Source organism: Burkholderia sp. Tr-862 (assembly GCF_011753085.1).
Lineage (GTDB): Bacteria > Pseudomonadota > Gammaproteobacteria > Burkholderiales > Burkholderiaceae > Burkholderia > Burkholderia ambifaria.
In genome coordinates, this window is the sequence record NZ_VWWG01000024.1 from 1 (window position 1) to 55,156 (window position 55,156).

A 55,156-nucleotide genomic window follows, 5' to 3' on the forward strand; every position below is an offset into this window, starting at 1 on the left:
TCTCGCGTCGCTGCGCATGCTCGCGAACGAAAGCCGCGAGCCCGGCACGTTCCGCGCAACGCTGGTCGCGCAGCCGGTCGCGCGTCCGCTGCTGCACGGGGCGCGTCCGACGACGTTCTGGCAGTTCGGCACGGGCACGCAGGGGCCGGTGGTCGGTCCGTTGATCGACGTACGCGAGGGCGATACGGTCGAAATTCGCTTCGTGAACAAGCTGCCGCAACCGTCGACGATCCACTGGCATGGCCTGCCGGTGCCGCCCGACCAGGACGGCAACCCGTCCGACCCCGTCGCGCCGGGTGCGTCGCACGTGTACCGCTTCACGCTGCCGAAGGGCAGTGCCGGCACCTACTGGTATCACCCGCATCCGCACATGATGACCGCCGAGCAGGTGTTCCGCGGGCTGGCCGGCCCGTTCGTCGTGCGCGCTGCCGACGATCCGCTCGCCGGCTGGCCCGAGCGCAACTTGTTCGTGTCCGACCTGAAGCTCGCGCGCGACGGCACGATTGCGCCGAACGACATGATGGACTGGATGAACGGCCGCGAAGGCCAGTTCGTGCTGGTCAACGGTGCGCGCCGGCCGCGGATCGACGTCGCGAGTGACGAGCGCTGGCGCGTGTGGAACGCGTGCAGCGCGCGCTACCTGCGCGTGGCGTTCGACGACGGCCGCGCGTTCGAGCATGCCGGCACGGACGGCGGGCTCTTCGACGCGCCGCGCCGCGTGACGTCGCTGCTGCTCGCGCCGGGCGAGCGCGCGGAACTGCTGGTGCGCGCCGGCGACCGCGCGTCACGCGCCGTGCTGCAGGCGGCCGAATACGACCGCCGCAAGATGGCGATGTCGCACGACGACGGCCACGGCAGCCTGCCGCCCGATCCGGCGCTGCCGCTGGCCGACATCGCGTTCGCACCGGCCGCCGCTCGTCCGCTGCCGGCGACGCTGCGCGCGGTGCCGGCGCTCGGCGAGCCGGTCGCGCATAAGGAAGTCGCGTTCGGCGAAGAGATGGACATGGACGCGATGATGAACGGCCCGATGCATGGCCGTCCGGCCGGGATGCGCTTCACGATCAACGGCGCGACCTATGCACCGCATCGCGCGACGTTGACGAGCCGCCGCGGCGACATCGAGCGCTGGGCGATCCGTAATGCCACCGACATGGATCACCCGTTCCATTTGCACGGCACGCAATTCCAGGTGATCGAGCGTGCATCGGACGGCACGCGCACGAGCGAACCGTTCCGCGCGTGGCGCGATACCGTGAACGTGCGCAGCGGCGAGACCGTGACGATTCTCGTTACGCAAGACACGCCCGGCGAGCGCATGTTCCACTGCCATATTCTCGAACACGAGGATCTTGGCATGATGGGCACGCTGAAGGTCGTGTAACGCGTATCGATTATGTTTCACATGTATGACGGCATTCGATCTGCATGTGCAACAAGACAATACGTGTTCAATAATCCGGATTGAACGAAAAGGCCGGCCAATCGAATTAACGAATGGCCGGCCTGAAAAAAAAGAAACCCGGCGCAATGCCGGGTTTCTTCGTCCAATATCCGGTGCCTTACGCGGCCTGGATGTTCGACGCTTGCTTGCCCTTCGGCCCTTGAACGACCTCGAAGCTCACCTTCTGGCCTTCCTTCAGGGTCTTGAAGCCCTGCATGTTGATGGCCGAGAAGTGCGCAAACAGATCCTCACCGCCCTCGTCGGGGGTGATGAAACCGAAGCCCTTCGCGTCGTTGAACCACTTAACGATACCAGTTGCCATTTTCCTACTTCCCCTGTCACACAGTCGCTGCTACTTACCACGAGCACGCTCGAAAAGCTAAACGACCGGAAAATACAGCCGTTCCCCCCTCACAAGCTCACCTTCGGCCTCTTTCATTTCGCCAACTGGCAAATTGAAAAAAGTGCCAGCTTGATTGTTGGCGCTCTTTATTTGAGTGTCAAGTGGAATTTTTAGACGGTTAGAGGGCCGTTGTAAAGAACCCATTTTCAGGGTTTTTCCGGCTTTGCTTCGCAGCATGCCGCCGAGCGCGCGGACTTGAAAAGTCGCATAATCGGCTCATATACCAGGCTCGAGTGACACGCGATCGAGTCGGCCCGGCTTGTGGGATACTGGATGCGGATGCGACGGTCCGGTGCAGTCTCCCCCTGACGGTTCGTGTTCCGCGCCACGCGTGAAAGCCGGCACCGCAGCCGGCTTTCGTATGGCGCGAAGACGATCGCATGTCGTCGGGAACCAGGGAGGGCGCCGGCCGGTCGGTCGGGTAATGGCAGGATTGCGGGCCTGTCCGAGTTGTTTAGAATGGGTGTATGGCGATTATCCCGGACAAGCAGGACAGCACCGTCCTGGAACGCAAGCAGCAGAAGCTCAAGCCGCCTTCGATGTACAAGGTGGTGCTGCTGAACGACGACTTCACGCCGATGGAGTTCGTCGTGATGGTGGTACAGGAGTATTTCAAGAAGGATCGCGAGACGGCCACGCAGATCATGCTGAAGGTCCATCGCGAAGGGCGAGGGGTATGTGGGGTCTATACGCGGGACATCGCGTCGACCAAGGTTGAGCAAGTCGTTACCCATGCGCGGCAGGCCGGGCATCCGCTGCAGTGCGTGATGGAGGAAGCATGATTGCCCAGGAATTGGAAGTCAGCCTGCACATGGCGTTCATGGAAGCACGCCAGGCGCGCCATGAGTTCATTACGGTCGAGCATCTGCTGCTGGCTCTGCTGGATAATCCGACGGCAGCCGAGGTGTTGCGCGCGTGTGCGGCCAACATCGAGGACTTGCGTCAGAACCTGCGCAATTTCATCCACGACAACACACCTACCGTCCCGGGTACCGACGATGTCGATACCCAGCCGACGCTCGGTTTCCAGCGCGTGATCCAGCGCGCGATCATGCACGTCCAGTCGACGTCGAACGGCAAGAAGGAAGTCACCGGCGCGAACGTGCTGGTCGCGATCTTCGGCGAGAAGGATTCGCACGCCGTCTATTACCTGCAGCAGCAGGGCGTCACGCGCCTGGACGTCGTGAACTTCATTTCGCACGGCATCGCGAAGACGAACGGCGGCGAAGCCGCGAAGTCGACCGACGCGAACGCGGAAAGCGAAGACGCGAACGCGCAGAAGGAAACGCCGCTCGCGCAGTTCACGCAGAACCTGAACCAGATGGCGAAGGACGGCCGCATCGATCCGCTGATCGGCCGCGAGCCGGAGGTCGAGCGCGTGGTGCAGGTGCTGTGCCGCCGCCGCAAGAACAATCCGCTGCTCGTGGGCGAAGCGGGCGTGGGCAAGACCGCGATCGCGGAAGGGCTCGCCTATCGCATCACGCGCGGCGAAGTGCCGGACATCCTCGCGAACGCGCAGGTGTATTCGCTCGACATGGGCGCGCTCCTCGCGGGCACCAAGTATCGCGGCGACTTCGAACAGCGTCTGAAGACGGTGCTGAAGGAGCTGAAAGAGCGTCCGCACGCGATCCTGTTCATCGACGAGATCCATACGCTGATCGGCGCGGGCGCCGCATCGGGCGGCACGCTCGACGCGTCGAACCTGCTGAAGCCGGCGCTGTCGTCGGGCACGCTCAAGTGCATCGGCGCGACCACGTTCACCGAGTATCGCGGCATCTTCGAGAAGGATGCGGCGCTGTCGCGGCGCTTCCAGAAGGTCGACGTGACGGAGCCGACCGTCGAGCAGACGGTCGCGATCCTGCGCGGGCTCAAGTCGCGCTTCGAGGAGCATCACGGCGTCAAGTATTCGTCGGGCGCACTGTCGGCCGCGGCCGAACTGTCGGCACGCTTCATCACCGACCGCCACCTGCCGGACAAGGCGATCGACGTGATCGACGAAGCGGGGGCCGCGCAGCGCATCCTGCCGAAGTCGAAGCAGAAGAAGACGATCGGCAAGAGCGAGATCGAGGAAATCATCTCGAAGATCGCGCGCGTGCCGGCGCAAAGCGTGTCGCAGGACGATCGCAGCAAGCTGCAGACGCTCGATCGCGACCTGAAGAGCGTCGTGTTCGGCCAGGATCCGGCGATCGACGCGCTCGCCGCATCGATCAAGATGGCGCGCGCGGGCCTCGGCAAGATGGACAAGCCGATCGGCTCGTTCCTGTTCTCCGGCCCGACGGGCGTCGGCAAGACCGAAGTGGCGCGCCAGCTCGCGTTCACGCTCGGCATCGAGCTGATCCGCTTCGACATGTCGGAATACATGGAGCGTCACGCGGTGAGCCGCCTGATCGGCGCGCCGCCGGGCTACGTCGGGTTCGACCAGGGCGGCCTCTTGACCGAAGCCGTCACGAAGAAGCCGCATTGCGTGCTGTTGCTCGACGAAATCGAGAAGGCGCATCCGGACATCTTCAACGTGCTGCTGCAGGTGATGGACCACGGCACGCTGACGGATAACAACGGCCGCAAGGCGGATTTCCGCAATGTCATCATCATCATGACGACGAACGCGGGCGCCGAGTCGATGCAGAAGGCGACGATCGGCTTCACGACGCGCCGCGAGACGGGCGACGAGATGACCGACATCAAGCGTCTGTTCACGCCGGAGTTCCGCAACCGGCTGGATTCGATCATCAGCTTCCGCTCGCTCGATGAGGAAATCATCATGCGCGTGGTCGACAAGTTCCTGATCCAGCTCGAGGAGCAGCTGCACGAGAAGAAGGTCGACGCGTTGTTCACCGACGCGTTGCGCAAGCATCTCGCGAAGCATGGCTTCGACCCGCTGATGGGCGCGCGGCCGATGCAGCGGCTGATCCAGGACACGATCCGTCGTGCGCTGGCCGACGAACTGCTGTTCGGCAAGCTCGTCAACGGCGGGCATGTGACGGTCGACGTCGACGAAAACGACAAGGTTCAGTTGTCGTTCGACAAGCTGGCGAATCCGCCGCACAAGCCGAACGAAGAGACGGTCGAAGTCGAGTAAGCGATAATTCGTTGTTCATGCGAACGGCGCGGGAAGTTCTCCGCGCCGTTTCGTTTTATCTGGCGCCGATGGCGCAATGGTGGGGCAGGGAGTAGCAACGCAGTGACACAACAACAACGGTCGTTCGACAACATCGTCGCGCGCGAACAAGGGTTGCGCCACGCGCTGACGTCGGGGCAGATGGCGATGATCGCGATCGGCGGCGCGATCGGCACGGGGCTGTTCCTCGGCAGCGGGTTCGCGATCGGGCTCGCGGGCCCGAGCGTGCTGGTCTCGTATGCGATCGGCGCGCTGATTGCGCTGCTGCTGATGGGCGCGCTCGCGGAAATGACGGTCGCGCATCCGACGGCCGGTTCGTTCGGCGCATACGCCGAGCACTACGTCGGCCCGCTCGCGGGCTTTCTCGTGCGCTATGCATACTGGTTCGCGGTGGTGTTCGCGATCGGCACCGAGATCAGCGCGATCGCCGTCTTCATGAAGTACTGGTTCCCGGCCGTGCCCGGCTGGTACTGGGTGATCGGCTTCTCCGCGCTGCTGATCGCGGTGAACCTCGCGAGCGTCACGCTGTACGGGTCGGTCGAATACGCGTTTTCGTTGCTGAAGATCGCGGCGATCGTCGTGTTCATCGTGCTCGGCGCGTATCTCGTGTGGTCGGCGCCGGCGGCTTCGGGCATCGGCTTCGCGAACTACACCGCGCACGACGGCTTCATGCCGAAAGGGCCGTGGGGCACCTGGGTCGCGGTGATCGTCGCGATCTTCAGCTACATGAGCATCGAGGCGGTCGCGATCGCGGCCGGCGAGGCGCGCGATCCGCAGCATGCGGTCACCCGTGCGTTCCGCTCGACGGTGTTCCGGCTCGTGCTGTTCTACCTGCTGACGCTGTCGCTGATGCTCGCGATCGTGCCCTGGACGCAGGCCGGCACCGACGAAAGCCCGTTCGTGAAGGTGATGGCGGCGACGCACGTGCCCTTTGCGGCCGGCGTGATCAACTTCGTGCTGCTGATCGCGGCGCTGTCGGCGATGAACAGCCAGCTCTACGTGACGACGCGGATGATGTTCAGCCTGTCGCGTGCGCGGCTCGCGCCGGCGGTGTTCGGCCGGCTCGGCAACAACGGCGTGCCGCGTGCGGCGCTGTGGATCTCGACCAGCGGCGTCGCGGTCGCGGCCGTACTGGTCGCGCTGTCGCCCGACACTGCATTTACCGTGATGATGGCGATCGCGATGTTCGGCGCGCTGTTCACGTGGCTGATGATCTTCGTCACGCACCTGCGCTTTCGCGCGCGGTATCGTGGCCCGGCGCTCGCATTCCGGATGTGGGGCCACCCGTTCGGCAGCCTGCTCGGCGCGGGGCTCGTCGGCGCGGTCCTGCTCACGACCGCGTTCACCCGCGAATTCCGGATGACGATGGTGGTCGGTGTCGTGTTCGCCGTGCTGCTGACGCTCGCGTATGCGCTGCACTACCGGCACCAGCACGCGCGTTGATGCGTGAGCGCACGCCGCGGGCGGTGGCCCGCGCGGCGAGGCGAGGCCGCTAAGGTTGCGTTAAGCCGGCGGCGATAAGATTCGAACCTGTCTGCATGGCGGCCCGGCCCACGCCGGCTCGCTGCTTTCCTGTAAAAAGGGGTTCGAATGAACAAACTTCCCGAAATCACGCTCGCGTTCTGGATCATGAAGATCTGCGCGACGACGCTCGGCGAAACCGGCGGCGACCTGCTGTCGATGACGCTGAACGTCGGCTACGCGGTGAGCTCGATCCTGCTGTTCGGTTTCTTTCTCGTCACGCTCGGTGCGCAGCTCAGGACGACCGGCTATCGCCCGGCCATTTACTGGGCCGTGATCGTTGCGACGAGCACCGCGGGCACGACGATGTCCGATTTCATGGACCGCACGCTCGGCCTCGGCTACGCGGCCGGCTCGTCGATTCTCGTCGCGATCCTGCTGGCGATCTTCGCGGTGTGGCGCCTGAGCGGCGCGTCGCTGTCGGTCGACCTGATCCGCACGCGCAAGGTCGAGCTGCTGTACTGGATCGCGATCCTGTTCTCGAACACGCTCGGCACCGCGCTCGGCGATTTCCTCGCGGACAGCTCGGGGCTCGGCTTCGGCGGCGGCGCGCTGCTGATCGGCGCGCTGCTCGCGGCGATCGTGCTCGCGCATTACTTCACGCGGATCTCCGGCGTGCTGCTGTTCTGGGCCGCGTTCGTGCTCACGCGTCCGTTCGGCGCGACGGTCGGCGACCTGCTGACGAAACCGGTCGCCAAGGGCGGGCTCGCGCTCGGCACGGTCGGCTCGTCGGCGGTGCTGCTCGGTGTGCTGGTCGCGCTGGTGATCTATGCGAGCATCGCGCAGGCACGCCGACGCGAACTCGCGCCCGCGCGGATTGCGCAGACGGCCGATCGGTGAGTGGAAACGGAAAAAGGAAAGGGGGCCGCGAGGCCCCCTTTTCGTATCACGCCGTTCAGTGACGGCCGGTGCTGCCGAAGCCGCCTTCGCCGCGATCGCTTTGCGCGAAATCGTCGACGATGTTGAACTGCGCCTGCACGACCGGCACGATCACGAGCTGCGCGAGCCGCTCGAACGGGTTCAGCACGAATTCGGTCTGGCCGCGGTTCCACGTCGACACCATCAGCTGGCCCTGGTAGTCGGAATCGATCAGGCCGACGAGGTTGCCGAGCACGATCCCGTGCTTGTGGCCGAGGCCCGAGCGCGGCAGGATCAGCGCCGCATAGCCGGGATCCGCGAGATGAATCGCGAGGCCCGTCGGCACCAGCGTCGTTTCGCCCGGCTGCAGCGTGACGGGTGCGTCGAGGCATGCGCGCAGGTCGAGGCCCGCGCTGCCGGTGGTGGCGTAGGCGGGCATGTAGTCGCGCATGCGCGCGTCGAGAATCTTCAGGTCGAGTTTCATGCGGTCGTCGAATCGGTCGGGAAGGGCTCGGCGGCGCGTGCCGCCGCGCAATAGATCAGATCAGGTGATTGTCGGGCAGGCGCTTCGCGATTTCGGCGACGAGCGCGTGCGCGAGCTCGTCCTTCGGCGCGCGCGGCAGGCGCGTGAGCCCGGCTGCCTCGAACAGCACGACTTCGTTGTCGTCGCGGCCGAACGTCAGCGGGCCGAGGTTGCCGACCAGCAGCGGCACGTTCTTGCGCTTGCGCTTTTCGTCACCATGCACGTCGAGGTCGCCACTTTCGGCGGCGAAACCGACGCAGAACGGCGGATCGGGCAGCGCCGCGACCGATGCGAGGATGTCGGGGTTCTCGACGAATGCGAGCGCCGGCATCTTGCGATCGGCCGTCTTCTTCATCTTGTGCTCGGCGGGATGGTCGACGCGCCAGTCGGCGACCGCGGCCACCGCGATGAAGATGTCCGCGTCGGATACCGCGTGCATGACCGCGTCGTACATCTGCTGCGCGGTCTGCACGTCCTGGCGCGTCACGCCCCACGGCGTGTCGAGCGCGACCGGCCCCGCGACGAGATGCACGTCGGCGCCGGCCTGCTGCGCGGCGCGCGCGAGCGCGAAACCCATCTTGCCGCTCGAGCGGTTCGTGAGGCCGCGCACCGGGTCGAGCGGCTCGAACGTCGGGCCGGCCGTGATCAGCACGCGACGGTGCGCGAGCACCTTCGGTGCGAAGTGCGCGACGATGGCTTCATAGATCGCCTCGGGTTCGAGCATGCGGCCGTCGCCGACTTCGCCGCAGGCCTGCGCGCCCGAATCAGGGCCGAGCACCGACACGCCGTCGGCGCGCAGTTGCGCGGCATTGCGTTGCGTGGCCGGGTTCTGCCACATCTGGCGGTTCATCGCGGGCACGACGAGCAGCGGACAGTCGCGCGCGACGCACAGCGTCGACAGCAGGTCGTCCGCGAATCCGTGCGCGAGCTTCGCGAGGAAATCCGTCGACGCGGGCGCGATCACGATCGCGTCGGCTTCGCGCGACAGGTCGATGTGCGCCATGTTGTTGTCGATGCGCGCGTCCCACTGGTTCGTATAAACAGGCCGGCCGGACAGCGCCTGCATCGTGACGGGCGTGATGAATTGCGCGGCGGCTTCGGTCATCACGACCTGCACGGTCGCGCCTGCCTTTGTCAGCAGCCGGGTGAGCTCGGCGATCTTGTAGCAGGCGATGCCGCCCGTCAGGCCGAGAACGAGGTGTTTTCCAGCGAGTTCTGCGTGTGCCAACTCAGGCCTCCAAGGGTCAAACGGAACGGCCGGCGCGAAGCCGGCCGTCGACACCGAGTATGCGCGCTCAGCGCGAGCCGCGCACGCGACGCAGTTCGTCGTAGATCAGCAGCACCGCGCCGACCGTGATCGCGGAATCGGCGAGGTTGAACGCCGGGAAGTGCCAGCCGCCGAGGTGAAAATCGAGAAAGTCGATCACGTGGCCGTAGACCAGCCGGTCGATCACGTTGCCGAGCGCGCCGCCGAGGATCAGCGCGAGCGACAGGCTGAACAGCCGCTGCTGGCCATGGCGGCGCAGCAGGAAGCAGATCACGAGCGTCGCGCCGACGCCGAGCGCGGTGAACGCCCAGCGCTGCCAGCCACTCGCGGTCGACAGGAAGCCGAACGCGGCGCCGCGGTTGTACACCAGCACGAGGCTGAAGAACGACGTCAGCGCATGCTGCGCGCCGTACGCGAACGTTTTCAGGATCGCAATTTTCGACAGCTGGTCGAACAGGATCACGATCAGCGAAATGCCGAGCCAGGGCGCGAGCGCGCCGCTGGCCGGTTTCGACAGGGTTTTTGCCATAGTTAAGCCGCGCTCCGGATTTCGCCGTTTTCAAACAGGTTCGAGAAGCAGCGTCCGCACAGCGTCGGGTGGTCGGTGTGCGCGCCGACGTCCTCGCGGTAGTGCCAGCAGCGTTCGCACTTCTGGTACTTCGACGCCGCGACGTCGACGCTTTCCTGCGCTTCGTCGTCGACCTTCACGACCGTCGCCGCCGACGTGATCAGCACGAATTTCAGGTCGTCGCCGAGGCTCGTCAGCGCATCGTAGCGCGCGCCGCTCGCGTGCACGGCCACTTCGGCCTGCAGCGACGAACCGATGCGATTCGCGGTGCGTGCTTCCTCGAGCGCCTTCGTCACGTTGCCGCGCACGTCGCGCAGCAGCGCCCACTTCTCGATCAGTGCGGCCGAGCCGGCCACTTCCGGATACGCGTAGTACGTTTCCGTGAACACGGTGTCGCTGGCCGGCTGGAACACCTTCCACGCTTCTTCCGCGGTGAACGACAGGAACGGTGCGAGCACGCGCAGCAGCCCGTGCGTCAGGTGGTACAGCGCGGTCTGCGCGGAGCGGCGTGCGCGCGAATCGGCCGCGCTCGTGTACAGGCGGTCCTTCAGCACGTCGAGGTAGAAGCCGCCGAGGTCTTCCGAGCAGTACGTCTGCAGCTTCGCGACGACCGGGTGGAATTCGTACTTCTCGTAGTGGCCGAGCAGCTCCGTCTGCAGCTGCTGCGAGAACGCGACCGCATAGCGGTCGATCTCGAGCCATTCGTCGACCGGCACGGCGTGCTGCGCGAAGTCGAAGTCCGACAGGTTCGCGAGCAGGAAGCGCAGCGTGTTGCGGATGCGGCGATAGCCTTCGGTCACGCGCTTCAGGATTTCCTCGGAGATCGCGAGCTCGCCCGAGTAGTCGGTCGAGGCGATCCACAGGCGGATGATCTCCGCGCCGAGACGGTTCGCGACTTCGTGCGGGTCGATGCCGTTGCCGAGCGACTTGCTCATCTTGCGGCCTTCGCCGTCGACCGTGAAGCCGTGCGTGAGCAGCCCCTTGTACGGCGCGCGGCCGTCGATCATCGACGCGGTCAGCAGCGACGAGTGGAACCAGCCGCGGTGCTGGTCCGAGCCTTCGAGGTAGAGGTCGGCCGGGAACTGCAGCTGATCCTTGTGCGAGCCGCGCAGCACGTGCCAGTGCGTCGTGCCCGAATCGAACCACACGTCGAGCGTGTCGCGGTTCTTTTCGTACAGGTTCGCGTCGTCGCCGATCAGCTCGCGCGGATCGAGCGTCTGCCACGCCTCGATGCCCGACTGCTCGACGCGTTTCGCGACTTCCTCGAGCAGCTCGAGCGTGCGCGGATGCAGCTCGCCGGTTTCCTTGTGCACGAAGAACGCCATCGGCACGCCCCACTGGCGCTGGCGCGACAGCGTCCAGTCGGGACGGTTCGCGATCATGCTGAACAGGCGCTGCTTGCCCCACGACGGGTAGAACGCGGTGGCGTCGATGCCTTCGAGCGCGGTTTCGCGCAGCGTCTTGCCGCCGTCGCGCGGCGTCACGTCCATGCCGGCGAACCACTGCGACGTCGCGCGGTAGATGATCGCCGTCTTGTGGCGCCAGCAGTGCATGTAGCTGTGCTTGTAGTGCTCGCTGCGCAGCAGCGAGCCGGCCGCGTTCAGCGCGTCGACGACCTTCGGGTTTGCGTCCCAGATCGACAGGCCGCCGAACAGCGGCAGCGATTCGATGTAGCGGCCGTCGCCCATCACCGGGTTGATGATGTCCGAGTCGGTCATCCCGTGTGCCTTGCACGACACGAAGTCCTCGATACCGTACGCGGGTGACGAGTGCACGACGCCGGTACCCGTGTCGGTCGTCACGTAGTCGCCGAGGTACACGGGTGCGGTGCGCTTGTAGCCGGGGTGAGCCGATGCGAGCGGGTGGTGGAAGCGCAGGCCCGCGAGCTTCACGCCCGGCGCGGTCGCCACGACGCGGCCGGTCAGCTTGAAGTCGGTCATGCATGCTTCGACGCGCTCTTCCGCGATGATCAGCAGCCCGCGCTCGGTGTCGACCAGCGCGTAGACGATTTCCGGATGGAGGTTCAGCGCCTGGTTCGCGGGGATCGTCCACGGCGTGGTGGTCCAGATCACGATGCCGCCTTCCGCGCGCGGCAGGGCCGGCAGGCCGAACGCCTGCGCGGTCTTTTCCGGTTCTGCGAACGCGAACATCACGTCGATCGTCGGGTCGGTGCGGTCCTTGTACTCGACTTCCGCCTCGGCGAGCGCCGAGCCGCAGTCGAAGCACCAGTTCACCGGCTTCAGCCCGCGGTACACGTAACCCTTCTCGATGATCTTGCCGAGCGCGCGGATCTCTTCCGCCTCGTTGACGAAGTTCATCGTCTTGTACGGATTCGCCCAGTCGCCGAGCACGCCGAGGCGCTTGAAGCCGACCTTCTGCTTCTCGATCTGCTCGGTCGCGTACGCGCGCGCCTTGCTCATCACTTCGGCCGCCGGCAGCGACTTGCCGAACTGCTTCTCGATCTGGATCTCGATCGGCATCCCGTGGCAATCCCAGCCCGGCACGTACGGTGCGTCGAAGCCGGCCATGTTGCGCGACTTGACGACGATGTCCTTCAGGATCTTGTTGACCGCGTGCCCGAGGTGGATGTCGCCGTTCGCATACGGGGGGCCGTCGTGCAGGATGAACTTCGGCCGGCCCTTGCTGGCCGCGCGGATCTTTTCGTAGATGCCGCGCTCTTCCCATTCCTTGACCCATTGCGGCTCGCGCTTGGGCAGGTCGCCGCGCATCGGGAACGGCGTGTCGAGCAGGTTGACCGGATACTTGGCCTGCGGTTTCGAATCGGCTTTCTTGTTGCTCATGATGGGATCGCTATCTAAATCGAGGGACGCTCGTGCGTCGTGAATCGGGGATGCGCGCGTGTGGGCGGCGCGAGGGCGCGGCGCGTGGCGCCGCTGGCCGGATCAGCTAATTCGGTCGGTCGCCGACGTCGAGAAGCCGGTCGCGCGGCTGCCCGGCGCGCGGGCGCGCTCGACGAAGTACGCGCGCGCATTCGCGACGTCCAGTGCGATCGCGCGCGACAGCGCCTCGAGATCGTCGAACTTCGCCTCGTCGCGCAGCTTCTTCAGGAATTCGACGCGGATCAGCTTGCCGTACGCATCGCCGTGCCAGTCGAGCAGGTGGACTTCGAGCAGCACGCGGCCGGAATCGTCGACGGTCGGGCGCAGCCCGAGGCTCGCGACGCCCGGCAGCGGGGCGGGGCCCAGGCCGTGCACCTGCACGACGAAGATGCCCGCGAGCGCCGGCCGCTTGTGCGCGATCGGCAGGTTCAGGGTCGGGAAGCCGAGGTCACGGCCGAGCTTCAGCCCGTGCGCGACGTGGCCGCTGATCGCGTAGCCGTGGCCGAGCGCCTGCGCGGCCGCGTCGAGATCGCCCGCGGCGAGCGCGGCGCGCACGCCGGAGCTGGAGATGCGCGTGCCGTCGCTGCCGGAGACCGTGCCCATCTGCTCGACTTCGAAACCGTACTGTTCGCCGGCCGCCTTCAGCGTGTCGAAGGTGCCCGCGCGCTTCGCGCCGTAGCAGAAATCGTCGCCGACCATCATCCAGCGCGTGTGCAGCCCGCCGACCAGCGTGCGTTCGACGAACGCCTGCGGCGACTGACTCGCGAACGTGTGGTTGAAGTGCTCGACGACGACGCGGTCGACCCCGTGCTCGCGCAGCGCTTCCAGCTTGTCGCGCAGCATCGCGATGCGCGGCGGCGCGCCGGCCGGATTGAAGAATTCGCGCGGGTGCGGCTCGAAGGTCATCACGCACACGGGCAGGCCGCGCGCGTCCGCTGCCGCGCGCACGCGCGCGAGCAGGGCCTGGTGGCCGCGATGGACACCGTCGAAGTTGCCGATCGTCAGCGCGCACGGCGCGCGGCTCTCGGCGTTGGGCAGGCCGCGGAAGACTTTCACGATAGCGGATGCAGCGTCGGGGGATTGGGCGGTGGGATGCCGCAAAGCAGAAGATTATAAACGTTCGGGCGGCCCGGCGGCCGAGAAGGGGGGAAACGCGGGGGCGAATGGTAAAATTCGCGGATGAAAAAACTCGTGATCCTGATTTCCGGTCGCGGCAGCAACATGGAGGCCATCGTCCGCGCGTGCGCGCAGGAACGCTGGCCGGCCCAGGTCGCCGCCGTGATCGCCAACCGGCCCGACGCGGCCGGCCTGGTTTTTGCCGCGTCGCACGGGGTGGCGACCGCGGTGGTCGACCACCGGTCGTTCGACGGCCGTGACAGCTTCGACGCGGCGCTCGCCGCCGAGATCGACCGTTTCGCGCCCGATCTCGTCGTGCTCGCCGGCTTCATGCGCATCCTGACGCCCGATTTCGTCAGACGATATGAAGGCCGGCTGCTGAACATCCACCCGTCGCTGCTGCCGAGCTTCAAGGGCATCCACACGCACCAGCAGGCGCTGGATGCCGGCGTCGCGCTGCATGGCGCGAGCGTGCATTTCGTGATTCCCGAACTCGACAGCGGCGCAATCGTCGCGCAGGGCGCGGTGCCCGTGCGTGCGGGCGACGACGCGGCGGCGCTCGCACGGCGCGTGCTGACGGTCGAGCACGTGCTGTATCCGCGTGCGGTGCGCTGGTTCGTCGAGGGGCGCCTGCGCCTCGAGAACGGCCGGGCAGTGGTGGCGCCGGAAGAGGCGCGCTGGATTTTCGCGGATCAACCGCATACCGAAACGAGCGAGGGTGTATGAAGCTGCACGGATTCCTGATTGGCCAGACCGAGACCTTGCTGGCGGAGGTGCTGAAGTTCACCGGCCCCGCCGACGCGACGACGAGCCGGTTCTTCCGCGCGCATCCGAAGCTCGGCCACGCCGAGCGCGGCGTGATCGCCGAGGCGGTGTTCGCGGTGCTGCGCCGGAAGATGGAGTTTTCGCACCTCGCCGAGAGCGGCACGGGCAGCCCTGCACGGCGCCTCACGCTGCTGGGCCTGATGCAGACGCTCGGCCGCAATGCGCTGAAGCCGTTCGTGTCCGACACTGAAGCCGCGTGGCTCGAGCACGTGTCGAAGATCGATCCGGCGAGCCTGCCGGTGCGCGTGCGCACGAACCTGCCGGACTGGATCTACCAGGCGCTGTCTGCCCGTTTCGACGCCGAGGAGCTCGCGCAGCTCGCCGCCGCGCTGAACTACCCGGCGCCGCTCGACCTGCGCGCCAACGTGCAGAAGGCGACGCGCGACCAGGTGATCGACGCGCTGCGCGCGAACGGCATCGACGCGGGCGAGACGCCGTTCGCGCCGCAGGGCGTGCGCGTCGTCGGCAAGCCGGCGCTCACGCGCCTGCAACTGTTCCAGGAAGGGCAGATCGAGGTGCAGGACGAGGGCAGCCAGCTGCTGTGCTCGCTGGTCGCGCCGCGCCGCGGCGAGATGATCGTCGATTTCTGCGCGGGCGCCGGCGGCAAGACGCTCGCGCTCGGCGCGATGATGCGCTCGACCGGGCGCCTTTACGCGTTCGACGTGTCGGAAAAGCGCCTGACCAAGCTCAAGCCGCGCCTCGCGCGCAGCGGGCTGTCGAACGTGAACCCGGTGCTGATCGACAGCGAGCACGATGCGAAGATCAAGCGGCTCGCCGGCAAGATCGACCGCGTGCTGGTCGACGCGCCGTGCAGCGGCCTCGGCACGCTGCGCCGCAATCCCGACCTGAAGTGGCGCCAGACGCGCACGTCGATCGAGGAGCTCGCACCGAAGCAGGCGTCGATCCTCGCGAGCGCCGCGCGTCTTGTGAAGAAGGGCGGCCGGCTCGTGTACGCGACCTGCAGCGTGCTCCACGCGGAGAACGAAGCGATCGTCGAGCAGTTCCTGGCCGACCATCCGGAGTTCGTGCTGGTGCCCGCGCAGCAGGTGCTGGCCGACCAGCGCATCGAGATCGAGACCGGCGACTACCTGTCGCTGTGGCCGCACCGCCACGCGACCGACGGCTTCTTCGCCGCGGTGCTCGAACGGCGCGCGCAGTAACGGCGGCGCGGACGGACGATGGAGAGTCTGCAAAGCCGCCTGCTGTCGCGCCGGCTGGCCTCGGTGATTCGCGATTTCCACCAGCCGGTGATGATCTGGCAGGCGGCGATCCTCGTCGGCGCACTGTGTTTCGCATGGCTGGCCGCGCGCTTCGTGCACGGCCGGATCGATGCGCGCCGCAGGGCGGCCGGACGCGCGCCCGGTGCGGGCGCGGATAGCCTGAAACGCGCGCTGTTTCCGTTGTTCGGCGGCATTTTCGTCGGCGTTGCGCAGCTCGCGTTCGACCCGTTCATGTCGACGTCGCTGCTGTCGCTCGCGCTCGTGCCGCTGTTCGGCATCGGGCTGATCTACGTGCTGTTCTTCTTCGCGCGGCGCGTGTTTGCGCGCGACGGCCACACGCATGCGTGGCTGTCGATCGTCGAGAAGATCGTGTCGACCGTCGTGTGGGCCGCGATGGTGCTGACCGTGCTCGGCATCCAGCGCGACGTGCTCGGCTGGCTCGACAGCGTGCAGTTCCGCGTGGCCAATGCGCATCTCACGCTGCTGTCGGTGATCTCCGGCGCGCTGTGGGTGTGCGTGACGCTGATGGTCGCGATGTGGCTCGGCTCGGTGCTCGAGGATCGCCTCGCGCGCGCGCGCACGCTCGACGCGAACCTGAAGGTCGTGCTGTCGCGGGTCGGCCGCGCGCTGCTCGTGTTCGCGGCGATCCTGATCGGGCTGTCGCTCGTCGGCATCGACGTGACGGTGCTCGGCGTGTTCGGCGGCGCGTTGGGCGTCGGCCTCGGCTTCGGCCTGCAGAAGGTCGCCAGCAATTACGTGTCGGGCTTCATCATCCTGCTCGATCGCTCGCTGCGGCTCGGGGATGCGATCAGCGTCGGCGGGCTGCAGGGCGTCGTCACGCAGATTCGCACGCGCTATACGGTCGTGCGCGGCCTCGACGGCAACGAGACGCTGATTCCGAACGAGAAGCTGATCACGGACGTCGTGCAGAACCAGTCGTCGTACCTGACGCGCGGCTACGCGAAGGTCGCCGTGCAGGTTGCCTATACGAACGACGTCGAGCAGGCGCTGTCGGTGCTGGCGGAAGCTGCGAAGGGGGTGCCGCGCGTGCTCGCGGAGCCGGCGCCGGCCCCGTACCTGGTCGGCTTCGGCGCGGACGGGATCGATCTGGAGCTCGGTTTCTGGATCGAGGATGCGGCGACGGGCACGTCGGGCGTGCGTTCGGCCGTGAACCGCAACATCTGGCGGCTGTTCGGCGAGCACGGGATCTCGATCCCGTTCCCGCAGCGCGAAGTGCGCGTGGTCGGCCTGCCCGACGGTCTTGCGGCGACCGGCGTGGTGGCGCAGGGCGTGCCCGTGGCCGGTGTCGGCCCGGTGGACGGGCAGGCGTCGGCGGCCTAAGGCGCGGCGCGCCGGCCAGAATCGGTAAATTCGACGGCCAGAACGGGATCGCGGGGCTTTCCGGGTCCGGAGATGGACTGTCCGCCTTGCGTCAACACAAGAAAATATTCATTTTTTACAAAGACTTGGAACGGTTGAAGTAAAATTCCGGTCTACACGCGGTATGCTTTCATTTTTATGACGTCGGTTCGGCCGGCGTCGCTCTCACCACAGGTAACTGCCTTGTTGAATTCCCTGCTCGATTTTCTTTCCCACGGGCTCCTGCGTTTTTCGTGGTGGCAGGTCGCGCTGTTCGCGCTCGCCGTCACGCACGTCACGATCATCGGCGTGACGGTCTACCTGCATCGCTGCCAGGCGCACCGCGCGCTGGAGCTGCATCCGATCGCGAGCCACTTCTTCCGCATGTGGCTGTGGATGACGACCGGCATGCTGACGGGCCAGTGGGCCGCGATCCATCGCAAGCACCACGCGAAGTGCGAAACCGAGGAAGATCCGCACAGCCCGCAGACGCGCGGGATCTGGAAGGTGTTCCTCGAAGGCGCGGAGCTGTATCGCGCGGAAGCGAAGAACGAAGAAACGATGCGCAAGTTCAGCCACGGCACGCCGAACGACTGGATCGAGCGCAATCTGTACTCGAAGTACCCGATCCTCGGCGTGAGCCTGATGATGGTGCTCGACGTCGCGCTGTTCGGCGTGCTCGGCCTGACCGTGTGGGCCGTGCAGATGGTCTGGATTCCGTTCTGGGCAGCCGGTGTCGTGAACGGCTTCGGGCACTTCTGGGGCTACCGCAACTTCAACTCGGCCGATGCGAGCACGAACCTGTTCCCGTGGGGCATCGTGATCGGCGGCGAAGAGCTGCACAACAACCACCACACGTTCGCGACGTCGGCGAAGCTGTCGAACAAGTGGTACGAGTTCGACATCGGCTGGATGTACATCCGCATCATGTCGGCGTTCGGTCTCGCGAAGGTGAAGAAGGTCGCGCCGACGCCGCGCCTGAACAAGCCGAAGACGGTGCTCGACCAGGAAACGCTGCAGGCCGTGTTGTCGAACCGCTACGAAGTGATGGCGCGCTACGGCAAGGCCGTCAAGCGTGCCTACCGCCAGGAGCTCGCGCACCTGAAGGAGCTCGGTTCGAGCGAGAAGTACCAGCTGATGCGCGGCGCGCGCAAGTGGTTCCACAAGGACGCCGACGGCCTCGACGAGCCGCAGAAGAAGCTGCTGCCGGAAATCTTCGCGAACAGCCAGAAGCTGCAGACGTACTTCCAGCTGCGCCAGGATCTGGCCGCGATCTGGGATCGCTCGACCGCATCGCGCGAACAGCTGCTCGCGCAATTGCAGGATTGGTGCCATCGCGCGGAACAAAGCGGCATCAAGGCGCTGCAGGAATTCGCGACACGTCTGCGTCGCTACGCCTGATTCGAAATCGATTAGAATCTAAGGACGTCACAAACCCCGCGTTGGCGGGGTTTTTTCATTTGGGCCGCCGGTTTTTGAAGGCCGATCGGCAGGGTGGATTGGTATGAGGCTTGGGGCAGTGCATTCGATGCCCCGGGCGTGCGCAGAGGATGGGATCGGAGGAAGCGCTAAAGCACTGACTCTGGTCGACCGCGAAGCATGGGACCAGAGTAAGTGCTAAAGCACTAACTCTGGTCGACAGGAGATATGGAGATGCAATCGACGATCAAACCCGTCGAGTACGACCGGCCCGTCGCAGCAGGGACCGTGTGCGGCGTGGGGCAAGCATGGGCCAAGGTGCCCGACGCGCCGTCCCCCGAGGAGCGCGCTGCACTGAAAGCGCGCATCAAGGCGCTGCTCGCACGTGAAAAGGCCGTGCTCGTCGCTCACTACTACGTGGATGCCGAGCTGCAGGAACTGGCCGATGAAACAGGCGGCTGCGTCGCCGATTCGCTCGAAATGGCCCGCTTCGGCCGTGACCACGATGCGCAGACGCTCGTCGTCGCCGGCGTGCGCTTCATGGGCGAAACCGCGAAGATCCTGAGCCCTGGCAAACGCGTGCTGATGCCCGACCTCGATGCGACCTGCTCGCTCGATCTCGGCTGCCCGGCCGACGAATTCTCCGCGTTTTGCGATGCGCATCCCGATCGCACAGTCGTCGTCTACGCGAACACCAGTGCCGCCGTGAAGGCGCGCGCGGACTGGATGGTCACGTCGTCGATCGGCCTCGAGATCGTCGCCGACCTGCACGCGCGGGGCGAGAAGATCATCTGGGCACCCGATCGCCATCTCGGCAGCTACATCCAGAAGAAAACTGGCGCGGACATGCTGTTGTGGCAGGGTTCGTGCCTCGTCCACGACGAATTCAAGGGCATCGAGCTCGACCTGCTGCGCGCCGAATATCCGGACGCAAAGGTGCTCGTGCATCCCGAGTCGCCGGAAAACGTCGTCGCGCAGGCGGACGTCGTCGGCTCGACGACGCAACTGATCGACGCCGCCGTGAAGCTCGACGCGACGCACTTCATCGTCGCGACCGATCTCGGCATCCTTCACAAGATGCAGCTCGCGGCGCCCGGCAAGACCTTCATCGCCGCGCCGACGGCCGGCAACAGCGCGACCTGCAAGAGCTGCGCGCATTGCCCGTGGATGGCGATGAACGGCCTCGCGAACCTCGCCGACGTGCTCGAGCGCGGTCACAACGAGATCTTCGTCGATCCCGCGATCGGCGTGCGTGCGCGTCTGCCGATCGACCGAATGCTCGATTTCGCAGCGGCGCACAAGAAGCGCGTGCAGGCGAGCGGCGATCTGCAGCGCGACCAGCAACTGTTCGCGAACGTGGGGGCTGCGTAATGACCGGCTCCCGCGCTCATATTCGTCCGCTGTCGACCGAAGTTGGCGCTTCGGCGCTCACTCTGGTCCCGTGCACCGCGCCCTCCGAAGGGGCGGCCGCCTTGCTTGAGGGCGGCGCGCCGGAAGGCGCCGTTACGACCGCAGTCTCTCCGCTGTTCGAGGTCGTCCGCGCGCAATACGGTGCGGCATTCGAGGAAGCAATCGCGCGCAACGTCGTCGATGCGATCGCCGAAGACGTCGGCACGGGCGACCAGACCGGGCGGCTCGTGCCGGCCGGCGAGCGGCGCCGTGCGCGCATCATCGTGCGCGAGGAAGCGGTGCTGTGCGGCGTGCCATGGTTCGAGGCCGTCATCGCGCGGATCGATCCGTCGATCGTCGTGCAGTGGCGCTATCGAGAAGGCGACCGGATGACGCCGGATTCGACCGTCTGCGAACTCGAAGGGCCGGCGCGCGCACTGTTGACGGCCGAGCGCAACGGGCTGAATTTCCTGCAACTGCTGTCGGGCGTCGCGAGCGCGACGCGTCGTTACGTCGATCGCGTCGAAGGCACGCGCGCGAAGATCCTCGATACGCGCAAGACGCTGCCGGGCCTGCGGCTCGCGCAGAAGTACGCGGTGCGGGTCGGCGGCGGCGAGAACCAGCGTCTCGCGCTTTACGACGGCATCCTGATCAAGGAAAACCACATCGCGGCAGCAGGCGGCGTCGGCGAAGCCCTCGATGCGGCGTTTGCGCTGGATTCCGGCGTGCCGGTGCAGGTCGAAGTCGAGACGCTCGCGCAGCTCGACACGGCGCTCGCGCATGGCGCGCAATCGGTGCTGCTCGACAACTTTACGCTCGACATGATGCGCGAAGCGGTGCGCGTCGCGGCCGGCAAGGCCGTGCTCGAAGTGTCGGGCGGCGTCAATTTCGATACGGTGCGCACGTTCGCGGAAACGGGCGTCGACCGCATCTCGATCGGCGCACTGACGAAGGACGTGCGCGCGACCGACTATTCGATGCGGATCGTCGACTGACCTCGCGGCATGTCGTCTGACGAAAAGGGCCGTTGGCGTGCAAGCGCCAACGGCCTTTTTCTGTATGGCGGCCGCCCCCGGGAGGGCGTACCGGTCAGCGGCGCGAGCGCGGCGTGAGCACGCTCGGCAGCGCCTTCGGCAGCGTGTGCGGCCAGTCGCGGCTGTAGTGCAGCCCGCGGCTTTCGCGGCGCGAGTATGCGCTCTTCACGATCAGCGTCGCGACGTCGACCAGATTGCGCAGTTCGAGCAGGTCGCGCGTCACGCGGAAATTCGCGTAGTACTCGTGGATCTCGTCGCGCAGCAGCGACAAGCGGTGCTTCGCGCGTTCGAGACGCTTGTCGGTACGCACGATGCCGACGTAGTTCCACATCAGCCGGCGCAGCTCGTCCCAGTTGTGCGCCACGACGACTTCCTCGTCCGCATCCGACACGCGGCTTTCGTCCCATGCGGGCAGCGTGGCCGGCGTTTCGGCGTCGAAGCCGGCCGCCTCGATCGCCTCGGCCGCCGCGCGGCCGATCACGAGGCATTCGAGCAGCGAATTGCTCGCGAGCCGGTTCGCGCCGTGCAGCCCCGTGTACGACGTTTCGCCGACCGCATACAGGCCCGCGAGATCGGTGCGCCCAGCGAGGTCGGTGACGACGCCGCCGCACGTGTAGTGCGCGGCCGGCACGACCGGAATCGGCTGCCGGGCGATGTCGATGCCGAATTCGAGGCAGCGCGCGTGGATCGTCGGGAAGTGTTCGCGCAGGAACGCTTCCGGCTGATGGCTGATGTCGAGATACACGCAGTCGATCCCGCGCTTCTTGATCTCGAAGTCGATCGCGCGCGCGACGATGTCGCGCGGCGCGAGTTCCGCGCGCGGATCGTGCGCGGGCATGAAGCGCGTGCCGTCCGGCAGCTTCAGCAAGCCGCCTTCGCCGCGCACGGCTTCCGAGATCAGGAACGATTTCGCATACGGATGGAACAGGCAGGTCGGGTGGAACTGGATGAATTCCATGTTCGACACGCGGCAGCCCGCGCGCCACGCCATCGCGATGCCGTCGCCGGTCGCGGTGTCGGGGTTCGTCGTGTACAGGTAGACCTTGCCGGCGCCGCCGGTCGCGAGCACCGTGTGCGGCGCCTCGATCGTGATCGTGCGGTCGTTGTCGACGTCGAGCGCATACAGTCCGTGACAGCGGCGGCCGGGCAGGCCGAGCCGGTCCGACGTGATCAGGTCGATCGCATGGTGGTTTTCGAAGAACGTGATGTTCGGATGCTGGCGCGCGCGGTCGGACAGCGTCGCAAGCACCGCATGGCCGGTCGCGTCGGCCGCATGGATGATCCGGCGGTGGCTGTGGCCGCCTTCGCGCGTCAGATGGAAGCCGAGTTCGGCCGCATCGTCCTTCGTGAACGGCACGCCTTGCGAGATCAGCCATTCGATCGCTTCGCGGCCGTGCTCGACGATGTAGCGCGTCGCCCCTTCGTCGCACAGCCCGCCGCCGGCGACCAGCGTGTCGTCGACGTGGTTCTGGATGCTATCCGCCGAGTCGAGGACAGCCGCGATACCGCCTTGCGCGTTATCGCTCGCCCCCTCCATCATCGAACGTTTCGCGATCAGCGCGACACGTCGCGTGCTGGCCAGGTTGAGTGCGACCGACAGCCCTGCCAGGCCGCTGCCGACGATCGCCACGTCGAATTTCATGCTGCATCTCCATCGTTACGCTTTAGATCTTGTGCGTTCCGTCGGCCGTGGCCGCGGAAAGGGAAGAGCATACCGCGTCGGGCCCGCGCGCGCGTGCGCAAAACAAAAAGCCCCGCATGTGCGGGGCTTTTTGGTCGCCGTCAGGCTGCAGAAACCGGAGATTACTTGATCTTGGTTTCTTTGTATTCCACATGCTTGCGGACGACGGGATCGAACTTCTTGATCGCCATCTTTTCCGGCATGTTGCGCTTGTTCTTCGTGGTCGTGTAGAAGTGACCCGTGCCAGCGGTCGACTCGAGCTTGATCTTGTCGCGTGCGCCTTTTGCCATGATTATGCTCCTTGGGCTTAGGCTTCGCCGCGTGCGCGCAGGTCAGCGAGCACGGAATCGATGCCGTTCTTGTCGATCAGGCGCAGGCCGGCGTTCGAGACGCGCAGGCGCACCCAGCGGTTTTCGCTCTCTACCCAGAACCGGCGGTTTTGCAGGTTCGGCAGGAAGCGACGCTTGGTCTTGTTGTTGGCGTGGGAAACGTTGTTGCCGCTCATCGGCGCTTTCCCAGTTACTTGGCATACGCGTGCCATGAGAGCACTCCTAATACGCTAAATTCGGGGTTCGATCGCCGATGAAGGTTCCATCGTACCGCCACGTGATCCATGGCTGCACTCAGAACGCCGAAGCCCTTACAGACAAGGCCCTTCGATGGCTAGAACTGGTTGGAAAAAAGACAGACGATGATTCTAGCAGAAAAAGTTCAGAAAAATCAAACCCAATTTCGCTTCATCGTCGCGGCGCCCCCGGGGCGGGTCGCCGGGCCACAGTCTACAGCCAACCGGCACGCGCGAACGAAAATGTATCGGCGGTGCCGACGACCACGTGATCGAGCAGCTTCGCGTCGATGAGTGCGAGCGCCTCGTTGAGCACGCGAGTCAGCCGCCGGTCTTCGGCGCTCGGCTGCACCGCGCCGGACGGGTGGTTGTGCGCGATGATCAGCGCGGCGGCATTCAGCACGAGCGCGCGCCGCACGATCTCGCGCGGATAGACGGCCATCCGCGTCAGCGAGCCGCGGGCGCTTTCTTCCACGTCGATGAGGCCGTGACGGGCGTCGAGGTACAGCGTGACGAACACCTCGTGCGGACGCGTGCCGATCCTGAGCCGCAGATAGTCCTCGACCGCGCCCGGCGAGTCGATCTGCAGCCGCTCGCGCGCTTTTTCGACCAGCGCGCGCCGCACGATCTCGGTCACGGCGATCAGCACCGCTGAGCGCGCCGTGCCGATGCCCGGGTGCGTGGCGAACACGTCCGGCTCCGCATCGAGCATATCGCGCAGCGAGTCGCCGAACCGGGCGAGCAGCGCGCGGGCGCTGGCGAATACATCCCGGCCGCCGCCGCCGGTGCCGAGCAGCAGCGCGATCAGCTCCGCGTCGGTCAGCGCGGCCGGCCCGCGTTCCAGCAACCGCTCGCGCGGCAGATGCGGCTTCCAGTTGCGCGGGCGACGCTTGCGCGGCCGGGCCGCGCCCGTGTGGCGGGCTGGAGCGGCCGGGGCATCGACGGTGTCGCGACATTCGGTCGCCGGGGCGGCGAGGCAGGGTGACAGCATGAGCGAAACTCCATTGGCGGCGGGCGTGGATGCGACGTCGTCGCACTTTCAGCCTTGCGCGCTCAGGTGACTTACAATATTGGCTTTGCGCCGGGCCTTTCGGCCAGTTCGGGCGCCGACGAACACGAGTAATTCATGAGCCTCATCGATCTATCCGAAGTGAAGCCCGGTTCCCATGTCACGCTGCATTACCGGCTTGCACTGGCCGACGGCGCCGACATCGTCAACACCTTCTCCGACAAGCCCGCCACGCTGCTGCTCGGCGCGGGGCAACTGGCGCCCTCGCTGGAACAGATTCTGCTCGGGCTGCGGGTCGGCGACCATTCGACTTTTCAGCTAACCCCCGAGCAGGCGTTCGGTCCCCGCAATCCCGACATGCTCCAGCGCGTGACGCTGTCGACGCTGCGCGAAAACGGGATGGTCGGCGACGATTTCACGCCGGGCGAGCTGATCGAGTTCAACGCGCCGGACGGCGGCCGCTATGCAGGGGTGCTGAAGGAAGTCAGCGAAACCTCGGCGCTGTTCGACTTCAATCATCCGCTCGCGGGCCAGGCGCTCACGTTCGAAGTGAAAATCATCGGAATCCTGTAATCATGAGTACCACCGATACGCTGTCCGGGCAGACCGTCGCCGCCGATGCCGAAATCCTGCTGGCCCAGCCGCGCGGCTTCTGCGCAGGGGTCGACCGCGCCATCGAGATCGTCGAGCGCGCGATCGCGATGCACGGTGCGCCGATCTACGTCCGTCACGAAATCGTCCACAACAAGTACGTGGTCGAGGATCTGAAGAAGAAGGGCGCGATCTTCGTCGAGGAACTCGAGGAAGTGCCGGCCGGCAACACCGTGATCTTCAGCGCGCATGGCGTGTCGAAAGCCGTGCGCGACGAGGCGGACGTGCGCGGGCTGCGCATTTACGACGCAACCTGCCCGCTCGTCACGAAGGTGCACGTCGAAGTGGCGAAGATGCGCCAGGACGGCGTCGACATCGTGATGATCGGCCACAAGGGCCATCCGGAAGTCGAGGGCACGATGGGGCAGGTCGAGCGCGGCATGCATCTCGTCGAAAGCGTCGAGGACGTCCAGAAGCTCGAGCTCGCCGATCCCGAGCGCATCGCGCTCGTCACGCAGACGACGCTGTCCGTCGACGACGCGGCCGAGATCATCGGCGCGCTGAAGTCGAAGTACCCGAAGATCCGCGAGCCGAAGAAGCAGGACATCTGCTACGCGACGCAGAATCGCCAGGATGCGGTGAAGTTCATGGCGCCGCAGTGCGACGTCGTGATCGTCGTCGGCAGCCCGAACAGCTCGAATTCGAGCCGCCTGCGCGAAGTGGCCGAGAAGCGCGGCGTGGCCGCGTACATGGTCGACGCACCCGACCAGATCGATCCCGCGTGGGTCGCAGGCAAGCGCCGCATCGGCGTGACGGCCGGCGCATCGGCGCCCGAAGTGCTCGCCCAGGCCGTGATCGCGCGGCTGCGCGAGCTCGGCGTGCGCAACGTCCGCGCACTCGACGGCATCGAGGAAAACGTGTCGTTTCCGCTGCCGCGCGGCTTGAACCTGCCGCCCGCCGTCTGATTGCCGCATCGCACTCGCGGTACGCCAAAAGCGCGCCTCCGGGCGCGCTTTTTTTTGCGTCATGAAAAACGAGATCGCAACCATTATTCACATTAATAGTGCAACCCGGTTGCTATCCCCGCGCTTAACCGTCTCTCAAAATTGGTTGCAATGCAGGAAAACCCCATCGAATCAGGAATATTGGCGTCCTGTAAATGGAGTTACAATGCGCCCGTTTTCAGGCCGGAATGGCTTTGGAATCGGGTTTTGGGAAGGCGCGGGAGACCTATTCGATGCATGTGAGGTTGGCTTACGCCAGGTTCGTCGCCGCACCGGTTGCAATGCTTGCCGGTCGCAGCAAAAAGAGCGACGACGGGGCGGGTGGGGAGGCTGCGGCATACGCAGTACCGGCGAGCAGCGACGTGCACGCTGCCGGAACCGGTCGTGCGACGCCGGCGGCGTACCGCATCGCGCAATCGGACGGTGACAAGGATAACGGGGCACGTTTGGCGATCGAGGATTTCAACGCGCAGGGCCCGAAGATCGGCATGCATTCGGCACGGCGGGCAGCACTCGCCGGCAGCGCTGCGGCCAACCGGGCGACGGGCACGTGGTTCGCCCGACAACGAGCCGCCGACCGTGATGCGGCGGCAGCAGGGCGCGTCATACGACCGACGCCCGGGTTTCGGGGCAACACAGGCAGCGTGCAGATGTCAGTGATCCCCTTTCATTTCGATTCGACGAAACGGCATGTCGCCGCGACCCGCGGCGCGGCGGGCGGCCTGCTTCGTTTCACGAATTCCGACGCAGTCCTGACGAAAGTCGGGCACCACCTTCGCGATGCCCGTTCGGGCGCCGCGCGGGCGGCGGCGGACGGCCGGTTTGCCGAACAGGCGACGGCGTCCGGCATCGGAGCGCAAATCCTTGGCGACAATGGCATGTGCGCCGTCAAGGTGGTCGAGCCCGCGGGCGACGCGGCGCGGAACCTGATCTGCCCGGACGCGGGGTTCGCCCCGGCCCGGACGGAAAAAGGCGTGGACTTCGGTAAACCGGAGGCCGGCCGTTTCGGCACGCTGCCCTACGACTTCAAGGAGGCCAAGTACACCGTCCTCGATGTCGTGACGATTTAGCGACAGGACTCTTGATGGCACCGGAACAGTGCGGTGCCGTTTTTGTATCCGCTCCGGCGGCAGGTCCGGCCGTACAGGCCGGGCGGCGCGCGCCGGGACGATCCACCCTTACCGGTATCGACTAGTACCCGCAGTGTCGCCGAGAAGGCGCGATTCCTCGCTTACCCGCGGGGCGCAACGTCCTCCGGCAGCATGGGCCAAGGAGCTTTAAATGGATATTTTCGTCCAGCAGGTTCTCAACGGGCTGGTGCTCGGCAGTGTGTACGCCATCATCGCGTTGGGCTACACGATGGTGTACGGCATTCTCGGCATCATCAACTTCGCGCACGGCGACGTGCTGATGATCGGCGCGATGGTTGCGCTGTCGGCCATCACCGTGCTGCAGAACCATTTCCCCGGACTCGGCAACGTCGCGACGCTGACGATCGGCTTGGGCATTGCGGCGGTCGTGTGTGCGTTCGTCGGTTTCGCGATCGAGCGCGTCGCGTACCGGCCGCTGCGCCGCGCGCCGCGCCTCGCCCCGCTGATCACCGCGATCGGCGTGTCGATCCTGCTGCAGACGGCCGCGATGATCATCTGGTCGCGCAACCCGCTGCCGTTCCCGCAATTGCTGCCGACCGATCCGATCAACGTGATCAAGGCGACCGACGCGACGCCCGGCGCCGTGATCTCGGTCACTGAAATCGTGATCATCGCGGTGGCGTTCATCGTGATGGGCGGCCTGCTGCTGCTCGTGCACAAGACCAAGCTCGGCCGCGCGATGCGTGCGATCGCCGAAAGCCCGAATACGGCAAGCCTGATGGGCGTGAACCCGAACTTCGTGATTTCCGCGACGTTCATGATCGGCTCCGCGCTCGCCGCGCTGGCCGGCGTGATGATCGCGTCCGAATACGGCAACGTGCACTTCTACATGGGCTTCATCCCCGGTATGAAGGCGTTCACGGCGGCGGTGCTCGGCGGTATCGGCAACCTCGGCGGCGCGATGGTGGGCGGCGTGCTGCTCGGCCTGATCGAGCAGCTCGGTGCCGGCTACATCGGCAACCTCACGGGCGGCGTATTCGGCAGTAACTACCAGGACGTGTTCGCCTTCATCGTGCTGATCATCGTGCTGGTGTTCCGTCCGTCGGGCCTGCTGGGCGAACGTGTCGCGGATCGCGCGTAACGGAAGGGGAGCAAACAACATGACATCCATTCAACCGATCGAATCCTCGACGTCGCTCGTCGAAGAACGCAACACCACCAAGACCGTCATCATCGGCATCCTGACCGCGGCCTTCGTGATCGCGGCGCCGATCATCATCGGCTCGGCCGGCGGCAACTACTGGGTCCGCGTGCTCGACTTCGCGATGCTGTACGTGATGCTCGCGCTGGGTCTGAACGTGGTGGTCGGCTTCGCCGGCCTGCTCGACCTGGGCTACATCGCGTTCTACGCGGTGGGCGCGTACACGGCGGCGCTCCTGAGCTCGCCGCACCTGACCTCGCAGTTCGAGTGGATCGCGGCGCTCGCGCCGAACGGGCTGCACATCCCGTTCCTGCTCATCGTGCCGATCGCGATGGCGCTGGCGGCCACCTTCGGGATCCTGCTCGGTGCGCCGACGCTGCGCCTGCGCGGCGACTACCTGGCGATCGTGACGCTCGGCTTCGGTGAAATCGTCCGGATCTTCATGAACAACCTCGACCGTCCGGTGAACATCACCAACGGCCCGAAGGGGATCACGGGCATCGATCCGGTGCACGTCGGCGGCTTCAACCTGTCGCAAACGCACACGCTGTTCGGCTTCCAGCTGCCGTCGGTGTACATGTACTACTACCTGTTCGTGCTGTGCTCGCTGCTGGTGATCTGGGTCTGTACGCGCCTGCAGCACTCGCGTATCGGCCGCGCGTGGGCGGCAATCCGCGAAGACGAGATCGCGGCGAAGGCGATGGGCATCAACACCCGTAACGTGAAACTGCTCGCGTTCGCGATGGGCGCATCGTTCGGCGGCCTGTCGGGCGCGATGTTCGGTTCGTTCCAGGGCTTCGTGTCGCCGGAATCGTTCACGTTCTGGGAATCGATCGTCGTGCTCGCCTGCGTCGTGCTCGGCGGCATGGGTCACATCCCGGGCGTGATCCTGGGCGCGGTGCTGCTCGCGATCTTCCCGGAATTCCTGCGCTCGACGATGAGCCCGCTGCAGCATGCGCTGTTCGGTCACGACATCGTCGATACGGAAGTGATCCGCCAGGCGCTGTACGGCCTCGCGATGGTGATCATCATGCTGTACCGCTCGGAAGGCCTGTGGCCCGCGCCGAAGCATGAGGACAAGATCGCGAAACTGGCGAAGCGCGCCAGCAAGAAGCCGGTGCGCGCTTAATCGACGGACACAGGGGATACACACATGAGCGACAAGCAAATCCGACTGTCCGTGCAGGGCGTGAACAAACGCTTCGGCGGGCTGCAGGCATTGTCCGACGTCGGCCTGGAGATCAAGGAAGGCGAGATCTACGGGCTGATCGGCCCGAACGGCGCCGGCAAGACGACGTTCTTCAACGTGATCACGGGCCTCTACACGCCGGACTCCGGCGAGTTCAAGCTGGATGGCACGGAATACAAGCCGACCGCGGTGCACCAGGTCGCGAAGACGGGCATCGCGCGCACGTTCCAGAACATCCGCCTGTTCGGCGGGATGACCGCACTCGAGAACGTGATGGTGGGCCGCCACGTGCGCACCAAGCACGGGCTGCTGGGCGCGGTGTTCCAGACGCCGGCCGAGCGCAAGGAAGAGCGCGAGATCAAGGAGCGTGCGATCGAGCTGCTCGAATACGTCGGCGTGCTGCAGTACGCCGACTACACGTCGCGCAACCTGTCGTACGGCCACCAGCGCCGGCTGGAAATCGCGCGGGCCCTTGCCACCGACCCGAAGCTGCTCGCGCTCGACGAGCCGGCGGCCGGGATGAACGCGACCGAGAAGGTCGAACTCACGCGCCTGCTCGACAAGATCCGCTCGGATGGCCGCACGATCCTCTTGATCGAGCACGACGTGAAGCTCGTGATGGGTCTGTGTAACCGGATGACGGTGCTCGATTACGGCAAGGTGATCGCCGAGGGTCTGCCGCAGGACGTGCAGAAGAATCCGAAGGTGATTGAGGCATATCTCGGCGCAGGGGTGCACTGATGGCAGCGGCAATGTTGAAAATCAAGGGCTTGCAGGTCAACTACGGCGGCATCCAGGCCGTCAAGGGCGTTGACATGGAAGTCCGTCAGGGCGAGCTCGTGACGCTGATCGGCGCGAACGGCGCAGGCAAGACCACGACGATGAAGGCGATCACGGGTCTGAAGCCGTATTCGGCGGGCGATATCGAGTACGACGGCAAGTCGATCAAGGGCGTGCCGTCGCATGAGCTCCTGAAGCGCGGCCTCGCGATGGTGCCGGAAGGCCGCGGGATCTTCGCGCGGATGTCGATCATCGAGAACATGCAGATGGGCGCGTACCTGCGCAACGACAACGAGCAGATCAAGAAGGACGTCGACCGGATGTTCGGCTTCTTTCCGCGCCTGAAGGAGCGTGCGACGCAGCTGGCCGGCACGCTGTCGGGCGGCGAGCAGCAGATGCTGGCGATGTCGCGCGCGATTCTGTCCAAGCCGAAGCTGCTGCTGCTCGACGAGCCGTCGATGGGCCTGTCGCCGATCATGGTCGAGAAGATCTTCGAAGTGGTGCGCGAGATCTCGAAGGAGGGCATCACGGTGCTGCTGGTCGAGCAGAACGCACGCCTCGCGCTGCAGGCGGCCGACCGCGGCTACGTGATGGACTCGGGCACGGTCACGATGGAAGGCGATGCGAAGCAGATGCTCGACGATCCGAAGGTGCGGGCCGCGTATCTGGGTGAATGAGCGGGCCCGGGGCGGCGCGGCGGCGGATGCCGGCGTGTCCCGCCAGGGTTTTCGAAAGGCTGTCACGGGATCTCGTGACAGCCTTTTTTTCGTGCGGCGCGCCCGACGGCGAACTGTGCGCGCGGATGCGACTCCATTGATTCGATAGTGACACCGGCCGTCCGCAACCGGCCGTCCGCTACCGGCCGTCCGCAACCGGCCGTCCGCAAACCGACACGCGGGCTGTGTAGCATGGTCGATCCATCGGGATACGGAGAGCACGCATGAGTCTGGACTACGGTTTCGTGAAGGCGAAGGTGACGTCGGTGGCGAAGCTCAAGGGCTCGCCGCACGGCAGCGAAATCCAGTATCACATTCACCTGACGCTCGCGTTGCCGGCGGGCGACTGGGACGTCGCGATCAACGTCGGCACCAACGACGCGGACGACCTGCTGAACTACAAGCTCGTCTACGATTTCCATCATCCGGTCACGGCGACGCTCGCGGCCGCGGCCGAAGGCTATACGGATCTCACCGGGCAAACGGCGCTGCCGGCGCTCGACTATCTGCGCAGCGACATCCTGAACGAGACGGGCGCATGGCGCGCCAGCGCCGTCATGGACGGCACGGAGAGCGCTGAGCCGATTCCGTCACTGCTGCGGCTAGTCAACGCCGCGCAGTCGCAAGAGCTCGACGTCGTCGTGTTCGGCCGCACGTATGCGCAAGGCAACGGCATCCACGACACGCACATGAACCAGGGTTCGACGGGCTCGAACTACCTGCACCGCGCGGGCAACGACCACAACGATCACAACGACGTGTGGCAGGACGGCGCGTTGATCGTGCGCGTGAGCGATACGCAATGGGCCGCGTATTTCGCGGCATTCGAGAAGCAGGCCGTGCCGACCGACGCGCTCGGCAATCCGCTGCCGGACGCGGGGCCGATCACGCGCTGAGGAGGGCGACTGCCGGCGTCGTCAGGCGGCCGGCAGCGTCTTGCCGAACGAGATGCGTTCCTCGACGCGATAGCCGAGCGCCGCATAGAAGCGGCACGCATCGTCGTTGCCGGGCAGCACCTGCAGATTGATCTTCAGGCAGCCGCGCGCGGCGAGCGCGCGTTCCGCATGCGCGATCAGCGCGCGGCCGATGCCGAGTCGCCGCGCGTCGTTCGACACACCGAACGAGTAGAGCCAGCCGCGATGTCCGTCGAAACCCGCCATCAGCGTGCCGACCACCCGTGCGCCGCAGGTCGCGACGAAGAACAGCTCCGGCTGCGTCGCGAGCTTCAGCTCGATCGATCGCAGCGGATCGCGGTGCGGCGGCGCGCCGGCTTCGTCGTACTGCGGGAATGCGTCGCGCCAGACGGCAAGCACGGCATCGGTGTCGGCGCGTTCGAACGGGCGGATGGCGACAGCATCGGCGGCAGCATCCATCGCGGCGGTCTCCTTAGAGCGTGTCGAGGATCGACCGCAGCATCGCCATCATCTGGTCGATTTCCTCGGTCGTCACGGTCAGCGCGGGCATGAAGCGCAGCAGGTTCGGGCGCGCCGCGTTCAGCAGCAGGCCGTCGGGCTGCATGTCGCGCGCCTTCTCGACGATCTGCGGGCCGATGTCCTTGCCGAGCAGCAGCGCGCGCAACAGGCCTTCGCCGCGTTCGCCCTCGAAGCCGCGCTCCTCCGACAGTTCGAGCAGCTTGCGCTTCAGGTATTCGCCGCGCGCCCGCACGCCTTCGAGGAAGCCGGGTGCGACGAGTTGCGAAATCACCGAATAGCCGGCCGCCGTCATCAGCGGGTTGCCGTTGTAGGTGCCGCCCTGGTCGCCGGCCTCGAATACCGCGACGTCGGCCTTCGACAGCAGAGCCGCGAGCGGTACGCCGCTGCCGATACCCTTGCCGAGCGTCATGATGTCCGGCTCGATGTCGGACAGCTCGTACGCGAACAGCGTGCCCGCGCGGCCGCAGCCGCTCTGCACTTCGTCGACGATCAGCAGCAGGTTGTGCTGCTTCGTCAGCGCGCGCAGCTCGCGCATGAACTCGGGCGTCGCCGGAATCACGCCACCTTCGCCCTGGATCGGCTCGAGCATGACCGCGACGGTCTTGTCGGTGATCAGCTTCTCGACCGAGTTGATGTTGTTCAGTTCGGCCTTCGGGAAGCCCGGCACCTGCGGCGCGTAGATCGTGTCCCAGCCCGGCTTGCCGCTGGCCGACATCGTCGCGAGCGTGCGGCCGTGGAAGCTGTGGTCGAACGTGATGATCTCGTACGCGCCGTTCCTGAACTTGCGGCCCCACTTGCGGGCGAGCTTGATCGCGCCTTCGTTGGCCTCGGCGCCGCTGTTCGTGAAGAACACCTTGTCGAATACGCTGTGCTGCGTGAGCAGCGCCGCGAGCTTCGCCATCGGCTCGTTGTAGAACGCCGGCGACGGGTTCAGCAGCTTTTCCGCCTGGCTCTTCAGCGCGTCGACAACGCCATCATTGCAGTGGCCGAGGCTGTTGACGGCCCAACCCTGGATGAAGTCCAGATAGCGCTTGCCCGTGTGATCGTAGAGCCACGAACCCTTGCCGTGCGTAAACACGATGTCGGGGCGGTTCGTGATGTACATCAGCGAGTCGATCGGGTAATCGTTCAGGGGCATGGCAGCAGACTCCAGCGGGCGTTGAAAGGGAAACGGGCAATAAAAAAGCCACGGAAGGCCGTGGCTGGTGGATCGAACAGCTTGTGCGTAACCGGTGAAGCGGAGGAGGGTTACGCGCGAGTCCGTGACGAGCCGGCGGCATCCGGGCGGAGCGGCGAGCGGCGACGTCGGAGAGCGGACAGGAAGCGGTTCATGTGCGCAAGCATAAGGCATCCCGCGCCCCACTGTAAACCGCCGCGATGCCACGGATGTGACACGGCGGAGCACAGCGGCAGGCGCGGGCGCGCCCGGTGCTCAGACCGGATGTGCGAGATCGGCGGCGCTCGTGAACGAGTCCGCGTAGAACTCGTCGGCCGGCAGCGCGTGGTGTTGCGTAAAGTCGCGCTGCGCGGATTCGACCATCACCGGCGCGCCGCATGCGTACACCTGGTAGCTCGACAGATCGGGCAGATCCTCGATCACCGCGCGGTGGACGAAGCCGGTGCGACCGGTCCACTGGTCGGCGTCGTCCGGCTCGGACAGCACCGGCACGTACTTGAAGTTCGGGATCTCGCGCGCCCATTGCTCGGCGAGCTCGCCGAGGTAGAGATCCTTCTTGCGGCGCGCGCCCCAGTAGAGCGTCATCGGGCGCGTGACGCCCGTGTGCTTCACGTGCTCGATGATCGCCTTGATCGGCGCGAAGCCGGTGCCCGACGCGAGCAGCACGATCGGCTTGTCGGAATCCTCGCGCAGGAAGAACGTGCCGAGCGGGCCTTCGAAGCGCAGGATGTCGCGCTCCTTCATCGCGCCGAACACGTGGTCGGTGAACTTCCCGCCCGGCATGTGGCGGATGTGCAGCTCGACCGGGCCTTCCTCGTGCGGCGCGTTCGCCATCGAGTAGCTGCGGCGCGAGCCGTCCTTCAGGATGAACTCGACGTACTGGCCCGCGAGGTATTGCAGGCGTTCGTTGGCGGGCAGCTGCAGCTTCACGACCATCACGTCGTCGGCACGGCGCTCGAGCGCGGCGATCCGGCACGGCAGCTTCTTCACCTGCACGCCGTCGACGCCGGCGATCTCACGCACGTCGATCTCGAGGTCGCATTGCGCCTTCGAGCAGCACAGCAGCGCGAGGCCGCGCGTGCGCTCGTCGTTGGACAGTGCGGACGCGGCGTGCGGGCCCTGTTCGATCTGGCCCGACACGATCTGGCCCTTGCAGGAGCCGCACGCGCCGTTCTTGCACCCGTACGGCAGATGGACGTTCTGGCGCAGCGCCGCCGCCAGCACGGTTTCGTCCGACTCGACCTGGAACTGCCGGCCGCTTTGCTTGAGAGTAACGTTGAATGCCATAGAACCAAATAGAACAAAATGGGAGAACCGTGCATGTCGCGCACGGCAGCTACAATGCAAACCCGTTGCGCGCCGCGCAACGGTGGCTACTGATTTCGCAACCAACATGATCGCGACTCGAATCCTGCGCCGCCCGCGCGCACTGATCGTCGGCTGCGGCGACGTCGGCCTGCGCTGCGTCGCGCAATGGCGCGCCGCGCGCTGCGACCTGCGCATCGTCGCGCTGACGAGCCATCCGGGCCGCTGCGACGAATTGCGCGCGGCAGGCGCGACGCCGATCGTCGGCAACCTCGATCGCCGGGCGACACTCGGACGGATCGCCGGGCTCGCCCGCACGATCCTGCATCTCGCGCCGCCGCAATCCGACAGCAGCGACGATCGCCGCACCCGTGCGCTGATCGCCGCATTGTCCGTGCCTGCGCGGCGAACCGCCGCACCGTCGGTATCCGCGGTCGGCCGGCTTCGCACGCTGCGCGTCGCGACCCGACAGGCCGGTGCGCTCGGTCGGGCAGCGCGTATTGTACCCGACGCCCTTCGCGCACCGACGCTCGTCTACGCCAGCACGACGGGCGTCTACGGCGATTGCGGCGGGGCGCGAATCGACGAAACGCGGCCGCTGCGCCCGGCGAATCCGCGCGCGTTCCGGCGCGTGTCGGCCGAGCGTCAGCTGCGGGCGGCGACGGTGCGCGGCGCACTGTCCGCGCGCATCGTGCGCATTCCCGGCATCTACGCGGCGAACCGGCTGCCGCTCGCGCGGCTCGAGCGCGGCACGCCGGCGCTCGATGCGGCCGACGACGTCTACACGAATCACATTCACGCGGACGATCTCGCGACGATCCTGCGCCGCGCGGTCGTGCGTGGCAAGCCGGCGCGCGCCGTGCACGCGTCGGACGACAGCGAACTGCGGATGGGAGAGTATTTCGACCGGGTCGCGCGGGTGTTCGGCCTGCCGCCGCCGCCGCGCATCAGCCGCGCGAACGCCGAGCATCAGCTCGAGCCGACGCTGCTGTCGTTCATGCGCGAGTCGCGGCGCCTGTCCAATGCACGCCTCAAGACCGAATTGTGCGTGACGTTGCGCTACCCGACCGTAGACGAATTCCTTCAAACGCTCGCGCCGCGCGGCGCGTCAGGTCAGCGCCGGTAACGCCTCGATCAGCAGGAAGCACAGCAACGCGCCGATCAGCGCGCCGATCAGGTTCGGATGATATTTGTGCTTCCTGTGCATCGTGGCCAGCAGTGCGCCGATCACGATGGCGCCCACGACCGCGAACGCGATCATCACGTACGACAGTTCCAACGAATGATTGATGTTCATGATGTCTCCCCCTGCATCGCTGCTCGTACAGCTTGTGATTTCAGTATAGCGGGGGTTCGTGCGGCCGCGATGCGGCCGGACACCGAACGGTCGTGCGGATTTTCCCTTAGAGGGTTTTGACGGAATCGCGCAGCGCTGACAGGTCGCTTTCCCCGAGCCAGCGCCACGCGCCGGGCGCGAGGTCGTCCGGCAGCGTGAAGCCGCCAATGCTTTCGCGGTGCAGCGCCTCGACGCGGTTGCTCGCCGCGGCGACCATGCGTTTCACCTGATGATATTTTCCTTCGAGGACGGTCAGCGCGAGCGCGTGCGTGTCGCGCGCGTGGGCGGCGACCGCCGCGATCGGCTTCGGCTCGCCGTGGAGCTGCACGCCGGCGCGCAGCGCGTTCAGCTGGGTGTCGTCGAGCGGGTGGCGCACGGTCGCGACGTAGGTCTTCGGCACCTTGCGCTTGGGCGACGTGTAGGCGTGCACGAACTGGCCGTCGTCGGACAGCAGCAGCAGGCCCGTCGTGTCCTGGTCCAGGCGGCCGACACACTGCACGCCGCGTGCGATGAGCGGCGCGGGCAGCAGGCTGAACACGCTCGCGTGGTGTTGCGGGTCCCGCGAACACTCGTAGCCGGCCGGCTTGTTGAGTGCGAGATACGCGCGGGCGTGGAACGGCCATGCGGTGTCATCGACCGTGAATACGAGGCCGTCGGTGTCGAACGACGCGTCAGGGTCGGTCGCGCTCGCGCCCGCGACGGTGACGCGGCCCGTTTCGATCAGGCCGCGGCACTGGCGGCGCGAGCCGAAGCCCTGCGTGTAGAGAATGCTTTCGAGATCCATAGCGCGCGCATTCTATCAAGCGGCGTGCCGGCACCGGCACGAACGCGCTCGCGCTGGTAAGCTCCCGGAGCGCTGCGCGCGTTCATTCTTCACGGAAAGTCCATGCCATTCGATTCGCTGCTGTTCGGCCGGCAGGCCGCCGCCATCGTGCTGGCCGCAACGGTTTCGTCGGCCGCATTCGCGCATGCGCACGTCGCGAGCAGCGACCCTGCCGCGAACGCGGCGCTGGCCGCCGTCACCATCGCGTTCACCGAGCCGCCGGAGCCGGCATTCAGCTCGATCGTCGTCGTCGACGGCGCAGGCAAGCCGGTGTCCGACGGCCAGGCGAAGATCGACGCCGCGAACCGCAAGCGCATGACGGTGCCGCTCACCGCGCTCGGCGCAGGCGCCTATACGGTGAAATGGGTGGTCGTCGCGGCCGACGGACATCGCACGCAAGGGATGTATGGCTTCAGCGTGAAGTAGTGCCACTGTGGCGGCAGGCCCGTGCCAGGGCTGCCGTCGTCTTCATCCGACACGGAGGTTCCCGCATGAATCCGACGACGCTCGATGCACTCGCCGATTTTCCCCGCCAGCTCGAAGCCCATTTCGCCGCCGTGCCCGACGGCTACGCGCGCTGGACCCCCGACGACTGGAGCGGAATCCCGAGCGAGCACTTCTCGCCGCTCGGGCAGCTCTGCCACGTGCGCGACATCGAGATCGACGGCTATCACGTGCGGCTGCGGCGGATGCTCGAAGAAGATCATCCGCTGCTCGTGTCGGTCGACGGCGACGCGCTTGCGATCGAACGCCGCTACGACGCCGCTTACGCCTCCGATGTGCTCGCGGCGATTCGCGACGCCCGGCGCGAGACGCTCGACCTCGTGGCGCGCATCACGCCCGCGCAGTTCGCCCGCACCGGCGAGTTCGAAGGCTACGGCGCGCTGACCGTGCGCGGCCTCCTGCACTACCTGTGCAGCCACGACCAGCAGCATCTGGCCGGCATGCAGTGGCTGCTCGGCAAGATCGACGCAGAGCTGTACGCACGCTGACTCGTGCGGCCCGGTGGCCGGGCATCGTGTCGCGTCGAGCAGGTTGAGCGGCCGTTGTCGGTGCGGCAGCCCACCATTCCGGCCGAATGATTGGGCCGCGTTTCTGGATAATTCATCCAGCCGTGCCCGGCTGACCGTCGCGTCGTGCGTGCCTACACTCCTGGCTTCATTCAACGCTAAAAGGAGTCAACCGTGGCGACTCACACGCTCGCAGACAAGGTCGTCCTGATCGCAGGCGGCGCCAAGAATCTCGGTGGCCTGATCGCCCGGGACCTGGCCGGCCACGGCGCGAAGGCGGTGGCGATTCACTACAACAGCGCGGCGTCGCAGGCGCAGGCCGAAGAGACGGCTGCCGCGGTGCGCGCGGCCGGCGCGCAAGCCGCGACGTTCCAGGCCGACCTGACGACGGCCGCCGCGGTCGAGAAGCTGTTCGACGACGCGAAGCAGCGCTTCGGCAAGATCGACATCGCGATCAATACTGTCGGCAAGGTGCTGAAGAAGCCGTTCACCGACATCTCCGAGGCCGAATACGACGAGATGTTCGCGGTGAACAGCAAGTCGGCGTTCTTCTTCATCAAGGAGGCGGGGCGGCACCTCGAGGACCACGGCAAGCTCGTCACGCTCGTGACGTCGCTGCTCGGCGCGTTCACGCCGTTCTATGCGGCCTACGAAGGGTCGAAGGCGCCGGTCGAGCATTTCACGCGCGCCGCGTCGAAGGAGTACGGCGCGCGCGGCATCTCGGTGACGGCGGTCGGGCCGGGTCCGATGGACACGCCATTCTTCTATCCGGCCGAAGGCGCCGAGGCGGTCGCGTATCACAAGACGGCAGCCGCGCTGTCGCCGTTCAGCAAGACGGGCCTCACCGACATCGAGGACGTCGTGCCGTTCATCCGTCATCTCGTGACCGACGGCTGGTGGATCACCGGCCAGACGATCCTGATCAACGGCGGCTATACGACCAAGTAACGGGCCGTGCCGGCGGGCGTCGCGTGCGCGCGGCGACCCGCAATGGACCGTTTGCATGGACAATGGACGGGCGCGCGGGCATGAAGCCGCGCGCCCGCTTTTCCTGTGCCGCCGGACTCGGCCGCGCCATGCGGCGCGTGCCGGCGACGGTCGTCCGAACCTATGTTTTCCGCCGATGGACAAGCTGGACCAGGTCAGAATCTTCCTTCAGGTGGCCGAGATGGGCAGCTTCATCAAGGCCGCGCATGCGCTCGACGTGCCGCGCGCGACCGTGTCGGCCGCTGTCCAGCAGCTCGAGACGGCGCTCGGCACGCGCCTGTTGCACCGCACGACGCGGCAGGTCCAGCTGACCGCCGACGGCGCGCTGCTGCTCGAGCGCGGCCGGCGCCTGCTCGCGGAAGCCGACGAACTCGACCGGCTGTTCCGGCGGCGCGATCGCGACGTGATCGGGCGGCTGAACGTCGATGCGCCGAGCCGGATCGCGCGCCGCGTGATCGCGCCAGCACTGCCGTCGCTGTTTCGCCGCTACCCGAAGCTGCAACTGTCGCTCGGCTCGACGGACCGCACGATCGATCTCGTGCAGGAGGGCGTCGACTGCGCGATCCGGGTCGGACGGCTCGCGGACAGCAGCCTCGTCGTGCGGCCGCTCGGGCAGTTCGCGCTGATCAACTGCGCGAGCCCCGACTACCTGCGCGAATGCGGCGTGCCCGAGCATCCGGATGCGCTCGCGCACGGACACTGGGCGATCGGCTATGCGTCGCCGACGACCGGCCGCGAACTCGGCTGGGAATACTGCGCGGACGGCGGGCAGCACACGCTGGCGCTGCCGAGTCGCGTGATCGTCAACAACGCCGAAACCTATATCGCAAGCTGCATCGCCGGGATGGGGCTGATCCAGATTCCGCGCTTCGACGTCGTGCACCTGCTCGATAGCGGCGCGCTGGTCGAGGTGATGCCCGGCCATCGCGCCGCACCGATGGACGTGTCAGCCGTGTATCCGCATCGCCGGCACCGGTCGCGGCGGCTCAACGCGTTCATCGAGTGGTTCGGGGAGTTGATGGCGAATGCGCTGAACGACACGGGCGTGCCCGCGCGCGGCGACTGAAAAGGGCGCCGCGCTCGCCTGCGCCGACCGCGATCGGCAGGTGTCAGCGGCCGTCGACGGGTGTCGCGGCCGCGGCGTGCGGGTTCAGCCGGGCCGCACGGCGAACTGCCGGCTGCGCCCGGTGGCCCGCACCGCGTCGATCAGTGCGGCTGCTGCACCGTCGGGCTTCGATGCGAACGCATGAAAGCGCGCGGCCGGCAGCGCCGGCAGGCCGTCGTCGGGCCCGCATGCGCGCAGACCGTCGCGCAACTGGCTGCGCGCGAGCGCCGTGACCGCGAAGCCTGCGAGCGCGGCCGATACGCACCCGGCCATGCTGCCGCTTTCGAACAGCACGCGAAACGGCCGCAGCGCGGCGGCGAGCGCAGACACCGCGGCTTCCCGATACACGCACGGCTCCGGAAACAGCGCGAGCGGCACGTCGCCTTCGGCGTCGAGCACCGTATCCGACGCGAACGCCCACACGAGCGGTTCTTCCCACAGCAGTTCGCCCGGTGCGTCGAGTTGCCGGCATTGCTTGCCGAACACGACGTCGAGCCGGCCCAGCACTTGCTCGCGCAACAGCGAAGCGGTGATCCCGACCTTCAGCTCGATCGACGTGCGCGGATGGTTGTCGCGGAACGTGCGCAATACCTGCGGCAGCCACGTGCCCGCGAAGTCCTCCGACGCGCCGACGCGCAGCCGGCCATGCGCGGGCGCGCCGCGCAGCCGGGCACGCACCTCGCGCTCCATGTCGACGATGTTGCGCGCGTATGCGTACAGCGTGTCGCCGGCCGGCGTGAGCGCGACGCGGCGCGTGGTGCGCGCGAGCAGCACCGTGCCGGCTGCCTGCTCGAGCCGCTTGATGTGGCCGCTGACCGCGGACGGCGTCAGCGCGAGGCGCTCCGCCGCTGGCGCGAAGCCGCGGCTGTCGACGACTTCGAGGAAGGTGCGCAACAGCGCGATGTCGAGCGCGGTCGATGCGCGATCGGTCGGCGATTCCATAGGTCAATTCAACGCGATATTCAAAGAATGGATCATGATACGCCGCGAATCATGATGAGCGGCCGCTCTACCATCGACCTTCAGACGACCCACCGGAGTGCACGATGACCGCTTATCGATTTGCGACGACCGCGTCGCTCGAACTCGCCTATCTCGAATGGAATCCGCGCGGCGAACGCGTGGCCGTGTTGCTGCACGGCTGGCCGGACAGCCCGGTCGGCTGGGAGACGGTGGCGCAAGCGCTGGCTGTCCGCGGCTATCGCGTACTGGCGCCCGCGCTGCGCGGTTTCGCGCCGACCCGTTTTCGCGACGCGACGGTGCCGCGCAGCGGCCAGCTCGCGGCGCTTGGGCGCGACGTGCTGGAATTCGTCGACGTGCTCGGCCTCGAGCGGCCCCTGCTGGTCGGACACGACTGGGGTGCCCGCGCGGTGGCGAACGCATGCGGGCTGCGCGACGGCGTCGCGTCGCACCTGGTGATGCTGTCGGTCGGCTACGGCACCAACGATCCCGCGCAGCCGCTGTCGCTGCAGCAGGCGCGCAATTACTGGTATCACTGGTTCATGGCGACGCCGCGCGGCGAGCAGGCGTTGCGCGACGACCGTCGCGCGTTCGCGCGCCTGATGTGGGATACGTGGTCGCCGCCGGGCTGGTACCGCGATGCGGAATTCGACGCGGCTGCCACGGCGTTCGACGGACCCGACTGGATCGACGTCGTGCTGCATTCGTACCGGCAGCGGTGGGGCTTTGCGCCCGGCACGCCGGCCTATGCGGACGACGAAGCCCGGCTGAACCCGGCGCCGCGGCTATCGGTGCCGACGCTCGTGCTGCATGGCGGCGCGGATGCCTGCAATCACCCGGACGGCTCGGCCGGGCGCGAGCGGTTCTTCACGGGGCGCTACGCGCGACAGGTGCTGGACGGGGTGGGGCACTTTCCGCAGCGGGAGGCGCCGGCGGCGGTCGCGGAAGCAATCCTCGGGTTCTGCGAGCGAGACTGATGCGCGCCGGCCGGCCCGGCGCGCGGCGCGATCAGCTGCCGACGCGGGGCGCGAGCAGGTCGGCGAGTCCGATGTTGCGGAACATCTCGCGGCGAATGCGATCGCCGACACGGAACACTTCCTCCGCGCCGTCCTGCGACGGATCGACGAACACGCGGTACGGGCGCTTGCCAGACGGCGCGGCGACGATGTCGACGATCGCCGTCGCGACGGTGGCGGCATCGGCGTCCGCGGGCTCGAGTGCGGCGAGGCCTTGCAATGCCTGCTCGGCGACCCTCGCGTAGGGGCCGTCGTCGTATGCGGCCTGCACCGCCGTGTCGGCCGGCTTGCCCGCGTGCGCGAAGTGATTCGTGCCGTGGGTGAACGCGCCCGGCACGACGATCGATGTTTCGATGCCCCAGCGCGTGAGCTCGGCCGCATAGGACACCGCGAGCGAATCCATCGCGGCCTTCGCGGCGAAGTAGGGTGCGAGGAACGGCGGCGTCCCGCCGCGCGCCGACGAGGACGACACCCACACCAGCAGGCCGCGGCCCCGGCTGCGCAGGTGCGGCAGCACGGCCCGGTTCACGCGCTGGGTCGACACGACGTTGATGTCGTAGAGCTGCGCCAGCTGATCGGGCGTGAACGCTTCCGCCGGGCCGAACACCATGTGGCCGGCATTGTGGACGACGACGTCGAGGCGGCCGTTGTCCGCGATCACGCGCTCGATCGCGGCGGCGACGGATGCGTCGTCGCCGACGTCGAGTTCGATGGTGCGCAGGTCGACGCCGTGCTCGCGTGCGTAGTCGGCGATGGCGACGACGCGCGGCGCATTGCGGCCGGCGCTCTCGCGCATCGACGCGTAGACCGTATGGCCGGCGCGGGCGAGTGCCTGGGCCGTCAGCAGGCCGAAGCCGCTGGACGCGCCCGTGACGAGAATGACTTCCTTCATGATCGATCTCCTGCAAGCGGGTGGGGGCGGGCCACGGCGGGCGGCCCTTGTGTGGTGTGCGCGGTTCCTGCGTCGGTCAGCACATGCCGCCGTTGGCGCGCAGGATCTGGCCGTTGACCCACGCGCCGTCGGGGCCGGCGAGGAACGCGACGACGCTGGCGATGTCCGCGGGCTGGCCCAGCCGCTCGAGCGGGTTCATCTTCGCCAGGCGATCCACCTGCTCGGGGCTCTTGCCCTCGAGGAACAGCTCGGTCGCGACCGGCCCCGGCGCGACGGCGTTCACGCTGATGCCGCGGCCGCGCATTTCCTGCGCGAGGACCTGCGTCAGTCCCTCGACGGCTGCCTTGGTCGCGACGTACACGCCGTAGGTGGGCAGACGCACGCCGACCATCGTCGACGACAGGTTGACGATGCGGCCGCCGCTGCGCACGCGCTTTGCCGCCTCGCGGCTGACGTTGAAGGTGCCTTTGAGGTTGATCGCGACGGTCTGGTCGAACGTGGTGTCGTCGTAGTCGGCGATCGCCCCGAGCTTCATGACGCCCGCGCTGTTGACGACCACGTCGATGCGCCCGAATGCCTGCTCGGCCGCATCGAACAGCGCGGCCACCGCCGCCGGGTCGGCGATGTCCGCCTGTACCGCGATGGCCTCGCCGCCGTCGGCGGCGATCGCGTCGACCACTTCGCGCGCCGGGCCGGCGCCACCGGCGTAGTTCACGACGACCCGGAAGCCGTCCCGGGCGAGGCGGCGAGCAATTTCCGCGCCGATGCCGCGCGATGAGCCCGTGACGAGGGCGACCTGTTTCGATGCGTTCATGTCCTGCTCCTTGGTTCGTGAGGGCCGGGCGATCCGGCGACAGGACTAATGTAGGCTTCCTCGGTCAATAAAAATAATGAATAATGATCAGATCAGGAATGACTAAAAGTATGTCTCATGGCATTCGACAGCAGGCTCCTCAGCGGTATCGGTGTGCTCTCGGCGGTGATCGAAGCCGGTACCTTCGCGCGCGCGGGCGAGGCGATGGGGTTGACGCAGCCGGCGGTGAGCCGCGCGGTCGCGCGGCTGGAAGAGCGCGTCGGCATCCGGATCTTCAACCGGACGGCGCGCGCGATCACGTTGACCGACGAAGGGCGGCGCTTCTACGAGACGGTCGCGCCGCTGCTGGCCGGCATCGAGGAGGCGGCGGTCGACGCCGGCCGTTCCCGGGCGCGCGTCAGGGGACGGCTGCGGGTCAACGTGGACGGCACCTTTGGCCACTACGTGCTGGCGCCGAGGATGGCCGAATTCCTCGACCGCTTCCCCGAGCTGTCCGTCGAGATCAGCGTGCGCGACCGGATGGGCGACCTCGTCGCCGACGGGTTCGACGTGGCGGTGCGTTTCGGCATTCCGGAGCCGTCGTCATACCGTGCGCGGCTGCTGCTGGAGACGCACGTGCTGACCTGTGCGTCGGCGGCTTACGTCGCGCGTCACGGCGAGCCGCGGCACCCGCGGGATCTCGCTGACGGCCACCGCTGCGTGCTGATTCGCGATCCGGTGACGGGCAGGCCGTACGGATGGGAATTCCATCGCGGCGACGAGGTGGTGCCGTTCGACGCCACCGGCCGGCTGACGGTCAACGATACGGGGGCGCTATTGGGCGCATGCGTCGGCGGCGAGGGTGTCGCGCAGCTGCTGGAACTCTATGCGAGGGACATCCTTGCGGAAGGGCGGCTGGTGCAGCTGCTGCCGGAATGGGCGGATGAGACATTTCCGCTGTACGCGTATCACCATGCGTCGAATCTCGTTTCCGCAAAGGTGCGCGTGTTTCTCGACTTCGTGCGGGAGTTGACGGGCTGAGCGTCTACGGCGCAAGGCGGCCGGTCATTCGGTGCGATGCGGGACGTTGTCGGGGAAGGGATAGGGCGCATGCGGCCCCGGCCAGTCTGGCACGGGCGGTGCGGTCAGCACGTCGCATCCGCCGAGCGCGAGTGCGAGCACCGCCGCGAGCGCGCCGCGGCAGAGCGCGGATGACCTCCTGCGCATCGACATGGCCTGCCTCCGTGCCGCGCATTCATCACGATGCTTGGACCCCCGGAGGGCGGCACGCGTTGCGGCGTACGGCCGAAAAACAAAAAACCCGCGAAGCAACGAGCTTGCGCGGGTTTCGAGTGCAGCGCATGACGCTGCGAAATGCTGGTGCCCAGGGCCGGAATCGAACCGGCACGCCTTGCGGCGGGGGATTTTGAGTCCCCTGCGTCTACCAATTTCACCACCTGGGCTTTTTGATCCTGGCCGCGCTGCAGTTGCGCGCGGCGGACTGCGGATTATGGCGGAAAACGGGGCGCGGGGCAAGCCGCGCGGCGAGCCATTCGCGCGTTACTGGCTCAGGTAGACGAACTGGCCATGCTTCACGATTCCCATCACGCTTGCGCGCTGATCGAGCCCGACGTGATCCTTGTCGCTGGTATTGACGACGCCGTTCGGCACGACGAGTTCGTTCGCGCGTTCGAGTTCGCGTCGCAGCGCCGCGCGGAAAGCCGGCGTGCCCGGCTGCGCGGTTTTCAGCGCGCGGCCGACCGCGTCCGCCAGGCGCGGGTACACGCCCGCCGCGTCGCCCGCGAACTGCGTGACCGTGCCGGCGCCGTATTTCGCTTCATAGGTGTCGACGAATGCCAGCGCGGCCTTGCGCGCCGGATGATCGGCGGGCAACGTGCGCGCGACGACGACCGGCTGCGTCGGGAACAGCGTCCCGTCGACGTCCTTGCCGCCGAGCTTGATGAATTCCGGCGTCGCGATCCCGTGCGTCTGATAGATCGCGCCCTTGTAGCCGCGCTCGATCAGCGTGCGTTGCGGCAGCACGGCCGGCGTGCCCGAGCCCGCGACCAGGATCGCATCGGGCTTCGCCGCGATCAGCTTCAGCGCCTGGCCGGTGACGCTCGCGTCGGTGCGGTTGAAGCGCTCGGTCGCGATCACGCGAATCTTGCGCACTTGCGCGAAGCGCGTGAATTCATTCAGCCAGCTGTCGCCATAGCTGTCCGCGAAGCCGATGAAGCCGACGGTCTTCACGCCGTGATTGGCCATGTAGCGCGTCATCACGTCGGCCATCGCGCTGTCGCTCTGCGCCATCTTGAACGCCCAGGTCCGCGCGCCTTCCTGCGGCTCGACGATCGCGCCGGAGCCGACCAGCGTGATCATCGGCGTCTGGGCGGCCGCCACCGCGTCGAGCGCCGCGAGCGCGGCCGGCGTGATGTTCGGCCCGACCACGACGTCGACGTGATCCTCGTCGACCAGCTTGCGGATGTTGCGCACGGCGGTGCCCGGGTCCGACGCGTCGTCGAGCACCGTCACCTGCACCGGCTGCCCGGCGATCGTCTTCGGCCACATCAGGATCGCGTTCTTGCTGGTGATGCCGATCGCGGCGGCCGGGCCGGTCGACGACAGGTCGACGCCGACCTTCAGGTCGGCATGCGCGGCCGTGCAGCCGAGCACGAGGGCGGCGCCGGCGGCGCGGCGCAACAGGGCGGGAAGCGTCATGCGGGAATCTCCGTCGGGCAACAAAAAGGGGCGCGATATGCGCCCCTGTGGTTATACACGTACACGTCGCTTCAAGAAAATGCCGGCCGCCCCAAGGTGTTCTTGATCCCTGCGGGGCGCCTGGCGCGCAGCGACAGGTCGGGGGCGCTGGTCAAAGCTCGTACGAGTCGGCTTCGCCCTTGAGCGCCTGCTCGATCAGCTTGCGGTTCAGCGTCGGCGACAGCAGCTCGACGAGCGTATACACATAACTGCGCAGGTAGGCGCCGTGCTTGAGCGCGACGCGCGTCACGTTGCTGCCGAACAGGTGGCCGACCGGAATCAACCGGAGGTTGCGGTCGCGCTCCGGGTTGAACGCGATGTCGGCCATGATCCCGACGCCGAGGCCGAGCTCGACATAGGTCTTGATCACGTCGGCGTCGATCGCCTCGAGCACGATGTCCGGCGACAGCCCGCGCAGCGCGAACGCATGGTTGATCTTCTTGCGGCCCGCGAACGCATCGTCGTACGTGATCAGCGGGTACTGCGCGAGATCGTCCAGCGTGATCGGCTTGCGTTCGAGCAGCGGGTGGTCGGCCGGCACCACGGCCGCGTGATGCCACTGGAAGCAGGGCAGCGACACGAGTTCCTTGTAGTCGGCGATCGCCTCGGTCGCGATCGCGAGATCGGCCTGGTCGTGGATCACCATCTCGGCCACCTGCGTCGGGCTGCCCTGCAGGATCGACAGGTGCACCTTCGGGAAGCGCTTCTTGAACTCGGCGATTGCGGCCGGCAGCGAGTAGCGGGCCTGCGTGTGGGTGGCGGCGATCGTCAGGTTGCCCTGATCCTGCGCCGCATAATCTTTTCCGACCCTTTTAAGGCTTTCAACTTCCTGCAGGATCCGCTCGACCGACGCGAGGATGATCCTGCCCGGCTCGGTAAGCGAGCGCACGCGCTTGCCGTGCCGCGTGAAGATCTCCACACCAAGCTCGTCCTCGAGCTCGATGATCGCCTTCGAAACCCCCGGTTGCGACGTGTAGAGCGCCTTGGCGGCCTCGGTGAGGTTGAAATTCTGCCGGACGGCCTCGCGCACGAAGCGAAATTGGTGCAGGTTCATTTATAACCCTTTCGCATATCAACAGAATTTTTTAGTCGTTTGAAATATAAGGCGAGTTTATTACGATTCACCGGAGTTTTTCAAATATGGATATCTGTTTTCGTCATTAGCAATCCAGCCGGGCAGCGGAAGGCCGCCGGCGGTGGCGGCGGAACGGAGATTCGGGCGCGACGTGGCTAGGACGTCGCGCGGTCACCACGAAAACCCTGGGGTCCCCGAATGTATCAGTACGACCAGTACGACCAGACGATCGTCGACGAGCGAGTCGCACAGTACCGCGATCAGGTGCGCCGCCGCCTGTCGGGCGAGTTGAGCGAAGACGAGTTCCGTCCGTTGCGCCTGCAGAACGGCCTGTACATGCAGCGCCACGCGTACATGCACCGCATCGCGATTCCGTACGGCAACCTGCGCAGCGACCAGCTCCGCATGCTGGCGCGCATCGCCCGCGAACACGACCGCGGCTACGGCCACTTCTCGACCCGCTCGAACATCCAGTTCAACTGGGTCGAGCTGGAACAAACGCCGGAGATCCTCGCGAAGCTCGCATCGGTGCAGATGCACGCGATCCAGACGTCGGGCAACTGCATCCGCAACATCACGGCCGACCAGTTCGCCGGTGTCGCGCAGGACGAGGAGATCGATCCGCGTCCGTGGGCCGAGATCCTGCGCCAGTGGTCGACGTTCCATCCCGAATTCGCATGGCTGCCGCGCAAGTTCAAGATCGCGGTGTCCGGCTCGAAGGACGACCGCGCGGCCGTGCAGATCCACGACCTCGGCGTGTACCTGAAGAAGAACGCGCAGGGCGAGGTGGTCGCGAGCATCCTCGCGGGCGGCGGCCTCGGCCGCACGCCGATCGTCGGCGCGGTGATCAAGGAAGACCTGCCGTGGCAGCACCTGCTCACCTACTGCGAAGCTGTGCTGCGCGTGTACAACCGCTACGGTCGCCGCGACAACCTGTACAAGGCGCGGATCAAGATCCTCGTGAAGGCGCTGTCGCCCGCGAAGTTCGCGCAGCAGGTGGAGGAAGAGTGGCAGCACCTGAAGGACGGCCCGTCGACGCTCACGCAGGCCGAGCTCGACCGCGTGTCGCAGTCCTTCCTGCCGCCCGTCTACGAGAAGCTCGCCGACACCGACGCATCGTTCGAACAGCACCTGCTCGAGAACAAGGCATTCGCGCGCTGGGTCGAGCGCAACGTCGCGCCGCACAAGGTGCCGGGCTATGCCGCCGTCACGCTGTCGCTGAAGGATCACCGCGTGGCCCCGGGCGACGCGACCGACGCGCAGATGGACCTGGTGGCCGACTGGGCCGACGCGTACTCGTTCGGCGAACTGCGCGTGTCGCACGAGCAGAACCTGATTCTCGCGAACGTGAAGAAGCGCGACCTGTTCGCGCTGTGGGAAAAGGCGAAGGCGGCCGGCTTCGCGACGCCGAACGTCGGCCTGCTGACCGACATCATCGCGTGCCCGGGCGGTGACTTCTGCTCGCTCGCGAACGCGAAGTCGATCCCGATCGCGCTGGCGATCCAGCAGCGTTTCGACGATCTGGACTACGTGTACGACCTCGGCGACCTGTCGCTGAATATTTCCGGTTGCATGAACTCGTGCGGTCATCATCACGTGGGTAACATCGGCATCCTCGGCGTCGACAAGGACGGTGCCGAGTGGTACCAGGTGTCGCTCGGCGGCGAGCAGGGCACGGGCCGCAACGGCGCGCGCCTCGGCCGCGTGATTGGGCCGTCGTTCTCGGCGGAAGAAGTGCCGGACGTGATCGCGAAGCTGATCGACACGTTCGTCGAGGCGCGCACCGACGGCGAGCGCTTCATCGACACGTACGACCGCATCGGCATCGCGCCGTTCAAGGAGCGCGTGTATGCGGCGCGCCAGGCAGTGAACGCGTAACCAACCGGCTAGAAGGAATTTGCAGATGGCTTCGATTATCAAGAACCGCGCAGTGATCGACGACGCATGGCAGGTCGTGCGCGCGGCGGAAGACGGTGCGCTGCCGGCGGTCGACGCGTTGCCGGCCGGCAAGGTGCTGGTGCCGTTCACCCTGTGGCAGGCCGAGCGCGCGGCGCTCGTCGCCGCGAAGACGAAGGACGAACTCGGCGTGTGGCTCGCGCCCGACAGCGAGCCGGCCGATCTCGTGGCCGACTTCGGCGCGATCTCGCTGATCGCCGTCGAATTCCCGCGCTTCGCGGACGGCCGCGGCTACAGCATCGGCCGCCTGCTGCGCGAGCGCCACGGCTGGACCGGCGAGCTGCGCGCGATCGGTGACGTGCTGCGCGACCAGTTGCTGTACATGTCGCGTTGCGGCTTCGACGCGTTCGCGGTGCGTGCCGACAAGGACATCCACGACGCGCTGAACGCGTTCGCGGAATTCACGCAGCGTTACCAGGGCGCGTTCGACGAGCCGGCGCCGCTGTTCCGCCGCCGCGCCGACGCAGCGACACCCGACGCGAAGGTGAGCGCATGAGCAGCGCGAACGCACTGACGCCGGAACTCGCCGCGAAGGTCGAGCGCCTCGACGCGCTGCTCGCGCAGATCGGCGCCCGGCACGAGAAGGTGAAGTTCGCGAGCAGCCTTGCCGCGGAAGACATGCTGCTCACGCACGCGATCCTGTCGAAGGGCGCGTCGATCGGCATTTTCTCGCTGAACACCGGCCGCCTGCATGCGGAAACGCTGGGCATGATCGACCGCGTGCGCGAGCGTTATGGCTACGAGATCGAGCAGTTTCACCCGCAGCAGGACGCGGTCGACCAGTACGTCGCCGAGCACGGCCTGAACGCGTTCTACGAAAGCGTCGAGCTGCGCAAGTCGTGCTGCCACATCCGCAAGGTCGAACCGCTGAACCGTGCGCTGGCCGACGTCGGCGCGTGGGTCACGGGCCAGCGTCGCGAGCAGTCGGTCACGCGTGCGGAGCTGCACGAGGAAGAACAGGACGAAGCGCGCGGGATCGCGAAGTACAACCCGCTCGCCGACTGGACGGAAGCCGACGTGTGGGCGTACCTGAAGGCGTTCGACGTGCCGGTCAACCCGCTGCATGCGCGCGGCTACCCGAGCATCGGCTGCGAGCCCTGTACGCGGGCGATCCGTCCCGGCGAGGACAGCCGGGCGGGCCGCTGGTGGTGGGAGTCGCGCGACACGAAGGAATGCGGGCTGCACATCACGATCACGCCGATTCCCGCGAACGCCGAAGCTGGCGCCGCGCACTGACAGCCGACAAGAAACCGAATATTGCGCCGCCTGCGACAGCGGGCGGCACGAACCCAGAAGAGAAGGACTGAAATCATGAGCACGACGCTCGAGCAATCCGCCTTTGCCCCGCCCACCGGTGCCGACAACCGCATGGGCCACCTCGACTGGCTCGAAGCCGAGTCGATCCACATCCTGCGCGAGCTGGTCGCCGAGTGCAGCAAGCCGGCGCTGTTGTTCTCGGGCGGCAAGGATTCGGTCGTCGTGCTGCACCTCGCGCTGAAGGCATTCGGCCTCGGCGCGAACCGCAAGACCACGCTGCCGTTCCCGCTGGTGCACATCGACACGGGCCACAACTACGAGGAAGTGATCGACTTCCGCGATCGCCGTGCGCAAGAACTGGGCGCCGAGCTGGTGGTCGGCCACGTCGAGGATTCGATCAAGCGCGGCACGGTCGTGCTGCGCCGCGAAACCGATTCGCGCAATGCCGCGCAGGCCGTCACGCTGCTCGAGACGATCGAACAGCACGGCTACACCGCGCTGATCGGCGGCGCACGCCGCGACGAAGAGAAGGCGCGCGCGAAGGAGCGGATCTTCTCGTTCCGCGACGAATTCGGCCAGTGGGATCCGAAGGCGCAGCGCCCGGAACTGTGGAGCCTGTACAACGCACGCCTGCACAAGGGCGAGCACCTGCGCGTGTTCCCGATTTCCAACTGGACCGAGCTCGACGTGTGGCAGTACATCGCCCGCGAGAACCTCGAACTGCCGTCGATCTACTACGCGCACGAGCGCGAGATCGTGCGCCGCAACGGGCTGCTCGTGCCCGTCACGCCGCTCACGCCGATGCGTGACGGCGAGACGAGCGAGATCGCGCAGGTGCGCTTCCGCACGGTCGGCGACATCAGCTGCACGTGCCCGGTGGCGAGCGATGCGGACGACGTCGAGAAGATCATCGCCGAGACGGCCGTGACCGAGATCACCGAACGCGGCGCGACCCGGATGGACGACCAGGCCTCCGAAGCCGCGATGGAACAGCGCAAGAAGCAAGGTTATTTCTGAAGCACACGAGGACATTCAAATCATGAGCATCATCGAGAACACCGAAGACCTCGGCGTGCTGCGCTTCATCACCGCGGGCAGCGTCGACGACGGCAAGAGCACGCTGATCGGCCGCCTGCTGTACGACAGCAAGGCCGTGCTGTCCGACCAGCTGTCCGCGCTGTCGCGCGCGAAGAACAAGCGCACCGTCGGCGACGAGCTCGACCTCGCGCTGCTGACGGACGGGCTCGAAGCCGAGCGCGAGCAGGGCATCACGATCGACGTCGCGTACCGCTATTTCGCGACCGCGAAGCGCAAGTTCATCATCGCCGACACGCCGGGCCACGAGCAGTACACGCGCAACATGGTGACGGGCGCATCGACCGCGCATGCGGCGATCATCCTGGTCGACGCGACGCGCGTGACGCTCGAGAACGGCGTTGCGCAACTGCTGCCGCAAACGAAGCGTCACAGCGCGATCGTGAAGCTGCTCGCGCTGCAGCACGTGATCGTCGCGATCAACAAGATGGACCTGGTCGACTACAGCGAAGCGCGCTTCAACGAGATCCGCGACGCATACGTCACGCTCGCGAAGCAACTCGGCCTGACCGACGTGCGGTTCGTGCCGGTGTCGGCGCTGAAGGGCGACAACATCGTCGGCGCGAGCGAACGCATGCCGTGGTACGCGGGCGAGCCGCTGCTCGACGTGCTCGAGTCGCTGCCGGTCGAGACGCAGGCGCATGACGCGCTGCGCTTCCCGGTGCAGTGGGTCGCACGCCAGGACGGCAGCTCGGCCGACGATTTCCGCGGCTACATGGGCCGGATCGAATCGGGCGAGGTGAAGGTCGGCGACGAAATCGTCGTGCTGCCGTCGAATCGCACCGCGACGGTCGCCGAGATCGTCGCGCCGGTGCCGGGCGGCACCGCGTCGGTCGCGCACGCATTCGCGGGCCAGACGGTGACGATTCGCCTCGAGGAGGATGTCGACGTGTCGCGCGGCGACATGTTCGTCACGACCGCCGAGCCGGTCGAGCCGGCGAAGAAGCTCGAGGCCGACCTGTGCTGGTTCGACGAGACGCCGCTGTCGCCGCAGCGCAAGTATCTGCTGAAGCAGACCACGAGCACGGTGTTCGCGAAGATCGGCGCGGTCAAGGAAGTGCTCGACGTGCATACGCTGTCGCAAGCGACCGACCGCCAGGAACTGAAGATGAACGACATCGGCCGCGTCGCGCTGACGCTGCAGAAGCCGATCGTCTGCGACACGTACGATGCACATCCGGGCACGGGCGCATTCGTGCTCATCGACGAGGCGACGCACCACACGGTCGCCGCCGGCATGATCCGGGCGTTCTCGGCGTAACCGGCATTGCGCGCCGCCCTCGTGGCGGCGCGTGCCGGCTGCCGTCCGCACGGACAGGAACCGAAGCGAAGCGACAAACATGGGCAAGGTGTATCTGATCGGAGCAGGGCCGGGCGCCGCGGACCTCATCACGGTGCGCGGCGCGCGGCTGCTCGAGCGAGCCGACGTCGTGCTGCACGACGCGCTCGTCGAGCCGGCGATGCTCGACTACGCGCCGAACGCGCGCAAGATCGCGGTCGGCAAGCGCTGCGGGCAGCGTTCGACCGCGCAGCACTTCATCAACAAGCAGATCGTCGATGCGGCGCGCGAGCATGCATGCGTCGTGCGGCTGAAGGGCGGCGACCCGATGCTGTTCGGTCGCGCCGAAGAGGAAATGCGTGCGCTCGAGGCGGCCGGCATCGACTACGAGGTCGTGCCGGGCATCACCGCGGCGCTGGCCGGCGCGGCGACGCTGAAGCGCTCGCTGACGTTGCGCGGCGTGTCGCGCAGCGTCGCGTTCGCGACGCACAGCCGCGCACCCGGCAGCGACGAGATTCGCGAGGCGGCGCGCGCCGATTCGATCGTCTACTACATGGGCCGCGACAGCGCGCCCGGTATCGCGCAGGAGTTGATCGACGCGGGCCGTGCGCCCGCGACGCCGGTGGCGATCGTCGAGGCATGCAGCACCGTGCGCGAACGCACGCTGACGCTGACGCTCGCGCAGATGGCGGCGGGCGACGCGCAGGCGTGGCTCGATCCGGCGGAACCGAGCCTGTTGATGATCGGCGATGCATTCGCCGAACGCGTGCGACCCGCGAAAGCGGGCGATGCGTTGCGCAATGCGGCTTGAGTCGATGTAGCGGTTCCCATGCGGCAGCCGCTCGGCTTCGCGGTGGGTGATTCAAAAGAGCGCTGGCGGAAGCCGGCGCTTTTTTGTTGGTGCCGTTGATCCGGCTACGCGTTGCGGCCGATCTGGTCGATGCAGTAGCGTGCGATGGCATCGAGCACGCCGTCGTCTTCGCCGACCGCCGTCGCGCAACGGATCTCGACATTAGGATGGGCGGCCCGGCAGGCGTCGACGAGCTGCGGCAGGTCGCGACGGACATGGCCACCCTGGCCGAAGAACACGGGCACCACGGTGATGCGCGTGCAGCCGGCCGCGACCTGCGCGGCGACGGCTGTGTCGAGCGAAGGCGTCATCAGTTCGAGGAACGCGAGCGACACGTGCGGCGCGGGTGCGCCGCTGCCGCGCAGCCGCGCGGCCAGCCGCTCGAACGGCTCGGCCCAGCGCGGATCGCGTGCGCCGTGGCCGAACAGGACGATGCCGTGCGAACTCATGTCGAAGCCTCCGTCGTGACGGCGCTCAGTGCCGGTCGACCCACTTGAGCGCGAACAGGCCGAGCGCGAGATAGATGAGACCCGGCGTCGCCGCGGTCAGCGGCGCGGGCCACGTGTTCAGCGTGCCGATGTGCGAGAACAGCGTGTTGAGCAGCTGGAAGCTCATGCCGAGCATGATGCCGCCGAACACCTTCACGCCGACCACGCCGGCGCGCGTATGCAGGTACGCGAACGGCAGCGACAGCACGAGCATCACGAACACCGCGAACGGGTAGAGCAGCTTGCGCCACAGCGCGATGTCGTAGCGCTGCGTGTCCTGCTGATTCTCGCGCAAGTGCTGGATGTAGCGGAACAGGTTGATGATCGACATCCGCTCCGGCGACACGAGCAGCACCGACAGGATCTGCGGCGTCAGGTCCGAGCGCAGCCGGTATTCCGGCAGCGTCACCTGCTGCGACCGGTACACGGGGTTCAGCGCGTCGGCCGGTGCGCCGCTGATCGGCTTGATCGGCGTCAGTTCGGTTTCCGTGACGCCCGTGAGCAGCCAGTGGCCGGGCGGCTCGTAGCGGCCCGTCTGCGCGATCCGCACGTTCTGCAGCTGGAATTTGGAGTCGAACTCGTAGATGCGCACGTTGCTGATCGTCGAATCGGGCGACAGGTTGCCGACGTTGACGAAGCGCGTGACCTGTTCGCCGTTCTCGCGGGCCGCGAGCGTGTCCTTCACCCACACGCCCGACTGGAAGTTCGACGACACCGACGCGCCGAGCGCCTGCAACCGCACGCGTTCGGACAGCTGGTCGGCGTACGGGCCGACGAATTCGCCGATCATGTAGGTGATGATCACGAGCGGAATGCCGATCTTCAGCAGCGAGC

General features: G+C 66.7%; 55 protein-coding genes and 1 tRNA gene (1 of these 56 cut by a window edge). 32 read left to right on the plus strand and 24 right to left on the minus strand.

Annotated features, from left to right (window positions below; genetic code table 11):
- On the plus strand, nucleotides 1–1,381 hold a 1,381-nt coding region (locus tag F3J14_RS10250; RefSeq protein WP_166722874.1), incomplete at its 5' end, for a multicopper oxidase family protein.
- A gap of 178 nt (nucleotides 1,382–1,559) precedes the next feature.
- On the opposite strand, the gene F3J14_RS10255 is transcribed toward F3J14_RS10250, so the two are convergent.
- Nucleotides 1,560–1,763, minus strand: coding sequence for a cold-shock protein (locus tag F3J14_RS10255; protein ID WP_004196460.1), 204 nt, complete (start codon nucleotides 1,761–1,763; stop codon nucleotides 1,560–1,562).
- 548 nt (nucleotides 1,764–2,311) lie between these two features.
- Here F3J14_RS10255 and clpS point away from each other — a divergent pair.
- The 4 genes from clpS (at nucleotide 2,312) to F3J14_RS10275 (ending at nucleotide 7,323) form a co-directional block, all read left to right on the plus strand.
- Complete coding sequence (clpS, locus tag F3J14_RS10260; protein WP_006398529.1) at nucleotides 2,312–2,626, plus strand: ATP-dependent Clp protease adapter ClpS; 315 nt, start codon at nucleotides 2,312–2,314, stop codon at nucleotides 2,624–2,626.
- Nucleotides 2,623–4,923: an ATP-dependent Clp protease ATP-binding subunit ClpA gene (gene clpA / locus F3J14_RS10265; RefSeq protein WP_011657720.1), complete on the plus strand. Its 2,301-nt coding sequence runs from the start codon at nucleotides 2,623–2,625 to the stop codon at nucleotides 4,921–4,923. Before clpS ends, clpA begins: the two co-directional genes overlap by 4 nt.
- A 102-nt stretch (nucleotides 4,924–5,025) precedes the next feature.
- Nucleotides 5,026–6,405: an amino acid permease gene (locus F3J14_RS10270; protein ID WP_166722875.1), complete on the plus strand. Its 1,380-nt coding sequence runs from the start codon at nucleotides 5,026–5,028 to the stop codon at nucleotides 6,403–6,405.
- 147 nt (nucleotides 6,406–6,552) lie between these two features.
- Entirely contained in the window at nucleotides 6,553–7,323 is a 771-nt protein-coding gene (locus F3J14_RS10275) for a hypothetical protein (protein ID WP_166722876.1), read from the plus strand.
- 55 nt (nucleotides 7,324–7,378) lie between these two features.
- Here the strand turns inward: F3J14_RS10275 and dut are convergent, their stop codons facing one another.
- The 5 genes from dut to F3J14_RS10300 all read right to left on the minus strand — a co-directional run bounded on the left by dut (nucleotide 7,379) and on the right by F3J14_RS10300 (nucleotide 13,595).
- A complete protein-coding gene (dut, locus tag F3J14_RS10280) occupies nucleotides 7,379–7,825 on the minus strand; it encodes a dUTP diphosphatase (RefSeq protein ID WP_011657718.1) in 447 nt (148 codons plus the stop codon).
- Nucleotides 7,826–7,880: 55 nt separating this feature from the next.
- On the minus strand, nucleotides 7,881–9,092 hold the full coding sequence (gene coaBC, locus F3J14_RS10285; RefSeq protein ID WP_166722877.1) for a bifunctional phosphopantothenoylcysteine decarboxylase/phosphopantothenate--cysteine ligase CoaBC: 1,212 nt from the start codon (nucleotides 9,090–9,092) through the stop codon (nucleotides 7,881–7,883).
- A gap of 67 nt (nucleotides 9,093–9,159) precedes the next feature.
- Nucleotides 9,160–9,660: a signal peptidase II gene (gene lspA, locus F3J14_RS10290; RefSeq protein ID WP_166722878.1), complete on the minus strand. Its 501-nt coding sequence runs from the start codon at nucleotides 9,658–9,660 to the stop codon at nucleotides 9,160–9,162.
- 2 nt (nucleotides 9,661–9,662) lie between these two features.
- On the minus strand, nucleotides 9,663–12,500 hold the full coding sequence (ileS, locus tag F3J14_RS10295) for an isoleucine--tRNA ligase (RefSeq protein WP_166722879.1): 2,838 nt from the start codon (nucleotides 12,498–12,500) through the stop codon (nucleotides 9,663–9,665).
- A 102-nt stretch (nucleotides 12,501–12,602) separates the two neighbouring features.
- A complete protein-coding gene (locus F3J14_RS10300) occupies nucleotides 12,603–13,595 on the minus strand; it encodes a bifunctional riboflavin kinase/FAD synthetase (RefSeq protein WP_012364515.1) in 993 nt (330 codons plus the stop codon).
- A 123-nt stretch (nucleotides 13,596–13,718) separates the two neighbouring features.
- On the opposite strand from F3J14_RS10300, the gene purN reads away from it, so the two are divergent.
- The 6 genes from purN (at nucleotide 13,719) to nadC (ending at nucleotide 20,862) form a co-directional block, all read left to right on the plus strand.
- On the plus strand, nucleotides 13,719–14,381 hold the full coding sequence (purN, locus tag F3J14_RS10305) for a phosphoribosylglycinamide formyltransferase (RefSeq protein WP_011657713.1): 663 nt from the start codon (nucleotides 13,719–13,721) through the stop codon (nucleotides 14,379–14,381).
- On the plus strand, nucleotides 14,378–15,640 hold the full coding sequence (locus F3J14_RS10310) for an RsmB/NOP family class I SAM-dependent RNA methyltransferase (RefSeq protein ID WP_166722880.1): 1,263 nt from the start codon (nucleotides 14,378–14,380) through the stop codon (nucleotides 15,638–15,640). The genes purN and F3J14_RS10310 overlap by 4 nt, the downstream gene beginning before the upstream one ends.
- 18 nt (nucleotides 15,641–15,658) lie before the next feature.
- Nucleotides 15,659–17,041 carry a mechanosensitive ion channel domain-containing protein gene (locus F3J14_RS10315; RefSeq protein ID WP_166722881.1) on the plus strand — a complete coding sequence of 461 codons (1,383 nt, stop codon included), beginning with the start codon at nucleotides 15,659–15,661 and terminating at the stop codon, nucleotides 17,039–17,041.
- 222 nt (nucleotides 17,042–17,263) lie between these two features.
- Nucleotides 17,264–18,460 carry an acyl-CoA desaturase gene (locus F3J14_RS10320; RefSeq protein WP_166722882.1) on the plus strand — a complete coding sequence of 399 codons (1,197 nt, stop codon included), beginning with the start codon at nucleotides 17,264–17,266 and terminating at the stop codon, nucleotides 18,458–18,460.
- 252 nt (nucleotides 18,461–18,712) lie between these two features.
- A complete protein-coding gene (nadA, locus tag F3J14_RS10325; RefSeq protein WP_165751891.1) occupies nucleotides 18,713–19,849 on the plus strand; it encodes a quinolinate synthase NadA in 1,137 nt (378 codons plus the stop codon).
- The gene (gene nadC / locus F3J14_RS10330) at nucleotides 19,849–20,862 is read left to right on the plus strand and encodes a carboxylating nicotinate-nucleotide diphosphorylase (protein ID WP_247682182.1); all 1,014 of its coding nucleotides are present in this window, start codon (nucleotides 19,849–19,851) and stop codon (nucleotides 20,860–20,862) included. Before nadA ends, nadC begins: the two co-directional genes overlap by 1 nt.
- A 94-nt stretch (nucleotides 20,863–20,956) precedes the next feature.
- Here nadC and nadB read toward each other — a convergent pair whose 3' ends face one another.
- The 4 genes from nadB to radC form a co-directional block, all read right to left on the minus strand.
- Nucleotides 20,957–22,543 carry an L-aspartate oxidase gene (nadB, locus tag F3J14_RS10335; protein ID WP_006750054.1) on the minus strand — a complete coding sequence of 529 codons (1,587 nt, stop codon included), beginning with the start codon at nucleotides 22,541–22,543 and terminating at the stop codon, nucleotides 20,957–20,959.
- A gap of 161 nt (nucleotides 22,544–22,704) precedes the next feature.
- Nucleotides 22,705–22,872, minus strand: a complete 168-nt coding sequence (rpmG, locus tag F3J14_RS10340; protein ID WP_006478046.1) for a 50S ribosomal protein L33 — start codon at nucleotides 22,870–22,872, stop codon at nucleotides 22,705–22,707.
- A 17-nt stretch (nucleotides 22,873–22,889) separates the two neighbouring features.
- Nucleotides 22,890–23,123 carry a 50S ribosomal protein L28 gene (gene rpmB, locus F3J14_RS10345; RefSeq protein ID WP_004186391.1) on the minus strand — a complete coding sequence of 78 codons (234 nt, stop codon included), beginning with the start codon at nucleotides 23,121–23,123 and terminating at the stop codon, nucleotides 22,890–22,892.
- A gap of 238 nt (nucleotides 23,124–23,361) precedes the next feature.
- Nucleotides 23,362–24,138: a DNA repair protein RadC gene (radC, locus tag F3J14_RS10350; protein WP_166722884.1), complete on the minus strand. Its 777-nt coding sequence runs from the start codon at nucleotides 24,136–24,138 to the stop codon at nucleotides 23,362–23,364.
- A 135-nt stretch (nucleotides 24,139–24,273) separates the two neighbouring features.
- Between radC and F3J14_RS10355 the strand changes: the two genes are divergently transcribed.
- The 8 genes from F3J14_RS10355 (at nucleotide 24,274) to F3J14_RS10390 (ending at nucleotide 31,624) form a co-directional block, all read left to right on the plus strand.
- Entirely contained in the window at nucleotides 24,274–24,729 is a 456-nt protein-coding gene (locus F3J14_RS10355) for a peptidylprolyl isomerase (protein ID WP_166722885.1), read from the plus strand.
- 2 nt (nucleotides 24,730–24,731) lie between these two features.
- Nucleotides 24,732–25,712 carry a 4-hydroxy-3-methylbut-2-enyl diphosphate reductase gene (gene ispH / locus F3J14_RS10360; RefSeq protein WP_006750051.1) on the plus strand — a complete coding sequence of 327 codons (981 nt, stop codon included), beginning with the start codon at nucleotides 24,732–24,734 and terminating at the stop codon, nucleotides 25,710–25,712.
- A gap of 272 nt (nucleotides 25,713–25,984) precedes the next feature.
- The gene (locus tag F3J14_RS10365) at nucleotides 25,985–26,821 is read left to right on the plus strand and encodes a branched-chain amino acid ABC transporter (protein WP_166722918.1); all 837 of its coding nucleotides are present in this window, start codon (nucleotides 25,985–25,987) and stop codon (nucleotides 26,819–26,821) included.
- A gap of 211 nt (nucleotides 26,822–27,032) precedes the next feature.
- Complete coding sequence (locus tag F3J14_RS10370) at nucleotides 27,033–27,983, plus strand: branched-chain amino acid ABC transporter permease (RefSeq protein ID WP_166722886.1); 951 nt, start codon at nucleotides 27,033–27,035, stop codon at nucleotides 27,981–27,983.
- A gap of 19 nt (nucleotides 27,984–28,002) precedes the next feature.
- Entirely contained in the window at nucleotides 28,003–29,172 is a 1,170-nt protein-coding gene (locus tag F3J14_RS10375; RefSeq protein WP_166722887.1) for an ABC transporter ATP-binding protein, read from the plus strand.
- A gap of 24 nt (nucleotides 29,173–29,196) precedes the next feature.
- Nucleotides 29,197–29,973, plus strand: coding sequence for an ABC transporter ATP-binding protein (locus tag F3J14_RS10380; protein ID WP_006750047.1), 777 nt, complete (start codon nucleotides 29,197–29,199; stop codon nucleotides 29,971–29,973).
- A complete protein-coding gene (locus tag F3J14_RS10385; RefSeq protein ID WP_006750046.1) occupies nucleotides 29,973–30,689 on the plus strand; it encodes an ABC transporter ATP-binding protein in 717 nt (238 codons plus the stop codon). Before F3J14_RS10380 ends, F3J14_RS10385 begins: the two co-directional genes overlap by 1 nt.
- A gap of 263 nt (nucleotides 30,690–30,952) precedes the next feature.
- A complete protein-coding gene (locus F3J14_RS10390) occupies nucleotides 30,953–31,624 on the plus strand; it encodes a DUF2278 family protein (RefSeq protein ID WP_166722888.1) in 672 nt (223 codons plus the stop codon).
- A gap of 21 nt (nucleotides 31,625–31,645) precedes the next feature.
- Here the strand turns inward: F3J14_RS10390 and F3J14_RS10395 are convergent, their stop codons facing one another.
- The 3 genes from F3J14_RS10395 to F3J14_RS10405 all read right to left on the minus strand — a co-directional run bounded on the left by F3J14_RS10395 (nucleotide 31,646) and on the right by F3J14_RS10405 (nucleotide 34,625).
- Entirely contained in the window at nucleotides 31,646–32,101 is a 456-nt protein-coding gene (locus tag F3J14_RS10395) for a GNAT family acetyltransferase (RefSeq protein WP_059531751.1), read from the minus strand.
- Between the two features lie 13 nt (nucleotides 32,102–32,114).
- The gene (locus F3J14_RS10400) at nucleotides 32,115–33,299 is read right to left on the minus strand and encodes an acetylornithine transaminase (protein ID WP_166722889.1); all 1,185 of its coding nucleotides are present in this window, start codon (nucleotides 33,297–33,299) and stop codon (nucleotides 32,115–32,117) included.
- Between the two features lie 294 nt (nucleotides 33,300–33,593).
- Nucleotides 33,594–34,625 carry a CDP-6-deoxy-delta-3,4-glucoseen reductase gene (locus F3J14_RS10405; protein ID WP_166722890.1) on the minus strand — a complete coding sequence of 344 codons (1,032 nt, stop codon included), beginning with the start codon at nucleotides 34,623–34,625 and terminating at the stop codon, nucleotides 33,594–33,596.
- 106 nt (nucleotides 34,626–34,731) lie between these two features.
- Between F3J14_RS10405 and F3J14_RS10410 the strand changes: the two genes are divergently transcribed.
- Entirely contained in the window at nucleotides 34,732–35,769 is a 1,038-nt protein-coding gene (locus tag F3J14_RS10410; RefSeq protein ID WP_166722919.1) for an NAD-dependent epimerase/dehydratase family protein, read from the plus strand.
- Here F3J14_RS10410 and F3J14_RS10415 read toward each other — a convergent pair.
- Together F3J14_RS10415 and F3J14_RS10420 are read right to left on the minus strand one after the other, a co-directional pair.
- Nucleotides 35,752–35,940 carry a hypothetical protein gene (locus F3J14_RS10415; protein ID WP_166722891.1) on the minus strand — a complete coding sequence of 63 codons (189 nt, stop codon included), beginning with the start codon at nucleotides 35,938–35,940 and terminating at the stop codon, nucleotides 35,752–35,754. The two genes, F3J14_RS10410 and F3J14_RS10415, sit on opposite strands and share 18 nt — an antisense overlap.
- A 106-nt stretch (nucleotides 35,941–36,046) precedes the next feature.
- A complete protein-coding gene (locus tag F3J14_RS10420) occupies nucleotides 36,047–36,763 on the minus strand; it encodes a 16S rRNA pseudouridine(516) synthase (protein WP_166722892.1) in 717 nt (238 codons plus the stop codon).
- A 102-nt stretch (nucleotides 36,764–36,865) separates the two neighbouring features.
- Here F3J14_RS10420 and F3J14_RS10425 point away from each other — a divergent pair, with 102 nt between their 5' ends.
- The 4 genes from F3J14_RS10425 to F3J14_RS10440 all read left to right on the plus strand — a co-directional run bounded on the left by F3J14_RS10425 (nucleotide 36,866) and on the right by F3J14_RS10440 (nucleotide 39,865).
- Nucleotides 36,866–37,228 carry a copper resistance protein CopC gene (locus tag F3J14_RS10425; RefSeq protein ID WP_166722893.1) on the plus strand — a complete coding sequence of 121 codons (363 nt, stop codon included), beginning with the start codon at nucleotides 36,866–36,868 and terminating at the stop codon, nucleotides 37,226–37,228.
- Nucleotides 37,229–37,293: 65 nt separating this feature from the next.
- Nucleotides 37,294–37,794 (plus strand): DinB family protein, encoded by a 501-nt coding sequence (locus F3J14_RS10430; RefSeq protein WP_166722894.1) that lies wholly within the window; start codon nucleotides 37,294–37,296, stop codon nucleotides 37,792–37,794.
- A 192-nt stretch (nucleotides 37,795–37,986) separates the two neighbouring features.
- The gene (locus F3J14_RS10435) at nucleotides 37,987–38,760 is read left to right on the plus strand and encodes an SDR family oxidoreductase (protein ID WP_166722895.1); all 774 of its coding nucleotides are present in this window, start codon (nucleotides 37,987–37,989) and stop codon (nucleotides 38,758–38,760) included.
- Between the two features lie 175 nt (nucleotides 38,761–38,935).
- Complete coding sequence (locus F3J14_RS10440; protein WP_166722896.1) at nucleotides 38,936–39,865, plus strand: LysR family transcriptional regulator; 930 nt, start codon at nucleotides 38,936–38,938, stop codon at nucleotides 39,863–39,865.
- A gap of 84 nt (nucleotides 39,866–39,949) precedes the next feature.
- On the opposite strand, the gene F3J14_RS10445 is transcribed toward F3J14_RS10440, so the two are convergent.
- Entirely contained in the window at nucleotides 39,950–40,846 is an 897-nt protein-coding gene (locus F3J14_RS10445) for a LysR family transcriptional regulator (protein ID WP_166722897.1), read from the minus strand.
- Nucleotides 40,847–40,950: 104 nt separating this feature from the next.
- On the opposite strand from F3J14_RS10445, the gene F3J14_RS10450 reads away from it, so the two are divergent.
- Nucleotides 40,951–41,841: an alpha/beta hydrolase gene (locus F3J14_RS10450; RefSeq protein ID WP_166722898.1), complete on the plus strand. Its 891-nt coding sequence runs from the start codon at nucleotides 40,951–40,953 to the stop codon at nucleotides 41,839–41,841.
- 31 nt (nucleotides 41,842–41,872) lie between these two features.
- On the opposite strand, the gene F3J14_RS10455 is transcribed toward F3J14_RS10450, so the two are convergent.
- Together F3J14_RS10455 and F3J14_RS10460 are read right to left on the minus strand one after the other, a co-directional pair.
- Complete coding sequence (locus F3J14_RS10455) at nucleotides 41,873–42,772, minus strand: SDR family oxidoreductase (protein ID WP_166722899.1); 900 nt, start codon at nucleotides 42,770–42,772, stop codon at nucleotides 41,873–41,875.
- Between the two features lie 76 nt (nucleotides 42,773–42,848).
- A complete protein-coding gene (locus tag F3J14_RS10460) occupies nucleotides 42,849–43,586 on the minus strand; it encodes an SDR family oxidoreductase (protein ID WP_166722900.1) in 738 nt (245 codons plus the stop codon).
- Between the two features lie 117 nt (nucleotides 43,587–43,703).
- On the opposite strand from F3J14_RS10460, the gene F3J14_RS10465 reads away from it, so the two are divergent.
- The gene (locus F3J14_RS10465; protein ID WP_166722901.1) at nucleotides 43,704–44,606 is read left to right on the plus strand and encodes a LysR family transcriptional regulator; all 903 of its coding nucleotides are present in this window, start codon (nucleotides 43,704–43,706) and stop codon (nucleotides 44,604–44,606) included.
- Nucleotides 44,607–44,630: 24 nt separating this feature from the next.
- Here the strand turns inward: F3J14_RS10465 and F3J14_RS10470 are convergent, their stop codons facing one another.
- The 4 genes from F3J14_RS10470 to F3J14_RS10485 all read right to left on the minus strand — a co-directional run bounded on the left by F3J14_RS10470 (nucleotide 44,631) and on the right by F3J14_RS10485 (nucleotide 47,376).
- On the minus strand, nucleotides 44,631–44,798 hold the full coding sequence (locus tag F3J14_RS10470) for a hypothetical protein (protein WP_166722902.1): 168 nt from the start codon (nucleotides 44,796–44,798) through the stop codon (nucleotides 44,631–44,633).
- 145 nt (nucleotides 44,799–44,943) lie between these two features.
- Nucleotides 44,944–45,028: transfer RNA gene (locus F3J14_RS10475), tRNA-Leu, on the minus strand.
- A gap of 97 nt (nucleotides 45,029–45,125) precedes the next feature.
- Nucleotides 45,126–46,283, minus strand: a complete 1,158-nt coding sequence (locus tag F3J14_RS10480) for an ABC transporter substrate-binding protein (RefSeq protein ID WP_166722903.1) — start codon at nucleotides 46,281–46,283, stop codon at nucleotides 45,126–45,128.
- Nucleotides 46,284–46,434: 151 nt separating this feature from the next.
- The gene (locus tag F3J14_RS10485; protein ID WP_166722904.1) at nucleotides 46,435–47,376 is read right to left on the minus strand and encodes a CysB family HTH-type transcriptional regulator; all 942 of its coding nucleotides are present in this window, start codon (nucleotides 47,374–47,376) and stop codon (nucleotides 46,435–46,437) included.
- Between the two features lie 219 nt (nucleotides 47,377–47,595).
- Between F3J14_RS10485 and F3J14_RS10490 the strand changes: the two genes are divergently transcribed.
- From F3J14_RS10490 to cobA, 6 genes are all read left to right on the plus strand, one after another.
- The gene (locus tag F3J14_RS10490) at nucleotides 47,596–49,275 is read left to right on the plus strand and encodes a nitrite/sulfite reductase (RefSeq protein WP_166722905.1); all 1,680 of its coding nucleotides are present in this window, start codon (nucleotides 47,596–47,598) and stop codon (nucleotides 49,273–49,275) included.
- A 25-nt stretch (nucleotides 49,276–49,300) separates the two neighbouring features.
- Nucleotides 49,301–49,849 (plus strand): DUF934 domain-containing protein, encoded by a 549-nt coding sequence (locus F3J14_RS10495; protein ID WP_166722906.1) that lies wholly within the window; start codon nucleotides 49,301–49,303, stop codon nucleotides 49,847–49,849.
- On the plus strand, nucleotides 49,846–50,589 hold the full coding sequence (locus F3J14_RS10500) for a phosphoadenylyl-sulfate reductase (protein WP_166722907.1): 744 nt from the start codon (nucleotides 49,846–49,848) through the stop codon (nucleotides 50,587–50,589). The genes F3J14_RS10495 and F3J14_RS10500 overlap by 4 nt, the downstream gene beginning before the upstream one ends.
- A gap of 75 nt (nucleotides 50,590–50,664) precedes the next feature.
- Complete coding sequence (gene cysD / locus F3J14_RS10505) at nucleotides 50,665–51,627, plus strand: sulfate adenylyltransferase subunit CysD (protein ID WP_126228343.1); 963 nt, start codon at nucleotides 50,665–50,667, stop codon at nucleotides 51,625–51,627.
- Between the two features lie 22 nt (nucleotides 51,628–51,649).
- Nucleotides 51,650–52,966 (plus strand): sulfate adenylyltransferase subunit 1, encoded by a 1,317-nt coding sequence (locus tag F3J14_RS10510; RefSeq protein WP_166722908.1) that lies wholly within the window; start codon nucleotides 51,650–51,652, stop codon nucleotides 52,964–52,966.
- 79 nt (nucleotides 52,967–53,045) lie between these two features.
- Nucleotides 53,046–53,795, plus strand: a complete 750-nt coding sequence (cobA, locus tag F3J14_RS10515) for a uroporphyrinogen-III C-methyltransferase (protein WP_166722909.1) — start codon at nucleotides 53,046–53,048, stop codon at nucleotides 53,793–53,795.
- 104 nt (nucleotides 53,796–53,899) lie between these two features.
- Here cobA and F3J14_RS10520 read toward each other — a convergent pair whose 3' ends face one another.
- Nucleotides 53,900–54,283 carry a CbiX/SirB N-terminal domain-containing protein gene (locus F3J14_RS10520; protein WP_166722910.1) on the minus strand — a complete coding sequence of 128 codons (384 nt, stop codon included), beginning with the start codon at nucleotides 54,281–54,283 and terminating at the stop codon, nucleotides 53,900–53,902.
- Nucleotides 54,284–54,308: 25 nt separating this feature from the next.
- Nucleotides 54,309–55,156, minus strand: partial view of an LPS export ABC transporter permease LptG gene (gene lptG, locus F3J14_RS10525; RefSeq protein ID WP_166722911.1) — the 3' portion only. Its footprint extends 301 nt past the window's final position; 848 of the gene's 1,149 nt are visible here — the last part of the coding sequence; its start codon lies beyond the right edge, outside the window; its stop codon occupies nucleotides 54,309–54,311.

Bases quoted from the DNA above. Each gene is read 5' to 3' on its own strand.
- F3J14_RS10440 (WP_166722896.1), top strand. From the start codon at position 38,936: ATGGACAAGCTGGACCAGGTCAGAATCTTCCTTCAGGTGGCCGAGATG.
- F3J14_RS10430 (WP_166722894.1), top strand. From the start codon at position 37,294: ATGAATCCGACGACGCTCGATGCACTCGCCGATTTTCCCCGCCAGCTC.
- lspA (WP_166722878.1), bottom strand. From the start codon at position 9,660: ATGGCAAAAACCCTGTCGAAACCGGCCAGCGGCGCGCTCGCGCCCTGG.
- F3J14_RS10420 (WP_166722892.1), bottom strand. From the start codon at position 36,763: ATGGATCTCGAAAGCATTCTCTACACGCAGGGCTTCGGCTCGCGCCGC.
- F3J14_RS10410 (WP_166722919.1), top strand. From the start codon at position 34,732: ATGATCGCGACTCGAATCCTGCGCCGCCCGCGCGCACTGATCGTCGGC.
- clpA (WP_011657720.1), top strand. From the start codon at position 2,623: ATGATTGCCCAGGAATTGGAAGTCAGCCTGCACATGGCGTTCATGGAA.
- F3J14_RS10355 (WP_166722885.1), top strand. From the start codon at position 24,274: ATGAGCCTCATCGATCTATCCGAAGTGAAGCCCGGTTCCCATGTCACG.
- F3J14_RS10460 (WP_166722900.1), bottom strand. From the start codon at position 43,586: ATGAACGCATCGAAACAGGTCGCCCTCGTCACGGGCTCATCGCGCGGC.
- F3J14_RS10380 (WP_006750047.1), top strand. From the start codon at position 29,197: ATGAGCGACAAGCAAATCCGACTGTCCGTGCAGGGCGTGAACAAACGC.
- F3J14_RS10465 (WP_166722901.1), top strand. From the start codon at position 43,704: ATGGCATTCGACAGCAGGCTCCTCAGCGGTATCGGTGTGCTCTCGGCG.
- F3J14_RS10470 (WP_166722902.1), bottom strand. From the start codon at position 44,798: ATGTCGATGCGCAGGAGGTCATCCGCGCTCTGCCGCGGCGCGCTCGCG.
- F3J14_RS10395 (WP_059531751.1), bottom strand. From the start codon at position 32,101: ATGGATGCTGCCGCCGATGCTGTCGCCATCCGCCCGTTCGAACGCGCC.
- F3J14_RS10390 (WP_166722888.1), top strand. From the start codon at position 30,953: ATGAGTCTGGACTACGGTTTCGTGAAGGCGAAGGTGACGTCGGTGGCG.
- ileS (WP_166722879.1), bottom strand. From the start codon at position 12,500: ATGAGCAACAAGAAAGCCGATTCGAAACCGCAGGCCAAGTATCCGGTC.
- F3J14_RS10415 (WP_166722891.1), bottom strand. From the start codon at position 35,940: ATGAACATCAATCATTCGTTGGAACTGTCGTACGTGATGATCGCGTTC.
- clpS (WP_006398529.1), top strand. From the start codon at position 2,312: ATGGCGATTATCCCGGACAAGCAGGACAGCACCGTCCTGGAACGCAAG.
- F3J14_RS10365 (WP_166722918.1), top strand. From the start codon at position 25,985: ATGCATGTGAGGTTGGCTTACGCCAGGTTCGTCGCCGCACCGGTTGCA.
- F3J14_RS10490 (WP_166722905.1), top strand. From the start codon at position 47,596: ATGTATCAGTACGACCAGTACGACCAGACGATCGTCGACGAGCGAGTC.
- F3J14_RS10445 (WP_166722897.1), bottom strand. From the start codon at position 40,846: ATGGAATCGCCGACCGATCGCGCATCGACCGCGCTCGACATCGCGCTG.
- F3J14_RS10510 (WP_166722908.1), top strand. From the start codon at position 51,650: ATGAGCATCATCGAGAACACCGAAGACCTCGGCGTGCTGCGCTTCATC.
- F3J14_RS10455 (WP_166722899.1), bottom strand. From the start codon at position 42,772: ATGAAGGAAGTCATTCTCGTCACGGGCGCGTCCAGCGGCTTCGGCCTG.
- rpmB (WP_004186391.1), bottom strand. From the start codon at position 23,123: ATGGCACGCGTATGCCAAGTAACTGGGAAAGCGCCGATGAGCGGCAAC.
- F3J14_RS10310 (WP_166722880.1), top strand. From the start codon at position 14,378: ATGAAGCTGCACGGATTCCTGATTGGCCAGACCGAGACCTTGCTGGCG.
- purN (WP_011657713.1), top strand. From the start codon at position 13,719: ATGAAAAAACTCGTGATCCTGATTTCCGGTCGCGGCAGCAACATGGAG.
- dut (WP_011657718.1), bottom strand. From the start codon at position 7,825: ATGAAACTCGACCTGAAGATTCTCGACGCGCGCATGCGCGACTACATG.
- F3J14_RS10485 (WP_166722904.1), bottom strand. From the start codon at position 47,376: ATGAACCTGCACCAATTTCGCTTCGTGCGCGAGGCCGTCCGGCAGAAT.
- F3J14_RS10520 (WP_166722910.1), bottom strand. From the start codon at position 54,283: ATGAGTTCGCACGGCATCGTCCTGTTCGGCCACGGCGCACGCGATCCG.
- F3J14_RS10450 (WP_166722898.1), top strand. From the start codon at position 40,951: ATGACCGCTTATCGATTTGCGACGACCGCGTCGCTCGAACTCGCCTAT.
- F3J14_RS10275 (WP_166722876.1), top strand. From the start codon at position 6,553: ATGAACAAACTTCCCGAAATCACGCTCGCGTTCTGGATCATGAAGATC.
- nadA (WP_165751891.1), top strand. From the start codon at position 18,713: ATGCAATCGACGATCAAACCCGTCGAGTACGACCGGCCCGTCGCAGCA.
- F3J14_RS10315 (WP_166722881.1), top strand. From the start codon at position 15,659: ATGGAGAGTCTGCAAAGCCGCCTGCTGTCGCGCCGGCTGGCCTCGGTG.
- rpmG (WP_006478046.1), bottom strand. From the start codon at position 22,872: ATGGCAAAAGGCGCACGCGACAAGATCAAGCTCGAGTCGACCGCTGGC.
- F3J14_RS10425 (WP_166722893.1), top strand. From the start codon at position 36,866: ATGCCATTCGATTCGCTGCTGTTCGGCCGGCAGGCCGCCGCCATCGTG.
- F3J14_RS10255 (WP_004196460.1), bottom strand. From the start codon at position 1,763: ATGGCAACTGGTATCGTTAAGTGGTTCAACGACGCGAAGGGCTTCGGT.
- nadB (WP_006750054.1), bottom strand. From the start codon at position 22,543: ATGAAATTCGACGTGGCGATCGTCGGCAGCGGCCTGGCAGGGCTGTCG.
- F3J14_RS10500 (WP_166722907.1), top strand. From the start codon at position 49,846: ATGAGCAGCGCGAACGCACTGACGCCGGAACTCGCCGCGAAGGTCGAG.
- radC (WP_166722884.1), bottom strand. From the start codon at position 24,138: ATGCTGTCACCCTGCCTCGCCGCCCCGGCGACCGAATGTCGCGACACC.
- cysD (WP_126228343.1), top strand. From the start codon at position 50,665: ATGAGCACGACGCTCGAGCAATCCGCCTTTGCCCCGCCCACCGGTGCC.
- F3J14_RS10405 (WP_166722890.1), bottom strand. From the start codon at position 34,625: ATGGCATTCAACGTTACTCTCAAGCAAAGCGGCCGGCAGTTCCAGGTC.
- nadC (WP_247682182.1), top strand. From the start codon at position 19,849: ATGACCGGCTCCCGCGCTCATATTCGTCCGCTGTCGACCGAAGTTGGC.
- F3J14_RS10480 (WP_166722903.1), bottom strand. From the start codon at position 46,283: ATGACGCTTCCCGCCCTGTTGCGCCGCGCCGCCGGCGCCGCCCTCGTG.
- cobA (WP_166722909.1), top strand. From the start codon at position 53,046: ATGGGCAAGGTGTATCTGATCGGAGCAGGGCCGGGCGCCGCGGACCTC.
- F3J14_RS10385 (WP_006750046.1), top strand. From the start codon at position 29,973: ATGGCAGCGGCAATGTTGAAAATCAAGGGCTTGCAGGTCAACTACGGC.
- ispH (WP_006750051.1), top strand. From the start codon at position 24,732: ATGAGTACCACCGATACGCTGTCCGGGCAGACCGTCGCCGCCGATGCC.
- F3J14_RS10370 (WP_166722886.1), top strand. From the start codon at position 27,033: ATGGATATTTTCGTCCAGCAGGTTCTCAACGGGCTGGTGCTCGGCAGT.
- F3J14_RS10375 (WP_166722887.1), top strand. From the start codon at position 28,003: ATGACATCCATTCAACCGATCGAATCCTCGACGTCGCTCGTCGAAGAA.
- F3J14_RS10400 (WP_166722889.1), bottom strand. From the start codon at position 33,299: ATGCCCCTGAACGATTACCCGATCGACTCGCTGATGTACATCACGAAC.
- F3J14_RS10495 (WP_166722906.1), top strand. From the start codon at position 49,301: ATGGCTTCGATTATCAAGAACCGCGCAGTGATCGACGACGCATGGCAG.